We start from the raw sequence: 57,671 nt of genomic DNA, 5'->3' as shown, positions 1-57,671 counted from the left end.
GAGGTGGGGGTCTGGGGATCTGGGGAAGTAAGGGGAGCAGGGGGGGATGAGGAAGTAATATCTTCGTTTTCCTCTTCATCTTCCTCATCAGCTCTAACCTATTTTCCATCGCTGGATGAAACTGAAGAAGAGGAAGTATTTGACCCATTTGCAGATGCACCGAATTTGCCGGCTTCTAAGCCAGCACGCCAAGTCAAACCCATCTTCGTAGGTGTAGCCTTGGTGGGAATTGTTGGTTTAGGCATTGCTGGCTATTTACTGACTCGCCCTTGTGTGATGTCTGAGTGTAAAGAAATACAAGTTGCCGAACAATTAAAAACAAAATCCCCCCAATTGATGCGTCGCGCCAAGTCGGAAAAAGAATTAATGGCAGTACAGCAGCGACTGACAGCGGCTAGCGCAGCCTTGAGTGCAATTCCTAGTTGGTCACCCCGTTACCAGATGTCAGAAGAACTCAAAGCAAGTTTGTCTGGACGGTCAGAAAAAATCAACCAAGTAGTTAAGGCTTTACAAACGGCATCTTTGGCGGCAGAAAAAATTAAAACTCCCGCACGTAGTTTAGAAGAAATACAAGGTAGACAACATTTATGGCGACAGGCGATCGCACCACTAGAGGCTATAACTCCCAATAGTGAACTTTATCCACTAATACAAGCAAAATTATTTAGTTATCGTATTAGTCTGCACACTGTGAATCAGCAGATGCAAACTGAAGAAAAATGGCTGAAAAAACTAGCAGCAGCAAAAGATGTAGCCAATACAGCCGAAAGTCGCCAAGCTAGTGCTAAATCCTTGAAGGACTGGCAAAAGGTACAATCTAACTGGCAGGTAGTCATTAATGCCTTGAGGGTAATTCCCCAGACTAGCCCTGCATATCAAGAAGCCCAAAATTTGTTGCTAGACTATAAACCCAAGTTAGTAACAGCACGCGATCGCGCTACTAAAGAGCAATTAGCTGCTAGAACTTACCAACAAGCTGTTAGCACCGCCAACCAAGCCAAGGTCTATCAACAACAAAATCAATGGCAAGCAGCAGCGACATACTGGGAGCAGGCTTTGGAAACTGCTAAAAAAGTTTCCCAAGATAGTTTGTATTACACTCAGGCTCAGTCCTTGATTGAACCCTACTCAACAGCCTTCAAACAAGCACAAGAAAAAGTACAAGTTGTTAGTGGTTTGCAACAAACCCGCGCTGACTTAGATAAAACCTGTATTAATGGAATTCGGATTTGCACCTTTAGTATGGACAATGCTGGAATTATTGTCCGGTTAACCCGTGAGTATGACCAATTAAGGCAAAATAGTTCGGCTAATCCTGATTCTGAAAACTCGGATAATGGTGTTGACTTTACTACTCACTTACAAATCTTACAGGAAGCCCTAGCTGTAATTAGTGACAATGCCAATTTGTCTCTTTTTCTCTATGATTCTCAAGGTCAGGTAATTTATACGCGGACTTTGGGAGGGTAAAAAAGTTATGAGTGATAAGTTAAGAGTTAGGAGTTTTTATTTTTACTTCTAACTTCAATACATAGAGATAATATAGAACTAGTATTTGATTTTTGAAATTACTCGTACAAGCAGGGAACAGGCAATAGGCAATAGGCAATAGTGAAGAAAGAAAGGGATTAGAAGTGTACGGATTTTTTTCAGAAATCAAACCGGATTCCTATACAATGTAATTCTTTTTGACTTTTGGATGTGTAGCAGTTGAAGTATAGTTTAGGACATAACGCGATCGTAAAATCTGAAGGCTAAAATACTTTCTTTGCCTATTGCCTGTTCCCTGCTATAGATTACTGCTTCACCTGATTAACTGCGCGGCAAAATTAAAAAACTGACGACACAATCCCTTAGTCAGCAAAACTGTGGTCAGTAAATTAGCAAAAGCAACCATGAATGTAATTAAAATTTCGTAGGATACTGCATCCAAAGGCTTCACACCAGCTAGTAACTGACCTGTGGTAATTCCTGGTATTGCCACCATACCTATAAGTATCATTTGATTGAGAGTTGGAATCAATGCAACTCTGATGGCGTCTTTGCGATACTGGCTAACTGCTTGCTCTGGAGTTGCGCCTAAGCTCAAGTGGGTTTCTATTTCGAGATGGCTGGAATTAATAGTGCTGACAAGGCGTTCCCCGGCGATCGCCGCTGCGTTCATGGCATTACCTATGACTATTCCTGCTAAGGGAATCACGTACTGTGCTTGATACCATCTGTTTGGTTGCAGAATCAAGAAGTTGGTGTAAAGCACTGTTAGAACAGTACTGATGAAAATTGCACCCCAGACCAAAGGTAATACATAAGGTATCTTTTGGCTGATGCGATTTCGTGCGACAATCGCCGTAATCGTCAGCATAATTGCTAATATTGCCAAAACCGCCCAAGCATTGTCCAAAGCAAAGATGAAATCTAGAATGTATCCCAATACAAGTAGTTGTAAGATGGTTCTTCCAGTAGCAAGGGCTAAGTTCAACTCTAGTCCTAATTTTTCCCAGATAGATACGCCAATGGCGATCGCCATTAATCCTAAAGCAATACCTAAATCCACAAAATCTAGCTCGATTAGATCCTGCATGGGTTTTCTATCTCCTGGTATTTTTTTCTCACAGCAGCACCTACACATGGAACTTTGGGTCGATGTGTTGGCTCTTGGTTGATATACATCACCTTCATCAATTCAAAATTCAAAATGGTACAACTTTAACATGGTAATCACTTAGTAACACTACTATCTGTAATTAAACGTGCAGTAGTTGACTACACCACAATTTAAGCAAAAACCCTAATAGATGCCTAATTTGGGCGATAGTCTTTGAACAGCTCTTTGATTAACAATTCAATCAGCAAAAATTGACTCTCGAAGTGCATCCTTTGTATCTTCCGATAAAATAAAAACTCATGATCCAAAGCGTAAATCCCGTCCCTGCTTTTGACATCAAGCAACAATACACTAGCATCGAAGCAGAAGTAAGTGCAGCCGTCTTAGAAGTTCTGGCTTCTGGCCGTTATATCGGTGGCCCTTTAGTCGAAGGCTTCGAGCAACAGTTTGCCGCCTATCATGGTGTTAGTCAATGTGTAGCTTGTAATTCTGGTACTGATGCCCTCTATTTAGCTCTACGAGTCTTGGGAATTGGTGCAGGCGATGAGGTGATCACAACGCCTTTCACTTTTATCGCTACTTCTGAAGTGATTAGCGCCGTGGGTGCAAAACCTGTTTTCGTTGATATTGATGCTACTACATTTAATTTAGATGTAGAGCAAGTAGCAGCGGCGATTACACCAAAAACCAAAGCGATTATCCCGGTTCACCTATTTGGGCAACCAGTGGATATGACATCATTGATGGCGATCGCTCTGACTCACAATTTGTCAGTAATTGAAGATTGCGCTCAATCTACAGGCGCAATGTGGGGCGATCAAAAAGTCGGAAGCATTGGACATATTGGTTGCTTTAGTTTCTACCCTACCAAAAATCTTGGTGGTTGCGGTGATGGCGGAGCAATAACGACTAAAGATCCAGCGATCGCCGCAAAACTGAGAATCCTACGAGATCATGGAAGTAAAATTCGATATTTGCACGAGGAAATAGGTGTAAATAGCCGCTTGGATGCTCTACAAGCGGCTATTTTGCAAATTAAATTGCGTTATTTGGATATTTGGAATGAACGGCGGCGAGAAATTGCCAATTATTACTATCAATTCCTGAGTCAAATTCCCGCCATCGTTCCACCCCAAGAATTACCAGGCGGTTTTGGGGTATGGAACCAATATACTATTCGCATATCAGGCGAAAAACGAAATGGCGCCAGCGCCAAATATCGAGATTGGGTACGTACTCAATTGCAAGACCAAGGCGTCAGTTCAATGATTTACTACCCTTACCCTTTACACTTGCAGCCAGTTTATCAAAATTTGGGCTATCAAATTGGTGACTTACCAGTGGCAGAGCAAGCCTGTCATGAAGTTATATCTTTGCCTATGTTCCCAGAACTGACACAACAACAGCAAGACCAGGTGATTTATGCGCTAAAAGATTGCTTGAATTAACGTGAGTTCGACTAACCTCTCCCTGCCTTGAAGTTTAGTTCAAGCCTATCCCTCTCCGAGTCGGAGAGGGACGGTTTTGTCTAGTAAAACCTTTAAGAAGTTTTTTGATGGAGTAAATTGGGCAGACAATATATGAGCCACCGAATTCAGGTTAATTTTAATTATGGGATTTACCCATTGCCTTTTAAGAAGAAAAGGGCTATTTAGGTGAAACCATTTTTTCGCTAGCAATGATATGTAAATCAATATTTTTGAGCAAGCGCACCAATTTTTGCGTTAAAGAGCCTTTCAGGAGTATTTGCCAGCGCGATCGCTGACTTTCTCCAATTACAATTTGAGTAATCCGATATTTCTCTGCTGTTTCGGCGATCGCATTAGCTACGTTACTATTAGTTACTCGAATAAAAGTCCCTTCAAATTCTTTACACAATTTTTCACAAGTGTGGATGTGTAAACTTTCCTCTTTAGTAAGGAAGCGTTCTGGATCGGCAACAAACAAAGTATACAGGGGTGCATTCATATAGTTCGCAATTCTCGCACCACGGCGTAACAGTTGCACAGAGTTAGGATAAGTAGATACACATACTAATACTCGTTCGTGAATGTTACAAAATTGTCCATTTGGGGTAGTGGCGATGGCGTTTTCTTCTACGTTGTCTGCGACTTCTCGTAAAGCCAACTCGCGCAAAGCAATTAAATTACGACGTTGGAAAAAGTTATCGAGGGATTGTTGGATTTTTTGCGGTGCGTAAATCTTGCCTTCTAATAATCGTTCTTGTAGTGTTTCCGGGGTCACATCGACTAACACTACTTCATCCGCTTCATCCAGAATCCTATCAGGAACACGTTCGCGGACTACAACTCCGGTAATTCTGGCTACTAAGTCATTGAGACTTTCCAGATGTTGGACATTCATTGTCGAGTAAACATCGATACCTGCCGTCAAGACTACTTCTACATCTTCGTAGCGTTTTTCGCGTGGGGAACCAGGGACATTAGTATGGGCAAGTTCATCGATTAAGACTAATTGGGGCGATCGCTTTACAATAGCATCTGTATCCATGTCGGTTAGCATCAACTCACCGCGAGGATATTTCTTGCGAGGTACAATCTCTAGTCCTTCTCCCTTGTCTGCTGTTTCCTTACGTCCGTGGGTTTCCAAAAGCCCAACAACGACATCAATTCCTTCTTGTTTGAGTGCGTGTCCCTCTTCCAACATCCGGTAGGTTTTGCCTACCCCAGGAGCCATACCAATAAAGATTTTATGCTTACCTCGCCGTGGCGGATAAAGCGAGTAACTTACAGAATTTAAAGGCGCATTCCCAGACAAACCAGTATTATCTGACATCTCAGTTTTAGTACCTATTATTGCAGGGAGTGGGGATGAGGGAGGCAGGGGAGGCAGGGGGAAATTAACAATTCAAAATTCAAAATTCACGCATTAAAGACAATTTCAGACGAAGAGGAGTGCGGTCTTGGGGTCTCCCCAAGAGGAGCAACTCCGGGGGATTTAAACCCCGACTGAAACTGGGGCTACCTGTAGAGGTAGGGGTCTTAAACCCTTTTATTTACGATAAATCTTACTCTCAATTTCTAACTGAGCAGTACCCATAGCCAATGCTCAATGCCGAATGCCCCATTTACTGATTTTGCTGACGATTAACATCTTGTAGGTCAAGAGCATAATTTAATCGCAGGACGTTGACACCAGGTTCGCCAAAAATCCATAAAAATCTGCCATCAGTATACTTATTAATTAGACGCAAAATTTCGTCTTGCTCGAGTCCACGGGCGCGAGCTACTCGCTCTAATTGCTGGCGGGCTGCTTTGAAGGAAATATGGGGATCTAAACCCGAACCAGAGGTGTAAATAATATCAGCGAACGCTTCCAGATTTTCCTCTCGCAATTGATTTGACTGCTCTATAATCCGATTGAGTAACTCTGGATTGCTAGCAGCAAGATTGCTGGCTCCAGATATGCCAGTTGGCCTGGCTTTTTTTCCTTGGCTATATCTAACAGTACTGGGGCGAGAATGGAAATATCGCTCAGATGTAAAAGTTTGACCAATCAAAGCTGAGCCAATTGGTTCATTATTTAAATTCCGCATGATGCTCCCATTAGCTTGGTAGGGCAAGAAAACTTGACCCACTACAAGGATTACGAGAGGATAGATGATTGCAGTCAACAACCAAAGCATTAGAGTTATGAAAATTGCTCTGATTGTTTCTCGAATAATTGCCATAATAAATTTTCTACTTGCTCCTATAAATTAATTTTTAATTTTTAATTTTTAATTCTTTTGCCAAATAGGATGCTGTCAACAGCATCAATAATTGGGAGAACTACCACATTCAACCACAGCAGGCTAAAAATAGCGAGTAGTAAATGTTGTTTATCAAGAAGGGGAAGGGGGAAGAAGGAAAGGGATTTAATTTTCCTTTTACCTTTGCCCTTTAACCTTTTCCCTGCTTCTTGCAAGAGGTCTATTGTTGAATAACAACTATATTTATTCATATTCCTTTTGTTTATGCCCTCAACAGCTAAAAGTAAAAATCAAACTGGCAAAAATGTCCATTATCTTACCAAGGTAAGAAGCACTTGTTTGGCAGCATCTCTACTTTTGGTGTTGTTAAGCTAAGCCTACAGCCGTAATCAGCATATCTATAAATTTAATGGCGATAAACGGCGCAATTACCCCACCTAAACCATAAATTAAGATGTTACGTTGCAATAGCTGGTTAGCTGTTAAGGGTCTAAAACGCACGCCCTTCAATGCTAAGGGAATTAATGCTGGAATAATCAAAGCGTTATAAATCAGTGCTGATAATACAGCAGAATTAGGGCTGGTCAAATTCATAATATTCAGGCTTTGCAGGTTAGCAGCGACAAAGATTACTGGAATAATCGCAAAGTATTTAGCAATATCATTAGCGATGGAAAATGTAGTCAATGCGCCGCGAGTAATCAGCAATTGTTTGCCAATGCTCACAATGTCGATTAATTTTGTGGGATCGGAGTCCAAATCTACCATGTTGGCGGCTTCTTTAGCGGCTTGGGTTCCTGTATTCATAGCGACGCCGACGTTAGCTTGGGCTAATGCGGGAGCATCGTTAGTTCCATCCCCTGTCATGGCGACTAGTTTACCTGCTGCTTGTTCTTGTTGAATGACGCTGATTTTATCTTCTGGTGTGGCTTCGGCGATGAAGTCATCCACCCCAGCTTCTCTGGCAATGACGGAAGCTGTAATTCGGTTATCCCCTGTTAGCATGACGGTACGCACTCCCATACGTCGCAGTGCAACAAAGCGATCGCGGATACCAGGTTTTACAATATCTTTAAGATAAATAACTCCGTAGATTTCGTTATCTAGACTGACTGCTAGGGGTGTACCTCCCAGGTGAGAAACTCGTTCGTAGGCTGCATCTAGTTCTGGAGTATCGCGTCCGTTGCGCGAACGAACAAATCCTTTAATAGCTCCTACTGCTCCCTTCCTGGCTTCGTGTCCACCAGGTAAGTTTGTACCACTCATACGTGTTTTTGCGGAAAAATCGACTCCTTCAGCCTGACTGGAGTCAAAATCAAATCTTGCCCCTAATCTTTCTGCCAACCGCACAATCGATTTGCCTTCTGGAGTATCATCAAATACACTAGCTGCCCAAGCAACACTGGCAATTTCTGCCATAGTATGATCGTTGATCGGGATAAATTCTTCTGCCAAACGGTTGCCAAGGGTAATTGTACCTGTCTTATCAAGAACTAGAGTGTTGATATCACCACAGGCTTCTACGGCTCGTCCTGAGGTGGCAATGACGTTAAATTGAGCGACTCGATCCATACCGGCAATGCCGATGGTACTCAGTAATCCGCCGATGGTGGTGGGGATCAATGCCACTAATAAGGCAATCAAAATTGGGACGCTAACTGGACTATTGACATAGTAGGCAAGTGCAGGCAAAGTCGCCACAACAAACAAAAATACTAAGCTGAGAACTGCTAACAACACCGTCAAAGCAATTTCATTGGGTGTTTTGCTGCGTTCGGCGCCTTCCACCAAGGCAATCATCCGATCAATAAAACCTTTACCTGGGTCGGATGTGATGCGGATAATCAATTCATCTGAGATAATGCGTGTCCCACCGGTGACGGAACTGGCAACATCGGAACCTGATTCTTTTAATACTGGTGCGGATTCCCCAGTAATTGCCGATTCGTCCACCGAGGCAACACCCATGATGACTTCACCATCCGCGGGTATAATATCGCCAGCAACTACGTAAATATGATCGCCTTGTTTGAGGCTAGTGGATGAAACTTCACTAACTGCGCCATCGGCAGCGAGTTTTTTAGCGATCGTCTCTGATTTTGTAGACCGCAGGGCATCAGCTTGAGCTTTTCCCCGCCCTTCAGCTACGGCTTCAGCAAAATTAGCAAACCAAACTGTAAAGAATAAAATCCCTGATAACAAGCCGTTAAACAGTTGCGGGTTCTTTTGGTTGGTTGGGCCAAATAAGTTGGGATCGATCGTTAGCAATATAGTAACGATCGTCCCGACCCAAACCAAAAACATCACCGGATTTTTGATTGCATACTTAGGGTTGAGCTTGATAAAAGCATCTCGAACTGCCCTTAAGTACAGCCCCTTAGTATTTACCCTGGCCTTTTTACGTGCTTGACGGCGATCGCCAGGACGAGAATTTGGGCGTCTAGCTTTGGAGGTAGTTGCCGCTTTATTCATAAAGTTAGGAGTTAGAAGTTAAGAGTTAGGAGACGCGATTAATCGCGTCTGTACAAGAATTAGGAGTAGAGACACGATTAATCGCGTCTGTACAAGAAGAGTTAGGAGTAGAGACGTGATTAATCGCGTCTGTACAAGAATTAGGAGTAGAGACGTGATTAATCGCGTCTGTACAAGAAGAGTTAGGAGTAGAGACGCGATTAATTGCGTCTGTACAAGAAGAGTTAGGAGTAGAGACGCGATTAATTGCGTCTGTACAAGAGTTAGAAGTTAAAAATAAAGAGTTACTAATTCATAACTCATAACTCATAACTCATAACTTTTCTAGCTGCCAGAGGCTAGTTGCAAACCTTCGGCTATGGGGCCTAAAGCTAGAACCGGAAAGAAAGTCAATACTCCCAAAACGAGGGTTACTCCAGCGGTGATCCCAATAAATACCAAAGAATCAGTTCTCAGGGTGCCGGGAGTTTCGGGGACTGGCTGTTTGCGAGACATCCCATCAGCTAACAGTAGGATGGCAAACATCGGAATGTAGCGTCCTCCTATTAAGCTAACTAAAGTACTTAAGTTCCACCAGAGGCTGTTATCTTTCAATCCTTCTAAGCCAGAACCATTATTTGCCCCGGCTGAGGCAAATTCATAAACTACTTGGGAAATACCGTGATAGCCAGGATTGCTAATTCCAGATAGGGAAATGGGATAAGCTAAGGCGATCGCGCTGGGAATTAAAACTACAATTGGGTGAATTAACAGGACTACGCTGGCAAGGACGATTTCCCGTTTTTCAATTTTGCGTCCTAAAAATTCTGGGGTGCGTCCCACCATTAACCCAGTCAGAAAAACGGTGAGAATTAAGTAAATAAATAAGTAAGCTGTTCCAGTTCCTTGACCGCCCCAGATAATTTGGATAAATAAGTTGAAGAGAGTCGAAAATATTCCTTGTGGCATTAAGGAATCATGCATCCCGTTCACGGCACCACACATGGTGGCGGTGGTCATAACTGCCCACAATGCCGTTTGGGCCCAACCAAATCGGACTTCTTTACCCTCTAAACTCGGCTGTTCTAATCCAATGGTTCTATTTACCAGGGGATTACCTTGCAGTTCTGCCACGGCTGTGACTCCAACCAGTACTACAAAAACCGCAAACACCATCCAGAAAAGCAGCCACGCTTGTTTGATGTTGTTGGCAAACACGCCATAAGTGTAAATCAAGGCTGCTGGTATGGAAATCATGGCGATCATTTCGATTAAATTAGAAGCGCCATTGGGATTTTCAAAGGGATGGGCAGAATTAGCACCAAAAAAGCCACCGCCATTCTCGCCCAACATTTTGATCGCCTCAAAGGATGCTACTGGACCTCTGGCAATATACTGGGTTCCTCCTTCCAAGGTGGTCACATCCATAGTGTTGGCTAATGTTTGTGGTACACCTACTAAAACCAAGGCGATCGCAGCAATAATTGATATTGGCAGTAATATTCGTGTGATGGCACGGGTGAGATCTACGTAAAAGTTACCTAGTCGTCTACCCGTCAACCCCCGAATAAAAGCAATTCCCACCGCTAAGCCGGTGGCTGCGGAGGTGAACATCAAAAAGCCTAAAGCGGCTACCTGACTAAAATAACTCAACGTTGTCTCGCCAGCATAGTGTTGCTGGTCGGTATTCGTTAAAAAGGAAATAGTTGTGTGCAGCAATACATCCCAATTAGGCCTACCTAAGGCATTAGGATTCCAAGGTAAGAATTTCTGAAAAAATAGCAGTAAATACACCGAAATTCCCATCATCATATTAGTGTATATTACAGCCCGGATATATTGCCAGCCCGTCATATCATCTTTTCTGCGAACACCCGCTAGTACGTATATACTTCGCTCTATCGGGTTGATTAAAAAATCCAGCAGTGTTCTTTCTCCCAAGAAAACACGCGCCATGTATCTGCCAAATACCGGAGTAATTGCTACAACGATACACAGCGTTAAGCCGATTTGTAAAAATCCTTGTCCCATGTATTTTTCGCTCTATATAAACTTAAGTGCTGGCAAGCTAATTCCTAAAAATAACAGATGAACTGTTAATGTATTTGATTTCCTGTGACTTGGCGATATTTTATAGCAGTCCGCTTAAATTTTTGAACTTATTTGGGTCAACAGGCAAGAGGCAACGGTTCGGCTTTGCTCACCGTCTGAAGGCAAGAGGCAATAGTCAAGAAGTCTTTTCAAGTTATATTTGGCTTTGCAAAAATCAAATAGGATTACTACATATCACTGAAATAGTTCTCAATATTGCACCGTCTTAACTCATTCAGCAATTACTATTTTCCAGATACCTGTTAAACTTTGTGTTAAGAATATTTAAATTTTACTCTTATTCATCTATCCTGCTAGTTACTATCATTAGTTTATACAATAGATTTTTAATATTTGCTACTTGCAAAAATGTAGTAATTAGCTTTAATTTTGAAAATTATTTGCATGGTGCGCCAAGTACAGCGAAAGCGCGATAGGCAAAGAGTAGGGACGCAATTAACCCTTGTCTGTACAGGTAGAGAATTTTTTCATGCAATCAATATAGTAGTCCTGTATAAGAATTTTCCAGAAAAGAACTTAACCTATCATCAAAAATAATAATCACACTCAACAGGGAAGAAGGGTCAGGATAAAGCTGTGCTTTTTCCCCCTTTTGTAGTAATTGAAATTACTATAATTGCTTTTTTACGTATTTTTTTATACTACACTTGATTACTGTCAAACAAGATTTATTGCTAATGTCGAATCATTCATAAGTTTTGTTTAAGCATTGCTAGCGATCGCATAAGCATTTGCTTAAATATAGCGATATTGACAATGAATATCGCTATGTTACTCACCACAAGCCAGTTATTTACAACTGCGATCGCCTCGGTTGTTGCACATATATAGTCAATATTCCCGTATGCTGATTGCGAAAGCCTAGTATTTATTTTATAGTACTGTACGGATAACAAACAACAGAGTTTTCGCCAATTCAAGGTAGAGATGATGAAAGAAATAACTCGCCGCAAATTTATCGCCACAGCCACCTTGGCGACGGGTTTTGCTTTGGCAGTGCAACCGATTTCTGCCGGAGTCATCACCACTGATACCAAGGGGTTGGTCGCTGGTGCAGTGAAAATTCCCGTTAAAGATGGCGAAATTCCTGCCTATAGAGCAGTACCCGCCAGTGGGGAGAATTTCCCCATTGTTCTGGTACTCCCGGAAATCTTTGGCGTACACGAGCATATTCAGGATATCACTCGCCGCTTTGCCAAGTTGGGGTATTTGGCGATCGCTCCGGAATTGTTTGTCCGTCAAGGCGATGTTTCAAAATTAAGCAGTATCGACGAAATTCGCCCAATTATTGCCAAAGTACCAGATGCCCAAGTTTTATCTGACCTTGACGCCACGCTAAACTGGGCTGTGAAATCAGCTAAGGGTAATGCAAATAAATTAGCAGTTACAGGCTTTTGTTGGGGTGGCCGCATCACCTGGCTATACGCAGCGCACAATCCCAAGGTGAAGGCAGGTGTAGCATGGTACGGGCGACTCGTCGGTGATGCTACTCAACTTCAGCCCAAGTATCCCGTTGATATCGCATCAAAACTGACAGTCCCGGTTCTCGGACTTTATGGTGGTCAGGATACAGGTATCCCTATAGATACAGTAGAGCAAATGCGCGATCGCCTCAAGTCCAGCAGCAGTAAATCTGAAATCATTGTCTACCCTGATGCACCCCACGCATTTTTTGCCGATTATCGTCCCTCTTACCGCGAAACAGAAGCTAAGGATGGTTGGCAGCGCCTTTTGGCGTGGTTCAAGAAAAATGGCGTGCAATAAGCTACTATCCATTTGAGTTGCATATTTACTGGATTATGCTGTTTCCCAATGAATAAAAAAGAGGTGTTTGCAAACACCTCTTTTGATTACTGTTCTTTATTATTGACTCGATTATAAACTGTTCGTCAGCATATCTAAATTTGATAAAAATCTTGTAGGGTGGTCATCTTGCCCGCCCTAATTAATTATGCAATTTAAATGTGCAGCTGCTTATATCATTTCACTTTAAAATCGATACAAATAGGCAGCAGGGCGTAGGGACCAAGGGGGAAGAATTTAAAGACTAATCATTTGTATCAGAATTTTCGTGAATTGGTATTAACTACAGAATTTTTGATGCAATAATAACAATGAATACGGCAAGACCTAGCGCTCTGCGAAAATAATTAACGCCATCAAATAATTCCAGCCACGCCCAAGTGAACAAGGAGCCATCTGCCAGTACATCTAATACTGTATTGATTTTGCCAGTTGTCAAAATTAGAGATAGTAAACTAGCTACTGCCCAGAGAATAAGTGGTGGGTTTGGCGGCTGAGCTAAAACAATTTTGCCATTACTGTCACGGAAGATTTTATCAAATAATGTATTTTCTGTATTTCCTGTGTTTTCCATTATTTTCAATTCCTACTTAGCTAAAGATTATTAACTTTTACCGGATGGTCTGTTACTAATAAGCCGAGATTTTGTTGCAAGTTCTTTCATAAAATTAAAACATTCAACAAATCTCAAACAACTATCTAATTGCTGAGATTGCAGCGCTAAAAACTAATGACATAGAAATAGAAAAGCCTCCCCATCGGGAGGCTGAAAATTTAGCGGAGACAACTTATAAACTTAGAGAAGAACTACAGCGATCGCTCCTCCCAATGCGGAGAAAATAGCGGAGACGACTGCTGTGGCAAACAACCACCAAGCTGCTGTAGCTGCGGCTTTCCGGGTTTCTTCTGCTTGCCGTTGTGCTTGATGTTTCACTTCTTCGAGGCGGCGTTGAGCTTCGTGCTGTAGGCGTTCTGCACGTTGTAATACTGTGTTCCGTGCCCGTTCAATTTGGTCGATGATCCGGTTGGCATCCTCCTGGGAAATGTCCTCACGAGAACTCATAATTGCCACTAGGGTATCACGATCGAAGGAAGACAGGCGATCGCGCAGAGCTTCAAACCCAGCTTGGGGATCTTCAAAAAAGATGCGAACATCGCGCTTGATACTATCATAGTTCAGTTCTGGGCGATCCAGAGAGTTAAGATAGTTGCGGATGCGGGCAAAAACTCCGTCAATTGCATCTTGAATGCCTCGTTGGATGCTCCGCACTTGTTCAACAAATTGATCTCTAACTGAAACGATGTTATCAGCAATCTGCGCTGCTTCTTCATCGGTGATATCTTCACGAATTTTCAGCAGGGTGATAATGGTAGAACGATCAAAATGAGCTAGGCGATCGCTAAAATTTTCTACCCCCACTCGCGGATCGTGCAACAGGAGTTGTAGGTCGCGTTTGATACCTTCTGGGTTGAGTTCTTCTTTACCACTTTGGCGCAGATATTCTTCCAGATAAGCTTTGAATGTATCTACTCTTTGCTGTGTTCTGGTAGCTAAACGACGAGGCGCACGTACAATGTTGCGAATTGAGGTTTGTACAGAATCAATGATTTCATTGACTTGCTGCTCGCTCAAGTCTTGACGTTGACTGAGCAGTTTCACCAATGTATCCCGGTCTACTTGGGACAACCGACGGCGTAGTGCTATGGCTCCATCTTGGGGATTTTCAAATAATCTATTCAAATCCCGTTGAATACCTTCTGGATTGAGTTCTTGTTTGCCAGTATTCCGGAGGTAATCTGCGATGGTGGTGGTCACCGATTCGTATTGCTCTTTAGCTTTATGTGCTAAAGCTTGGGGTGCATGGCGGATACCATGCCACGACTCTTCAACAGTATTGATGATTTGATTAACTTGGTCTTGGGTCAAATCTTCCCGCTGGCTCAACAACTGTACCAAAGTATCGCGGTCAAAGCGAGACAATCGCGCCCGAATGGCAGAAATTCCAGCTTGGGGATCTTCCAGTAGCCTTTTAAGGTCGGCGCGGATGGCATCAGGATTCAGTTCTGCTTTGCCAGTGTTACGCAGATATGATTCGACATTCAACCACAGAGTTTCTGCTTGATATTGTGCTTGTTCTGCCAGACTTTTGGATTCAATTAAAGCGCGATCGCGTTGTTTTTCCAACTCGTCCAAAATGCTGTCTACTTCATACAGTTGGATATCACTACGTTCTAGTAATATCTGCCGCATTTCGGTACGTTCAACCTGCGCCAGCCGCAACACCAGAGTTTCATAATCTGCTTCTGGGTCTTGCAACAGTGATTTGAAATCCCGTTCAATGCCTTCGGGTGTCAAATCTGCTTTCGGAGTAACCAGCAGATAACTTTCAACTCGGCGTTGCAAGTCTTGTACGATTTCTCTTTCTTCTTGGGCTGTGACTGTGAGCAACACTTCTTTGCGGACAGTTTCTAGTCTGTCTGCAATGCGCTGAATTTGGGTTTGGGTAAGTAGTCCCCGCTGTTGCAAAATATTGACAAAATCGTTGCGGGATAGTCCTTCTAGTTCCCTGCGAATTGTCCCAGGATCGGCTGCTTGGTCGTAGATGACATCGGCAAATTCCTGACCAATTCTTTCTGGGCTGAGTTGCCAAGCATAGGTATTGAACAGGTAATTTTCCACATCAGCCCGAATTGGGCTATAGGGTTGGGATGGTGTGGGCAAACCTAGCTTATCTGCTTGTTTGGTAACTTTGTCTTTGGCAGTGGTCAGACTACCCAAGATTTTTTCCACGTCCAAATCAGATAAATCAGTCCGTCCCAAGACTATGCCAGTTAAAGCAGAGAGTCCTTGTTGCAGTGTGCTTTGAATTGGGCCAGGTGCGGCTTTTTGCTCAGATTCCTTGGAACCACGCATTTCTGCCACTAACCGATCCAGCTTGGTATTGAGCTCATCTGTCTTGGTTTGTCCGGGTGGCAGTGATTTGAGATAGTCGATTAATTCACCTAAACGGTCTTGGGTGGGTGCTTGCTGACTGACTACCTGTTGCCAAACTTTATACAAAGTATCAGCAATGCGACTAACATCTCTTTTGGAAAGGTCGGTACGACTGCTGACTAAATCGATAAACTTTTGGCGATCAATATTGCGGAGGTCTGGAGTCCCCGCGATCGCTTTTATTTGCGGATCGTTGAGTAAATTTTCAAAATCACTGCGAATCCTCGATAAATCTAGTTCTGGCGGACGCAGCTTTTCTAAGTAATCTTCTATGTTTTCCCGGATGCTTACTGGGTCGATGGCGCTTCCTAGTTCCCGACGCACAGCAGCTGCCGCGGCTTCAGCTGTAGCTACAACTTGGTTATTAACAGCTTTTGCCCCTAGTGCAGCAGTCGCTGTTCCCATAATCGCCTGAAAACCGGAGGTTGCCGTATTTACAACCGAACCAATTAACGAACCTACGGTGGTGGAACTTACCCAAACCAGCAGCAAAAAGTAAGCACCCCAAATCACCAAACCGAGAATTGCTCCTAACCTTGGGTCTAAAATCACAAGGCTCAGCTTCACAGCCAGGAAACAGGCAATTAATAAAGCGATAGTTACAGTGACTAATGTCCAGATTCCTACTGCTGTACCAACTTTGCGAATGGTGCCGCCCACACTTCCGACTTCGCCACCACTTGAATCTGAGTCGGATGGACGCCCCAGGTAGGAAATACCGGCTGCAACGGAGAGATTAGTCAGGACTAATTGAAAAGCAAAGGCTAAAATCACGCCGGAGATTAAAGCCACAAAAAAACGCGGCCCCGAAGGCGTGATCACTGAGGGATCTACTGGAACCTGTGCCACCCATAATAGTGGCTTATAGAGTCCCAGCATGATTTCCGTACTTTGAAACATTGTATTTCCTTGTCTTAGTGTTTAATTTTTGGGCGGATTAAGAATTTCCAAAAGAAATAACTCTTAGTATTTATCTGTGTACCTATGGCAATACCTAACTCTTTAGATCAGAATCGTGGAATTTAGGTGTTTAAAGCATCTCTCCAAAGATTGAAAAGCCTATACAGCGGAAGATATAAATTTTATTATCTCTTGGTGCAAATATTAATCAAATTGGTACTTGCTACTAATATATATAACGTTATTTTTTAAATTTTTAATTGCTTTTATCGCGTTTATTTTTAATTAAATTATAGTTTGCTCACAAATCCAAAGCATTTATTGAAGTACCTATTTTTATCACCCTCTCAAGGTTGATTTGTCTCCAAAAAGAAATTATTAACCATCGTCCAGAAGAAGTGCTTGTAGTTTGTGTCCACAGGCAGAAAGCAATTTAAATTTAAATAGATACATTAAAGTTAACAAATAAAGAATTGAGAGCAAAAAAATGGCAACTAACTATTGTAGAAATTCGCCAATAATTGGAACCGGATAAAACGCAATTGTCAGTTGTACTTTGTTTGTTGCAATTAACAAATGGCTAATGACAGTCTTACCCAAAGAATGTGCATCCAAGATTGCACATAAAAGACTTAAAAAACAGTTGAATTTAAGAGGAAAAAACAATGGAAACTCGTGAAACTCGTCCATCTACTGATTTACCACCAGTTGCTACAGCTTACAACGGCCGCGATCGCAATGAATTTTTGTTTGGCTGGACTCCCCAAGCGGAAATCTGGAATGGTCGTTTTGCAATGATTGGTTTTGTTGCTTATCTACTTTGGGATTTAGCCGGTTTTAGCGTCCTGCGTGACATCCTACGGATAGTTGGCTACTAAAGGTTAAAATCCTAAAAAATAGTAAACTTTGGAGGAAAAAATGGCAACTAAAGAAACTCGTCCATCTACTGATTTACCAGCAGTTGCACCAGAATATAACGGTGTAGACCGCAATGCGTTTTTGTTTGGCTGGACTCCCCAAGCAGAAATTTGGAATGGTCGCTTGGCAATGATTGGCTTTGTTTTCTATTTACTTTGGGATTTAGCCGGCTATAGTTTTGTGCGTGACGTATTGCATATCATCAGATATTAGCGATCACTAAACGAAAATCCCGACTTCTTAGCAGTTGGTGAATGAGGGGTCTTACCCCTCATTTATGCATAAAATGGTTGGTAGAGACGTTGCATTGCAACGTCTCTATGAATTATGAATTTTAAATTCTGCTAGAGCAAAAAGCGAACTAACACATAAAAAGCCGAAGTTATTAGTTGCAATAACATCACTGGAATACCATATTGCAAAAAAGTTTTAAACGATATTCGCCGTCCATACTGCTCAGAAATACCAGCAGCTACGATATTAGATGATGCTCCCACTAGTGTGCCATTACCTCCCAAAGTTGCACCGAACATCATGGCATAAAACAGTGGTAATACTTCTGGGGGAAACTGTCCTTGAAAATCTTGTGCTAGAACTTCTGCGGGTGCTAAACCAACAGTGACAATATACTGTTTGAGTAAGGGCACCATTCCCACTACTAAAGGAATATTAGGCACTACGCTAGATAATAGCCCCACAAAAAATAACAAAACTAACGAAGCAAGAATAATATTTTTTCCTAAAATAGCTGCAAAAATTCCTGATAAACCATTGATTACACCTGTTTTTTCCAGCCCTCCTATTAACACAAAAATACTCATAAAAAATATTAATGTACTCCAATCTACATCCCGTAAAATATTATTAACTGAATCAATTTTGCTGTGGTGAGATAACAGTAAAGCTAAAGCCGCTCCTAATAAAGCCACAGCAGCAGGAGAGATGGGAACTGTTAGAGATTCTCCAATTACAAAAAACAGCAGCACAAAAAAGACAATAACTGCACCCACACTTAAAGCTCGCGGATGATTAATTTGAGGATGTGGCAGTTCTTCGAGATTATCTAGTTGTGTATTCCATATTTTACGGAATAAAAATGGTAGTGTCACAATTACTGTGACAACAGCAATTACTCCTCCTAAACTCAATTTCAATAAATAGTCAGTAAAACTAATATTCACTGCATCACCAACAATAAATGTAGCGGGGTCGCCAACTAAAGTTAGCAGTCCGGCACTATTAGCAACAAATACCATTAAAATCAATAATGGTACGAAATTTATGCCAACTTCTTGCGCCATTGGTGGAATTAAAGGTGCTAACAACATAACTGTTGTGGCATTAGGCAAAACGGCACAAATTGGTGTGACAATAGCCACAATACCGAGTAATAGACGCTTGCCTTGTCCTTTAGCAAGGATGACTATTTGAGTAGCTAAATATTCAAATATTTTGGTAGGCTCAAAAGCTCGTACTAGCACCATAACTCCAAAGAATAAACCGAGCGTTCCATGACTATTGCCGATGTAACCAACAGCTTGTTCTAAGGTCATGACGTTGGTAAAAACTAATAACAATGCTCCCAATAACGCGGCAATGGTGAGATGTACCCATTCGGTCATCACTAAAATGATGACGCCGATAAATGTAATCACACTGAGGATGGCTTGCCAGTTTTCCACACTCTAACTCCGAAGTTTAATTGATTGGATAGTAGCGAAAAAAGCCACCTAAATGTAGGTGACTTATCTAAGATGAGAATTTGATATAATTATTGAAATTCTGAATAGCAGTTATTCATCAATACAGGTAGGAATACCCAAAACGGCGCAGGGAAAATCAGAATCTAGTGCCTCAATCATGGGGTGATTAACAGATTTACAGCCAACAAATAGGATATCGGCAGCTTCTAATTCCACAACTTTTTTCAGCTCTGTGGAAATAGAACCAAACCGCAAATGAGATTTGAAAGAACCTTGCCATTCTTCCGCCAAACTCCGTGCTTGCCAAAGAATTCTATCCGCTTCTTGCAAGGGAGTCATGACTGTCTGCAATTTGGGTTGAGTTAAGACAACTGTGGCAGATTTTGATATTTCACTAACCTGACATTCTAATGAAGGCTGTTGTATGGGAAAATTCAAGATGTTTGGATAGTGGCTGCTTTCATTGTCTTCTAATACATAAACAGCTTGGACTGTAACTTCTGTATTGGTGGCCAAACGTGTTTGGTGGGCAATCCAAAAGGCAAGATCCAATGCCGTATGACTGTTAGGAGAAGCATCATAGGCAACAATTAAGTTAACTGAATTTGCTGCGGGAGATTGTTGAGAAAATGGATTTTTGGGTTCTGGCAATAATACCATTTGTTCAATTAAGTCATTTCGACCTATGGCACTTTGCAGACGTGCTAACATTGGCTTAATTTTCACAGTTTTACTTCTCCAAATTAAACGAACAAGCAATGAGAAGCTGGGCGACCAATTTTGGATTTTGGATTTTGGATTTTGGATTTTGGATTGTTCTGCAAAAACCCAATCTAAAATCGAAAACCTAAAATTTAAAATCGGTAGAGGAAACCCCAATAACAACTGTATTACAGCCAAAGTGTTGGGGGTTCCTTCCATTGCCTACGGAGTTAGCTGACGGGCTAAGACTGGAAGGTGTCTCTCTCTTGGGAGTCCTGAGTACTGAGTTAATATTAATAATTAATAACTCCTGACTCTTAACTCCTCACTTCTTATGTATGAGATTAGCCCCACAATATGGTTCCTCCGCTTCAAATCCAGGTTTGGTGAATTTGAATTAGGCTACCCGCTAAAAAAATGATAATCTACTTTACTCGTGTTGCGTGAAATATCGATCTAGGAAATTTAGGGCGTGGTTGCGGAGTTCAAAATATTCTTTTGAGTTTCGCATGGCAGCGCGATCGCGTGGATGCTCAAAAGGAACTTCTAAGATCTCACCGATATTAGCAGCTGGGCCGTTGGTCATTAATACGATGCGATCGGACATGTAAATTGCTTCGTCTACATCGTGGGTAATCATCATCACTGCTTGGCGATGATTTTCCCAAATATCCAATACTTGCCGCTGCAATTTCCCACGAGTGAGTGCATCTAGCGCTCCAAAAGGTTCATCCATTAGTAACATTTTGGGGCGAATTGCTAAAGCTCTGGCAATACCTACTCGTTGTTTCATACCTCCAGAAAGTTCATCAGGATACTTATCAGCCGCCGCCGTTAAGTTTACCATTGACAAGTGTTCGTTTACAATGCTAATTTTTTCAGATCGATTAGCATTTTTTAACACTTCATCCACAGCTAAACGGATATTTTCTCGCACTGTTAACCAAGGTAACAATGCGTAATTCTGAAACACCATCATCCTGTCTGCTCCTGGCTTACGAATTTCTTTTCCATCTAAGAGTACTGAGCCAGAAGTTGCTTTTTCAAAACCACCGATAATCTTCAGTAGGGTTGATTTTCCACAACCAGAGTGACCAATTACAGAAATATATTCATTTTCACCAATCGTTAGATTAACTCCATCTAACACAACAAAATTCTCTTTATCTGGTGTCGGATAAGACTTAACTAAATTTTCAATTTCCAAAAATCCAGGACGGGAGATAACTTGGTTCTGAGTATCAATAGGCAATGAGGTATATTCCATCATCAAATGCTCCAACAATAATTTAGTCACGGCCAATATTTGAATTTGGTATTTAAGACATGAAAAAACTAGTGGGAGCATTAGCCCTGATAGCAAAACTATTCAGATAGCCCACTGGATCGCTGGGATCAAAGCCTTTCTTATCTATAAATACTTCTGGTGGTTCAACTTTGTAATCATCCTTAGGACACTCAATGCCCATTTCAGTTGCTATCTCTCGATATAAATCCGTTCTCCAACCTCTTTCGGCTAGTTTCTCGGCATCTTTAGGAAATGCTTTAATTTGTCCCCACCTTGCGGCTTGAGTCATCAACCAAATACTTCTAGATCTCCATAAAAATGTCGAGTGTTCTCCTGGCTGTTTGGCAAGGTTGTCTGGAATATCGTAGAAAATTGTGGTGTCAGCGGCTTGAATGGTGCGGTCTTTGCCATCAAAGCCGCCATAGTTGTAGTTACCGACAATTGCCGGACCGGTATACTTGGCAATTGGAGCATTTTTATTTTTGGGTCTTGCCCCTGTAAAGGAACGGTCTGTCAGCAGTTCGGCAACTTCTTGGCGATTTTCCACTTTGCTGCAATACTGGCAAGCTTCAATCATGGCTTTGACCAGAGAACGATAGGTTTTAGGATATTTTTCGATGAAAGATTCCATCACTCCCAAAAGTCTGTCTGGATGTCCCTGCCAAACTTCTTTGCCTTGGGCAAAGGTAAAGCCGATGTTTTCGTTTCCTGTAATTGCTCTGGTGTTCCAAGGTTCTGCAACCATATAAGCTTGCATGGCGCCAATTCGCACGTTTGTCACCATCTGAGGCGGCGAAACAATGATGACGCGAAATTCTTTGAAAGGATCGACACCGGCGGCGGCGGATATGTAACGGATAAAGTATTCGTAAATGGAGGAACTCAGCACAACTGCCCAAACTTTATTTTCTGGTGGCTGACTATCGAAGTAGCCTCGAAAATCTTTGCCAAAGGCTTCTAGGGCGCCATCGCCATATTTTTCTTGGTACTCGTACCACGGACGCAGCCCAAAATCCCACATGGCTTTGTTCATGGTCATGGCGTTACCGTGGCGGTGGATGGTCATCGCAGCACACAGGGGGGCGTGTCGTGCGCCTTCGGCACCAATTCTGGCGTTGGTAACGGCGCCGGATACTACGGGTGAAGCATCCAAGCGACCAAAGATTAAGCCGTCGCGGGAGTTTGCCCAACTGGCTTCGCGGTTGAGTGTGACGTTTAAACCATATTTGCGGAATAAGCCTTTTTTCCAGGCGATCGCAAATGGTGCACAATCATTAACGGGAACGTATCCAATGGTAAGATCGGGTTTTTCTAAATCGTCAGATTTAACTACTGGTTGCACAGCTAAGGCTTCTTCTGTTAATCCTTGCGCGGATCTATCTCCTGAAATTGCACAGGAAGATAAGGCGATTCCGGCTGTGGTTGCTCCTATTCCTTTGATAAAATCTCGTCGAGTGTAGTTATGGTCACTCATTTTTGTGGCTCCATTGGTGACTCAATTTCGGATTTTGGATTTTAGATTTTAGATTGATTTCATGCATGAATACTTTCTCTGAAATCAATCATTTTTGAATTGTTAAATTCAAAATCCAAAATTTAAAATTCGATGATTAATTGCTGATGCAAAGACGCAAAGGCGCAAAATTAAAGCAGTTGTCTACTTTGGTGCAAAACAATTTGCAGCAGATTCCAAGAAGCGCAAATTACACCATCTAAGTCTCAAAGCTAGGCTGAGAGACTATTCTAATTCTGACTTCTGAATTCTGCTGTAATTTAGTTGGAAGGTGTGGGACGCCGAGTTACTATTTCTTGGATTTTACCAACAGCGTAATCAAGAATTAATCCGGTTACGCCAATTACTAATACGGCTAGAAAGACTGAACTCAAATTTAAGCGACTCCATTCATCCCAGACGAAAAAGCCAATGCCAATACCGCCTGTGAGCATTTCTACGGCGACGATTACCAGCCAAGCGATGCCTAAACTAATTCGCAAACCTGTAAAAATATAGGGCAAACTTGCAGGCCAAATGATTTTTATAATCTGCCGCCAACGGGGCATTTCTAATACTCGCGCCACATTTAAATAATCTTTGGGAACGCTAGAAACTCCTAAGGCGGTATTAATAATTGTCGGCCATAAGGAGGTAATAAAGATGACAAAAATGGCTGAAGGCTCTGCTAAGTTGAAAATAGCTAAGGCAATGGGCAACCAAGCTAAAGGCGATACGGGTTTAAAAATTTGAATGATGGGATTGAGAGCTAGCATTGCCGGTCTGGACATGCCAATGAGAAACCCTAGAGGTATGGCTACTAACGCACCTAATAAAAAGCCTAGTATTACCCTTCGCAGACTTGCTATTAATAACCAACCAATTCCTAAGTTGCCCGGCCCTCGCTGGTAGAAGGGATTTAAGATGTAGTCCAGATTAGCTGATAGTGCTTCTGGTGGGGTGGGCATTAATTCGTGGTTGGCAAGTGCAACAATCCACCACAGCACAATTATTCCCAAAAAACCCAAAACAGGTAAAAAGAAGACATCTTTGCTGATGACGGGTTTTGCTTTTTTCCAAGCAGTTTGTCCAGCGATCGCCGCGATCGCTGCTAAATTCAATTGAAAGATCATTATGGAACCTCAACAGGGTTAAGTGCAGGTACAAGAAATTGAGCAGTACCAGCCTCGGACACTGATGAGATCGGAACATTATGAAAATGCCGTCTCTTCAGTCTCTTCTCAATGCCTACGAAGTTAGCTGACGGGCTAGGGCTGAGAGATGCCCCTCTGAAGAAAGTTGTTAGTTGTTAGTTGGGAGTCAGAAGTGAGGAGTGAGGATTTAATTAAAAACTCATAACTCATAACTCATAACTCATAACTCATAACTCATAACTCATAACTTTCTCCAAGATACGCCCCACAATTTGGTTCCTCCGCTCCAGCGTTACACACTTTGATGTGCTGGATTAGGCTGACTTACTCTAATAGGTACGAAATTATGCACAATACAACATCAACGTGAAGAGTATAACATTAACGCTCAGTAAAAATCATCTCTCTTCTAAAAAATATTGTTTATTTTAATACTTAAATCAAGTTATTAACCTTGTTTTTACTTAATCAATAAATATTATATTCTTTGAGAAATTTAGTTATTTTAGAATTAAAATCACTGTATAGTCGGTGAAGCAGCAGTAATCTAGTCAATGTTCAACATTGTTAACTACTAGATTTTTATTAATGAAGATAATATATATTATACAGAAAAATTTTATATACTGAAGTTTGTCGAGCGATACGTCAAGTTTTTGCTAGCCGACGCAACGATAGATGAAATTTATTACTTTTGATAGGTGAATTTTGGAAGTTTTTTTGGTAAAACGTCGCTCTAGTGGATAAACTATTTGCATATGGAAATTTACTCATCTCTCTGTTAGCTGAATTTAACATAATGGATTTTAGTCAATTCCTGGCTGAAAAAACTGATACCATCCTTGATAAGTGGGTGAGAGCAGTTCGCAAAGATCAACAGATTGAAAGTGCTGATGATTTATCTTATACAGCCATCAAAAACCATATTCCTAATGTTTTGAAAGCAATGGTAACGGTACTTTCAAAATCTGAGGATAATGATATTCAGTCGATAATTGTTGCCAGTTTTGAGCATGGGGCGATTCGAGCGGAACAAGGTTTTGATGCAACAGAAATTGCCAGAGAATATCATCTGTTAAGAACAGTAATATTTGACACTATTCACCCATATTTACTGAAAGGAACACCCGCAGAGATAATTCGTTCTATGCGTTTGATTGACGCTATTGTAGATGAAGCGATCGCTCGGTGTTTTAAGAGTTATGTTGAAGAACGCTTGCGAGAATTGAGGCAGTTACAAATATCATTAACGCTGCACAATCAGGAACTCACGCGGTTAATTAGCGCCAATCAAGAGTATATTTCCCAACTAGCCCACGAATTAAAACATCCTCTAACTTCAATTATTGGTTACTCGGATTTGTTTTTACGCCAACAACGAAGAAAGTCCAAGATAAAAGACAACTATACTAATTTAGAACATATTGAACGGGTGCTACGCAATGGTAGACAATTACTTCACTTAATTAATGATGTACTGGAACTTTCGCGGTATGATGCGGGACAGATAAAACTCCAACTAGAACCCACCAATGTGCCGGAACTCATTAATAATGTCTGTGAAATGTTGGAACCTTTAGCTGTGGAGAAAAACTTACAAATCGTAGTAGATTGCGATCGCGCTCCTGAAGAATTATTTACAGATTCTTTTCAATTGCAACAGATTGTTACAAATCTTATTAGTAATGCAATTCGCTACACAGAGTCGGGGACTATTATTGTAATGTGTCAGGTGTTGGAAAAACACAGATGGGCGATCGCAATTTCTGACACTGGAATTGGCATTGCACCGGAAGACCAAGCCCAGATATTTGAACCCTATTTTCGTGTCAGTGCTAGCGATCGTTCTTACCTTCCTGATAGTACAGGATTAGGATTGGCAATAGTTTGGCGGTTAGTAAAACTATTACAAGGTGAAATTAACTTAGTTTCTGAAGTGGGGATTGGTTCAACTTTCACTGTGGTTTTACCATTGGAAGTGAAGATGTAATAAATTTTATTTAAATTCCAACAACTTTGCTTGGAATGATTTTGATTTGGTTTCTTCACATTTGGATGTAATAAAAAATTATTTCTACACTAAACCTTGTTTTTTCAACTTAGCTAGCGCATCTTCAGCAGCAGCTTTCTCAGCATCTTTTTTATTACGTCCCTTACCTTCGCCATAGATTTTTTCATCTACAAGTACTTTAGCTATGAACTCTGGTGCGTGAGACAAACCGCCTGTTTGGACAGTGAAATATTTAGGAGGAGTTTGGGTAACATTGCGTTGTACCCATTCTTGAAAACGATTTTTTGAGTCTACATTAGAACGAGAAACAACAATTTCTTCAGGTACAGAATCAAACAGCGGTTCTATAATTGCCCGAACTGCTTCAATATCTGAATTATGATCTAAATAATAAGCACCAAGAACAGCTTCAAATGTGCTGCTAAGTAAATTGGGATTGTAGTATCCTCCGTCTTGAATAGCACCTTTTCCTAGCCGCATTTTAAAGTTTAAATCTACTTCTTCTGCGAACTTTGCCAGTTGCTTTTCATCTACCAATGCAGAACGCCGCCGCGTTAATTCGTCTTCTCCCTTGTGTGGGTGACGGCGATAGAGATATTCACCACTTAAGAAATTCAGCAAAGCATCACCGAGAAATTCTAGGCGTTCGTTATGTTCGCCTTCTCCTGGGTTTTCATGAACATAAGAACGGTGAGTCAGCGCACGGCGTAGAAGTTTTTCATCATGGAATGTTAGAATCTTATGCATTTTTATCTTTTGTTTATTTTTCCTGGTTAATTGAGTGAAAAGGGCAGGTAAGATACCCACCCTAAAAGATAAGATACTCAAACAATTCAGGTACTACTTAGAAACAGTTACCTTTTATAGAGAGAGGCGGATATATACTATTTCCACGAGTGTTATTACACTTAAAACAAGAAATACGCAAGTTTTCAAAAGAATTAGAACCGCCGCTACTTTTGGGTAAAAGGTGTTCAATTGTCAGTCTTTTCTCTGACATACTCTGGCGACACCACCAACAATTAGAGCCATATAAATCAATAAGTTGCTGTCTCTTATTACGTTTTTGTTTGGAATTCATTTTGTTGATTTTCCATTTTATTTGTTGTTTGCAACAGCATTGGAATATCACACATTTAGTGTTAACAAATTTCTTTTGAGGAAAATTATCAAAAATCAATCTTCCTCTATGAAAAAATTTGCTATCTAAGCTTTTGTTTCGTTGAAGTCTCAGCCGTAGAATTCCTGGCTTACTACCAAGTTTCGCGTCATCCAGTCCCCTGAATATTTATCCAAACATCTCATCTTCCCCTTGAAAGTCTAGTCAATTGATTGACCTGACATTGGGCTGAATATTCAGCTGAAGGGATGACACGAAGCTTGGCAGAAAACCAGGAATTCTCCTGCTGAGACAACATCAAAAACGTGCGCTTTAGAGTGCTGCTGCTTTAAATACACAATTGCATAACTAATTTGGTATGTCAATAATGTTGATTTATGAAGATTTGTAAAAGCGATCGCTTGATATAATTTTACTGAACTTAAGTTCGAGATAAAACAAGGGACAGGTAGTAAGCTGAAAATAATATCAAATCCAGCAACCTGCGGCAAGCAAGATAGTTAGAAGCAAAAATGGCTTTTGATGTGGCAATGTTGTTAGAACAAAACTAAAAGTATTAATTATACACAGTGATAAAATATGTACATCCAAATTAAACCAGAATTAGAGCAATTTATTCAGGCGCAGCTTGCAAGTGGTAGATTCGCTAGTGCAGATGATGTCATCAATGAAGCCTTTAAACTACTACAAGAAAGAGAGCAGCGAATTGAAAAATTACGACAAAAAATTGCCGTAGGAACTGAACAAATCGCTAAGGGACAAGTAACTGACGGCGAAGTTGTATTTGCCAGATTCCAAGAAAAAATTCGTCTCATTGCTGAGGAGTCTTCTGAATGAGTAATTATTCACTTTCAGATGCAGCAATTCAAGACTTAGATGAAATTTGTGAATATATTGCCCGCAGTAACCCAAAAGCTGCAAGCAAGCTTTTTGACGACATTCGGCAGAAGTGTAAATTAGTAGCTAATTTTCCTAATATGGGAAAAAGTTATGGAAGGTTTGTACCAAACCTGCGCGGTTTTGTTGTGGATGATTACATTATATTTTACTATCCAAGAGAAGACGGAATTAGTATTACTCGTGTTGCGAGTGGTTATCGAGATTTAGAATCTTTGTTCGCCGATGAATAATAAAACTATAACTATTGAAACCCGACTTCTCAAAAAAGTCAGGTATCTGTGGCTTTTAATTCTGACAATATATAGGTTAATGTGTTTTTATGCTAAAGGGATCGCTTTTTTATCTTCATCAATTTTTTGTTCATGATGTTGTGTTTCAGCTTCACCAAAATCCTGGATTAATTTAGCAACTAAACCTGTCCATCCTGTTTGGTGACTAGCTCCAATTCCGGCTCCATTGTCACCATGAAAATATTCATAGAACAAAATTAAATCCTGCCAATACGGATCGTTTTGAAACTTTTGGGTTGCACCATAAACAGGTCGTTTTCCAGATGAATCTTTTAAGAAGATTCTAGTTAATCTTTGAGATAGTTCTGCTGCAATTTCCCCGAGTGTCATCATTTGACCAGAACCTGTAGGACATTCGAGTTTAAAATCATTTCCTAAGTAAGAATGAAATTTTTGTAGAGATTCAATTAGTAAAAAATTCACCGGAAACCAAATAGGGCCGCGCCAGTTAGAATTACCACCAAATAAACCACTACTAGATTCAGCAGGTTCATAATCTACACGAAATTGACAACCGTTGACATCAAAAGTATAAGGATGTTCAGCGTGAAATCTTGAAAGTGCGCGAATACCGTAGGGACTAAAAAACTCGCTTTCATCGAGCATTTTTTGGAGAATACTTCTGAGTTTATCTCTAGAAACGATCGCCAGCAATCTCCTAGCACCAATTCCTTTGGTTTCCATACAAGCTACATTCTGTCGTAAGTCAGGACGGTTGCGGATAAACCATTCCAAACGCTTTTTGAAACCAGGAAGCATTTTTAAGGTTTCTGGTTCAATTGTTTCAATAGCAAATAGAGGAATTAATCCTACTATTGACCTGACTTTTAAGGTAATCTGCTGTTCATTTAAATGCAGTACATCGTAGTAAAAACCATCTGATTCGTTCCATAAACTGGCTTCCATTTCGCCAATTTTATTCATGGCATCAGCGATGTATAAAAAATGCTCAAAAAACTTGGTGGCGATGTCTTCATAAACAGGATTAGCCTTAGCTAATTCTAACGCGATCGCTAACATATTCAAACAATACATTCCCATCCAACTTGTACCATCAGATTGGTCAATATGTCCACCTGTAGGCAGTTCTGCACTGCGGTCAAATACACCAATATTATCTAATCCTAAAAATCCGCCTTGAAAAACATTGTTGCCCTTAGCATCTTTCCGATTCACCCACCAGGTAAAATTGAGCATCAGCTTTTGAAATACCCGTTCTAAAAACTGTCGGTCTGTTCGCCCATAAATTTTTTGTTCAATCTGATAAATCCGCAAAGTTGCCCAAGCATGAACTGGGGGATTAACATCACTAAATTTCCATTCATAAGCAGGAATTTGGCCATTAGGATGCATATACCATTCCCTTGTTAAAACATCCAATTGATACTTAGCAAAATCTGGGTCAATCATTGCCAAAGGAATAGTATGAAATGCCAAATCCCAGGCAGCAAACCAAGGATATTCCCACTTATCAGGCATAGAAAGAATGTCTTCATTATATAGATGAAACCACTCTTGATTTCTGCCATTTTGGCGTTCTGGTGGTGGTGGTGGCACGTTGCGATCGCCTTTTAGCCAATCCTCTACAATGTAATGATAAAATTGCTTGTTCCACAGCATCCCAGCAAATGCTTGTCGCTGCACATTCCGCATATCTTCACTTAGAGAATGCGGTGCAATTCGCTGATAAAATTCGTCTGCTTCCTGTTGTCGTTGCCCAAATATGGTATCAAAATCTTTGCCCAATGGCTCAACTAAATTTGGTGTATCGCTGAGTCGCAATTTTACAATTTTAGTTTCGCCTGCACCAATTGTTAATATATAATTAGCAGATGCTTTAGTACCAATTCTTTCTGGATTTACAGCTTCTTTTAATCCTTGGACAATATAATCATTAATACCATCTTTTACATAGGCAGATGCATTAGCATAACCAAATATTTTTTGGTAATTTGTCTCATTTTCTGTAAATAAAATCTCGGTTGCTTCTTGGCAATACAGCCACCTAATTCCTAGAGTTGGATGAGATGCCTCAATCGTATTGTAGCTATTATTTAATTTGACTTCTTTTAAAATAGGTTTACTATCATCCCCATTCCAAGACCAAGTATTACGAAACCAAAGAGTAGGTAAAAGGTGTAGTGTCTTTGCTTCTGCTCCTCTATTCACTACTTTAATTTGGATGAGAATATCTTCCGCAGAATGTTTGGCATATTCTACAAAGACATCAAAGTAACGGTTATCATCAAATACACCTGTATCTAGTAGTTCAAATTCTAATTCTCGGCGACTGCGGTGTTGATTTTCAGCAACTAATTGCGAGTATGGAAATGCTGTTTGTGGATATTTATACAGCATTTTCATATAGGAATGGGTGGGAGTGTTGTCTAAATAAAAATAATATTCCTTGACATCTTCACCGTGATTCCCTTCACTACCAGTTAGACCAAAAATTCTTTCTTTGAGAATAGCATCTTCACCATTCCAAAGTGCGATCGCAAAACAAAGTCGTTGATGATTATCTGAAATACCAGCAATCCCATCTTCCCCCCAACGGTAAGCGCGAGAACGGGCTTGGTCATGAGTAAAATAGTCCCAAGCTGTACCATTGTGACTGTAATCTTCGCGTACCGTTCCCCATTGACGATCGCTCAAATATGGCCCCCATCTTTGCCAATGAACTATGCGATCCAAGGCTTGTGCTAATCTGATTTCTTCCTGAGTTGTCATAATACCATCCTGTGCATATCTGCACTTTAATTAATTTACTATGTGGAGTATCACCTTTTTAGCGGAAACGGGGCTGAAGTTTTGATTAACAGTTGCTAAGAAAATTTCTAAATAAAATTATATTAATTTTTATAAGTTTATGCGTAGATTTAAAAATAAACTGAACAGGATATTAATGCTTACACATAAACGTTAACAACTTTTAAGTCTAAAAATATTTGATTTAGAAATTGCAAAATTTTTTCACGCAAATTTATAGCCGTATTTGGCGCGTTAGTCAAAAATTCAAAATTTTCAAATAACGTTTCTATTTTCAAACTTCAACAACAGCCAAACCAGGGACTTACGCAGTGATACGAAAAATCAAGGATTTGCATTAAGAGGTGTATGGGTGTAAGCGTGTAAAAGAGTAGGGGTGTAAAGGGAAAATTAACAACTAAATAATAATACTTACAAATCTAGGCTCCCCACTCCCCCTTGATGTTCGCACTTAAAACCTCGATTTTGCCAAGCTTGTATATCCACCTCAGCAAGCTTGGTAACATTAGAGCACTGTGGTTGAATAATTTGACTTAAAATCGCCCAAAATAAGCTGCGGGTTAAATCTAGTCCAGTTTTGAGCCAAGATTCACGATTACCAGGAACACCCAACTCTTGAACGATTTCTGGCTCTACCCAAATCCCATGAGCGCCCAAGAGAATCTGCGCCATCCATTTAGCCCTTGGTAAATGGGTGGGCGAAGTAATCAGCTTTACCTTATGTACACCCCATTTACGCAGTAAGGGAATACTATAATAAAAATTTTCAAAGGTAGAATTTGCACACTTTTCTAACCAAACGTTTTCTAAGCTGGCAAATTCCCGTTGAAAAATTAACCATATACAAGGATCTGGGGAGCCATGAGAAATTAAAATTGGGATTTGCGGGTATTGTTTTGCTTGTTGGACAATATAAGTTTCTCGACGAATACTACCACCAAGCACAAAAAAGGTGTCTACTGGCTGCGAAGACGCATAAACTAAGGTTATAGTAGTAAAAATCAACCAAGCACCGAAAACAAAGGACAATCCAACAGTTAGTTTTTGTAACAATTGCCACAGATTAATTAAAGTTTTTTTAATGGAAATTAACGTTTTGATCATAGATTTGTGTTTCATGACTGATATCAAAAAAAGCCGATTTGACGACTGTCCAACACACTGCAATTGAGCGATCAAAGTGCTATCTTATAAAAGTAATCTAAAGTACAAACATGACGGCGGCCAAAGTGTCACATCGTCAGTATAGCCTTCCGGAGAAGGCAAACAAACTCAGAAATCGTTATTGATAACTAATGCAGTATTTTTGGCATAATTACAATGCTAAAGAATCCAGAAAGCATAGCTGAGTTTGGGGTATAAAAACTTAAAAATTTTTAGAAAGCCTGATTGCTAAACTGTCAACAACACAATTATTCCAGCTAATATACATGAACCAATCTGCGAAAAGTTACTCGCCGCTCCAAGTAGCCTTGATTGGTGGAGCGATCGCTACGACTGCTACCATGTCTGTGTTCGGTTCTGCTTGGACTCGGGGTGTACGTGCAGCCCTAAGCCTACAGGACAGCCCGAAAGCGATAGTTGACCAAGTTTGGCAACTGGTGAATCATGAATATGTTGATGGCAAATTTAATCAACAAGATTGGCAAGCAACTAGGCAAAGCTTGTTGACTAAAGATTATTCCTCTCGTGAAGAAGCTTATGCTGCCATCCGCGAAGCTTTACAAACCTTGGGAGATCCTTACACTCGGTTCATGGACCCCAAACAGTTTGAAGCCCTGACTAGCCAAACCTCTGGGGAAGTCTCCGGTATCGGCATTCGTATGGAACTCAACGAAAAAACTCAGCGCCTGACTGTTGTCGAAGCCATAGATAATTCTCCGGCGTTGAAAGCTGGAATCAAAGCAGGCGACGAAATTTTGGCCATTGACGGCAAAGCCACTCTCAAAATGAAAGTGGATGATGCTTCCAAACTAATTCGCGGCAAAGCCGGCACTCCCATCAGCCTCAGGCTCAAACGCACAGGGCAAAATCCCTTTGAACTGAAGCTAACTAGAGCAAATATAGAAGTGCCAACGGTACGTTATACCCTCAAACAAGAAGGAAATCGCCGCGTTGGCTATATCCGTTTGCGAGAATTTAGCGCCCACGCCGCAGAGCAAATGCAACGAGCCATCCGCGATTTGAACAATAAGAAAGTTGATTCTTATGTGTTAGATTTGCGGGGAAATCCTGGCGGTTTGTTACAATCCAGCATTGAAATTGCCCGCATGTGGTTAGATAATGGCGGCATTGTCAAGACAGTAGACCGTGTGGGAAGCAGTGAGGAAACTAAAGCCAATCGTACTGCCTTAACAAATCGTCCCTTGGCAGTATTGGTAGATGGTAACTCAGCCAGTGCTAGCGAAATCCTCACAGGCGCACTCAAGGATAATAAGCGAGCGGTAGTCGTTGGCGGTCAAACCTTTGGTAAAGCCTTAGTGCAATCAGTTCATGAACTGGCGGATGGTTCTGGCTTGGCAGTGACCATTGCTCACTACTACACACCTTTGGGAACAGATATCAACCATAAAGGAATTACGCCAGATATCAAGGTAGACTTGACAGAGCCACAAGAGCGTCAGTTGGCTTCTAATCCAGATTTAATCGGAACTAAGAGCGATCCCCAATATGCCCGAGCGATCGCAATTTTATCAGGTAACAACTTCGCCCAACCACCAAGCAATCAACTTAATCAACCCATGAGCGTCCGCGCTGGTGATTTGAAATTTTAGGTGAGTGATTTGTTTCCCAAGTGTTTATATATTCCCCATTCAGATTTTTGGAGTTATAAAAACTGCTTGATATTGCCGTTGTCTTGATTTTAGATTGGGAATACTAGTTAGTAGTTCCATTTCTAAAATCTCAAATTTATGAATTATCAGCCAGTTGATGCAACCACCGCCACCAGCTTTTTGCCAATGGTATCGGTGGTTATTCCCATTTATAACGGTGAGGCGGATTTACCAGATTTGCTCAATTGTCTATTATCTCAAACTTACCCAAAAGACCGTGTAGAGTACTTATTAGTAGACAATAACAGTAGCGATCGCACTTTTACCTCCCTCAAAACAGCTGCCGAAAATTGCCCAATTACAATTCGCCCGCTGAGTGAAAATCAAATTCAAAGCTCCTACGCTGCTCGTAACACTGGCATTCGTGCAGCTCGAGGCGAAATTATAGTTTTTACTGATGCAGATTGCCGTCCTCAACCCCAATGGCTAAACGCATTAATTCAGCCTTTTGTCAACTTAGAAGTAGTAATTGTTGCTGGGGAAATTTTGGCACTACCAGGCAAAAGTTTGTTAGAACAACACGCAGACCGTGAAGAAACCCTGTCACAAAAACACACCCTTGGCCATTCCTTTGGTCCCTATGGACAAACAGCTAATTTGGCAATTCGCCGCATCGCCTTAGAAAAAGCAGGTTTATTTCGTCCTTACCTGACCACTGGTGGGGATGCAGACATTTGCTGGCGGATTTTGGCCCAAAATATCGGGCGTTTGGAATTTGCCCCAAGTGCTATCGTCCAGCATCGCCACCGCACGACGCTTTTGGAACTGCAAAGTCAATGGCGGCGTTATGGACGTTCCAATCGCTATTTACACGAACTGCATGGTATTGATTTAATGCGAGATATTACACTTGGTGAATGCGGCTATCGTTTGGCGCGTTGGTTTTTGAAAGAAGTACCAAGAGATATTAGTAAGGCGATCGCGGGTAAAGCCACTTTGGTAGATTTATTGAATACTCCCATTGGTTTATTTACAGCGAGGGCGCGTGCCGCTGGACAAACAGAAGCCAAACTGCCAGAAAATGCCAAGATCATTGCTTGGCTTTAACAAAATTCTATTTATACGGTATCCATAATCTTGTATGCTACTAAGCAGCAAATAGTATTTTCAGTAAGAAAGTAGTAACTGAAAACCCTATCTGGCAAAAGTCTTTGATTTTCTAAATATATTTTAAGAGGTATTTTAAAAAATAGATAAAGCAAATATAATGTTGTTAAGCTAATATTAAATTACCAACAAAGTAAATTCTGTTCTATTTATTTAGAATCTGTCTGCTATTACAACTAACCACTGCTTGCCTACTCAACATAGTCTCAAGTTTAAGGAAAGCATACAATTGCTTATCCTTTACTAGCTACCCTTCATAGTTTTCCGAATCGAGCCGCATGAACGTAGATGGCTTTAGCCAACACATAAAAAAATTGCGCTCACAAGTACAGAAGTTAGTACAACGCAGTGTAACTCAACCCAACTTAGAACAGGAAATAATAACAGAAACTTTTGAGGAACTCCACACTACAGTGGAAGAACTATTGATAGTCTCCCAAGAGCTAGAACTAAGACAAGCGGCGCTAGACAAAGAGCGTCAACGTTACCAAGATTTGTTTGAGTTCGCTCCAGATGCTTACTTAGTAACTAATACCACAGGGACAATCCAAGAAGCTAACCATGCAGCAGCAAGCTTGCTTCATGTCCGCCAAAAGTATCTAGTAGGTAAACCATTAATTCTCTTTATTGCTCAACAAGACCGCCAGGTGTTTAGCTCTCAGATGAACAATTTGCAGCAGCTACTCAACTGGGAAACTAACCTACAGCCACGGGGGGAAAAACCTTTCCCTGCTAGTGTTAAGTTATCTGCGGTGTACGATGAAAAAGGGGAGCAAATTGGCTGGCGTTGGCTGTTGTGCAATATCACTGAACGCAAAGAAGTTCAAAAAATGTTGCACCGAGCTTACGATGATTTAGAAATCCGGGTAGCAGAACGGACAGCAGAACTGATAAAAGCAAATCAGAAATTGCTGACTGAAATTACAGAGCGTAAACGAGCGGAGTCCCAACTGCTACACCTTGCCTTCCATGATGCATTGACGGGTTTGCCAAATCGTGCTGCATTTATTAACCGTTTAAGACATGCGATTAATTATTCCAAAAGGCATTCAGATTATCTATTTGCTGTACTGTTTATCGACCTAGATCGATTTAAAGTGATTAATGACAGTCTTGGACACCACAAAGGAGACCAATTTCTGCTTGCCATTGCAAGTAGGTTAGAACTATGTGTACGCTCCATAGATACAGCAGCACGGCTTGGGGGAGATGAATTTACAATCTTGCTAGAGGGAATTCAAGATGTGTCAGACGCCATCAAAGTCGCTGACCGGATTGAACAGGAACTAAAGTTACCCTTTGAGCTTGACGGACAAGAAATCTTCACAACAGCAAGTATTGGCATTGCCTTGAGTTCAACAATAAATTATGAACGACCAGAAGACGTGTTGAGAGATGCTGATACAGCCATGTACCGAGCTAAAATGCTGGGTAGAGCACGTTATGAACTATTCAACTCAAATATGTATGCGAATGCTCTGGCGAAATTGCAGTTAGAAACCGATTTGCGTCGAGCAATTGAGCGCCTTGAGTTGCGAGTTTATTATCAACCGATTGTTTCCCTGACTAGTGGCTCTATTTTAGGTTTTGAAGCTTTGTTGCGCTGGGAGCATTCAGAACGTGGTCTGCTGAGTCCAGCAGATTTTATTCCCCTAGCAGAGGAAACTGGACTAATTTTCTCGATTGGTAAGTGGGTGTTACATGAGGCCTGTGCTCAAATGCAAGCTTGGCGAGCGTCCCATTCTTCTAACTTGCTCAAGAAAATCAGTGTCAATCTCTCCCTCAAGCAATTTTCCCAGCCGGATTTGATTGAACAGATTGGGCAAATCTTAGAATCCACTGGTCTGAATGCTGACAGTTTAGTGCTGGATATTACTGAAAGTGTAATTGTCGAAAATGGCGATCGCGTAATTGCTACACTCTCACAACTTCGAGAGATAGGCATTCAGTTATCAATTGATGACTTTGGTACAGGCTACTCTTCATTAGGTCGTCTTTATAACTTTCCCATTAGTCTGTTGAAGATAGACCGTTCTTTTATCAGTTCAATCAGCAGTAATAGTAAAAATTTAGAAATTATTGAGATACTTGTGACATTGGCGCACAAGTTGGGTGTGGATGTGCTTGCCGAAGGAATAGAGACTAAAGAGCAACTAGCACTTGTGAGAAAACTGAACTGTGAATATGGCCAAGGACATTTTTTCTCAGTTCCATTAAATAGTTCAGCGGCAGAGGCATTAATTAAGGCAAACCCTCAATGGTAAGGGCTATTTAAATAATTCGTAATTGGGGATAATAGTTGAACTTCCTTCTTTACGAGAGGCTGCACCAACGTAACCCTACGCTAAACCGCAGGGTGGGAGTGAGGAGAGAATCCCTAACTCCCAACTCTTGTAGAGACGCGATTAATTGCGTCTCTACTCCAAACTCCCGATCAATGCTTGTCAACTTTCGCTAAATTGGAAAAAGGTAAACTTAAGGAAATTGTCAATGTCAGCACAATTGTTACTGGTGGATGATGAACCAGGGATACGGGAAGCCGTGAAAGATTATTTGCAAGAGAGCGGTTTCAGCGTTCAAATCGCCAGTAATGCTGTCGAGGGTTGGGAATTGATGCAGGTGAATACACCTGATTTAGTGATTTCTGATGTCATGATGCCCCAAGTAGATGGCTATCAGTTCCTCAAGCAACTGCGAGAAGACCCCCGTTTCCAAGCACTTCCCGTAGTATTTTTAACTGCTAAAGGGATGACAGGCGATCGCATCCAAGGTTATCAAGCTGGTGTCGATGCTTATCTTCCCAAACCCTTCGACCCAGATGAGTTAGTCGCCATAGTCGAAAATTTGCTAGTCCGCCGCACCGCTAAACCTTCAACTACGGCAGATGACCTTGAAACCCCTGATATTGCTGAACTAGCCAATCAGATAGCCCAAATCAAGGCTCTGTTAACTCAAAGAAATGCTATTTCACAATCGCCAGCCCCTTTCAAAATTGATTTGACCCCCAGAGAACAAAGTGTTTTGAACTTAGTCGCTGAGGGGTTGATGAACAAAGAAATCGCCCGTCGTTTGGAAACCAGCGTCCGCAACGTAGAAAAATATGTTAGCCGTTTGTTTAGTAAAACTGGTACTAATAGCCGTACAGAGTTAGTTCGTTTTGCTCTAGAACACGGTCTTGCTAAATAAGCATTGAGAATGAGGCATAAGGAGGGGTGGGAAGTGTGGGAGGTGTGGGAGGTGTGGGAGGTGTAGGAGGTGTGGGAGGTGTGGGAAGATGGGGAAGAAATCTTTCCCCCCTCTCTCCCCTCTCTCCCCTCTCTCCCCACACTCCCCACACTCCCCCATCCCCCATCTCTCCCCACACTCCCCCATCTGCCCACACTCCCCATCCCCCCTACTCCTCGCGTCACAGCGCAATTGGTAATAGGCAATTGGTTACGAAACCATAACCATTTACCAGTAATAGATAAAACATAAGTATTTCAGCAAATCAAGCACTTAGTTAAAGCAAAAAGCTAAAAGAAAAGTTATTTATTTTTACTTTAGTCTTTTAGATTTTCATTTGGTTTGCGCCTGTTGTCTAGCGCCCAATCTGTAAAGACACAGGGTTTTGTTTTCTCCAATGTTTTGATGTTAACTCGGTAAAATGCACCCGGCTGAATTTGCTTTGAGATTCTACCAGTAACCTTTGCTACAAAGTTTTTTAATTAAGGAAACTGTTCCTGGGACTTTGTGCTGCTAAATAAGACTTTCACAAAGCAGAAATCAAAATATTTTATGAATTCTACTGACTGCTTAGTTTTTATTGCAACGGGTGTATCGTGGGTATGAGATGCCTATTTGATTTGATACTTAATTCACGATTTTTCAATACTTAAATTACACCTTTAAACTTGCGGATTTTCAGCAGCATTACGCAAGCGCATTAGCTGGCGTCGCATTTGAGGTGAGGCTTTGAACTCTGATATTTCTTGGGCTTTAACGGACGCTTGTAGCGTCTCCAGAAAATCGTCAGATCCCTCGGTCAAAGCATCGAGTAGCACCTGTAAGAGTTGCTCGCGATCGCCCAATAGACTCTTTTCCTCAATCAACCGAAATTTGAGATGTATTTCGCACTCATAAACACCTACTTCGAGATTATTGATTTGGCGTGGTAATGCTTTGGAGTTCATAGCTATTGAGATTCCTTTACTTGGTAGTCATGAGGGTAAGGAGGTAGATGTCCAGCAAAAGTTATTTATATCTTTTTTGAATCCAAAGTGCTTGAATTAAGAATTTTTCTTCATCAAACACCAATGTATTCCATTTCACTCTCCTGTGTTTTGTTTTCAAGCTCAATTTTCACTGTCTAGATTTTGGTCTGACTCTCACAGATGTAGCTTATGGTAAGCCATAACTATTATTCAGTTTTTCAGATTCTACACAATAAAGTTTCTGTAAGAAGTTGTCCGAGCTTTTTAAAGCTTTTTACATCAACTTTATGTGAACGTCAATAACAGTTTGACTTGTTACTTGATTTTTGGTGTTTTTACGTAAGTAAAACCGCTGAAAATTTTACCTTTTATTAATGCCAGAGGTATGTGTAGCGCTATTCCGTAAAATTACTAGATGTACGTTTTTTTCAAGAGCAATTTGAGGAGAAATTGATTGACATAGTTATTAAGGTAAAAATTTTTGTTTGAGAACAAAAATGTACACAGATCAAATTATTCCAGCCCAAGACCTTATGCTACCGTCTTCTAGACTTAATAAATACAAAAACTTGAGCAATAGGCAAGATTAGCATAGCACTGAGACTGGTTTGTGTTCTCCTAAATCAAAATACTCTACCCAGTAATTCTGGTCTGAAAATTATAAGAGTACTGTCAGTACTGCCAACTAACTGAGACTTCAACTACTAACACAAGTAAAAGCAGTAATCAGTACAGACAATATTTTTACTTACAGCTAACGCAACACATCTTTTCATGTTGGCTGTTGACTGTTGACGATTGACAGTTAACCTTCAGCACTCAACGAACCTTATGAGTAACTGTGCAATCTAAAAGCGTAATACCTAACCCTTTTGAAACTGCCCTCAAAGCTTGTAAATTAAGAGCATTTAAGCTTGAATATAGGGTTTACAATAATTTCAGTGTAATTCACCCAAATCTTACACCCTTTTATGGATAACCCGACGCTGCTCAAGTCCACAACCCGGCATATCCGCATTTTTGCGGCTGAAATTGACCAAGATGGCGAACTCCTTCCAAGCGATCAAGTCTTAACATTAGATATTGACCCAGACAACGAATTCAACTGGAATGAAGATGCGCTGCAAAAGGTTTATCGAAAATTCGATGAACTAGTCGAAGCTTCTAGTGGCGCAGACCTTACAGACTATAACTTACGCCGCGTAGGGTCAGACTTAGAGCATTATGTGCGATCGCTCCTGCAAAAAGGCGAAATCAGCTACAATCTCTCTGCCCGTGTTACCAACTACAGTATGGGAATCCCACAAGTTGCAATTGACGATCAACAGTAAAATAGAGAGTTATTACCAGACGGGCTAAACTATCTGGGGAGTGGGGAGTGGGGAGATGAGGAGCAAAGGGACAAAGGGGAAGTTGGAGTAAGTCTTTTCCCCCTGCTGGCACACCCTTTGCCGCCCATCCTCTTCCCTCGAAAAACCTGGAAACAACATTTTTTAAGCAACTTCATTCGTTAGGTAGTTTTGCCACCAACTATGATTACTTCTGAGACTTGTATTTGATTGTGTGAAAAAACTCGCCCTCAACTCGAAAAAGCTGATTCCCTACTCCCTACTCCCTAGCTACGCAAATTCAGCTCAAAATTCCAAGCCGATCGCTATATCTTAATTCTTAATTAAAGTTGATTATTGCTATCTTACTTATAAACTAGATAAATACCAATATTATATTCCTATTGAACAGGGAGTAATTTAGCAAAAGCAAATAGCACAGTTATGCTTGAGTTATCTTTGGTGAGGCGGTTGGAGTTAGTTGCTTGAGCGATTGAGAGTCACACAGCGATAGAAGCTATGATGAGGCTGTAGGGTTAACTTGGGAGCGTATTCTTTAGATAAGTTAAATATTAGCATCTGCTGATAACCGCCAGCTAAAATCATCATCTAAAGCCTGGATATGTCAAGTTTAAGAAAGACGAGCGGTCTAGATTGTCCCTAGTAATGCTATTAAAGAAATTGCCAATCTGCGATCGGTGGGAAAACTATGGAAAATGATGCGGCAACGCTCCAGTGTCCACATGAAAATTGTCAGGCTGCAAACCCCCTGACTCATAAGTTTTGCCAGCGATGTTCCACGCCCTTACCCAAAAATTACCTCTGGGCTGTAGTGGATGGTCTGAGTTTGGGTAACCCTGGAAAAGTATTAGCCGATCGCTATTTAATCGTTGATAAATTTGTTCTATTAGATACGAAGCCTGGTTTATTAACCCTAACGCCAGAGTTAGAGAATTTAGATATTCCCAGAGCTTATTTAAGACTCATTCCCTACCGCTTACACGTACCGCAGGTACATGGAGTACTTCCCCTAACTAAGGACTCGCCCCAGCGAGAAATATTACTTTTAGAAAAACCACCAATATTGGTGGACGACACAACCCAACAAGTGCATCTCGGTAGCGAGTTAACCGCTGCTTGGCGCGATGCTACATCCATGCGCCAACTCAATTGGTTGTGGCAGATAGCTCATTTGTGGCAACCTCTGGCTAGTGAAGGTGTTGTTTCTAGCTTGCTTGACTCCCATGTTTTACGGGTAGAAGGCTCGTTAGTCCGTTTGTTGGAATTGCGCTTCGACGACACCACATCACCAAAATTGCCTCAATTAGGCGAATTTTGGCAGCAGTTGATCGCCAACGCCAAACCAGCCATAGCAGAATTTGTCGATCGCATTAGCCTTTCCCTGATTCAGGGTGAGATTCACTCATCCGAACAATTAATTGTAGTTTTAGATCGCGGACTGGCAGAATTAGGGCGATCGCAAACACCCACAATCAAAATTATCACTAAAACCGATACCGGGCCGAGTCGTCAGCGTAACGAAGATGCCTGTAGCCCACCTAGTGGCACTCTGGTGAGCAAACCACCCCAGCCCACAGCCTTAGCAATTGTCTGTGATGGCATTGGCGGACACGAAGGCGGCAATGTCGCATCAAATTTAGCCATTGAAACAATCCAACAACAGGTACATCAACTCACCAAAGTTCCCTATGACCACATAGACCCCTCACTACTACTGAATGACTTAGAAAAAGCCGTGGCCATGGCTAATGACAAAATTAGTCAGCGCAATGATGGTGAAAATCGTCAAGGGCGTCAGCGCATGGGCACAACTTTAGTTATGGCATTGCCTGTCGCTCACGAAATGTACATTACCCACGTCGGTGATAGTCGTGCCTATTGGATTACGCGCCAAGGCTGTTATCAAGTTACCCTTGATGATGATGTCGCTTCCCGCGAAGTCCGCCTCGGCTATGCCATTTACCGCGAAGCTGTACAACAAAGTGCTGCTGGTTCTCTTGTCCAGGCTTTGGGAATGGGCCCTAGCACTTCATTGCATCCCACATCTGCACGGTTTATGCTCGATGAAGATGCAGTTTTTCTGCTGACATCCGATGGTTTGAGTGATTTCGATCGCGTAGAGGAGTACTGGGAAACAGAAATCTTGCCGATTTTGCTCGGGGAAGCAAACATCGCCAATGTCGCAGATAGATTAGTAGAAATCGCTAACAGCAAGAATGGACACGATAATGTCACCGTCGCTTTAGTACACTATCAAGTCCAATACTGGGAACCAGAAATCACGATCAAAGCAGTCATTCCAGAGAGTTACTCGGCAAAAACCGTCGATTTGGCATCCAGAGGAGCAAATACGTCAGTTTTAAGCAGCTCAAACCACAAAACTCAGGTCATTGAGGAAAATCAGCCTGCCAAAACTCGCCAATTACCCCTACAGTGGATAGTTCCCTTAATATTGGTCGTAGTTGCAGGTTCTCTGGGATTGCTCGTTAAGCAACTGCAATCACAATCCGGCCAGCCTCAAGCTGTGCCTAATCCCACACCAACTCAAAGCCCTACTATTGCAGCCACAGAGCCACCCCGAACCCTTGCTAACCTTTCTGCTGGCTGGGTAATTCAAACCACCAAGGAAATTTCCTTGGCAAACAACCAATCGCTTCCTGCTAAAAGTTTTTTACAAGTTATCAACACCGAACCAAATCCCAAACCTGCATCTGGAGATTTTTCAGTTCGGATGCGAGTCTGTAGCAATAAAGGTACGCCAACTCCAGCATCCTCCCAAGTACCATCCCCGCCAAAACCGGAGAAAACAGTAGCAATTCAATTTCAACAATTGAACCGTCTTGGAGTCTCTGTTTTGCCATCAAGCGCACCAAATCCATGTAAAACCCTCACCCAACCACCAGTTAATCAAACACCTGACACCAGCCCAACTTAGTCAAATAGTCGATAAACTAGAAAAAACCTGGAATAATAACAGGTAACAATCAGACTCAAAAACTGATAAGGTAAAAAAGTAAAAATTTTTACCTTAAAGAATTGTTATTTGAAATTATTTGTTTTTAGCTTTTAGTTTTATGAATCCATGCCATCCCTGAATTTGGCGATCGCCCGTCTCTTAAACACTGGCACTGACAACTTCGCCATTTGGGTGGTCAAGGCTCCCTATCCCAGTGGCTATGTTTTACGTGACTGTGTGTGGCCTGTTGAACTCACCCAAGTCTGGCAAGAATGGCGGCAGATGTTTGCTGGCCATAGCCATTTAGATCTTCCCCCAAATTCAACATCTCAAAACAGCAACCTATTACCCAATGATTCGATTTCATTCCCTTCAGGTCTGGCCACTGGTCCTTACAGCAGTCGCCTGATGCAATACTTGGGAATGAGTTTATGGCGCTGGGTATTCGATGGACAAATTCTCGGCAGTTTAGAACGCAGTCGCGGGATTGCTCAAGGTCAGCATACACGTTTGCGCTTCCGACTGGAAATTCGCGAACCGGATCTAATTGCTTTCCCGTGGGAAATTATGCAGCGTGAGCCTGGTCAATCTGCAATGTCCCTTTCCCAAGATTTGCTATTTAGTCGCACTAGCAGTGAAGTTGACCCCTTACCGTATTTGCGAACTGACCAGGCTTTAAGTATCCTGTTGGTTTTAGGTCATGATGATCAGCTGCAACTAGAACAAGAAGCCCTGATTTTACAGCAAACTCTTACAGATACCCCAGTTGATAGCAATTCCCAAAGATATGCGCCCTGCACAGTAAATCAACTATTACAACCAACTCCAGAGGAGTTGATTCAAGAATTAGAAACCAAAGCATACAATGTCTTTTTTTATGCTGGACACGGGTTGCCAGATCCAGACGGTGGGCTACTGTTTTTGGGATCGGACAAGACCCTCAATGGTATAGAATTGGCGCAAGCATTGAACCGTACAGGTGTGAAGTTAGCGGTTTTCAACGCGTGTTGGGGAGCGCAACCAGCTACTAGCAATAATCAAGCGATACCTGCCAGCAGTTTGGCAGAAGTATTAATTCGGCATGGTGTACCAGCGGTTTTGGGGATGCGCGATGAAATCGCCGACCACGAAAGCCACAGTTTTATTCAAGCCTTTACTGAAGCTTTGCGATTGTATAAGCCAATTGATGAAGCTGTGACCCAGGCTAGAAAAGAATTGTTAACACTCTATAGGTTCAATCAACCTGCTTGGACTTTGCCCGTTCTCTACCTACATCCAGATTTTAATGGCGAACTCGTTAAAAACATGGATGAAGGAATTACCGAATTACCAGACACAGCGATTCCTGATGTAGGTTCTGGGCTTCCTAGTGCTTGTTTGCGATCGCTCTCTTCAAAAGATAAAACCTGGTTATTGCGTTATGGAGTCACTCGCATCGGTCGCACCAAAGATAATGATATTGTTATCCCGGAACCGTCTGTTTCTAAGCGTCACGCTGAAATCTTCTGCCGCAATACTTTGACTGATGCTACACTAGTGCGAACTTATTATTTGCAAGATTTTTCTACCTACGGGACAACGTGGTTTTTAGGGCCTAATGGCTGGCAACAAATCCTCCGAGAGGAAGTCCCCTTGAAATCCGGTATGCAGTTAAAGTTTGGAAGTGCTAGAGGTGAAACCTGGGAGTTTGTTATTGAAGACTCCTAGTAGGGCTATTGCAGAAATTAATTTTGGTCTCAAGTATCAATTTTAAAAATCTGTTTTTACCCTAGAAAAAATCAAATTTTTTGCGGAAATCTCTTCTCGGCGATTGTAGCTGTCAATACCACTAAATAATCGTGAGGTAAAAAAATGACTAATAAAATTAATGGTTCAGACACTTTCTCTTCTTTGCACTCTCAAGTAGATTTAGAGCTATTAGAAGCTTTACTAGAACCAGATGATGCTACCTATCCTTGGAATCTGGCCGATGAAGAATCAGAAGCTTATTTTCAAGAATTAGAACAACAATTCGAGAGCCAAGATTTAATCGATGAAGATCTGACAAAGCGATCACAAGATTTTTACAACCATTTAGATACACTTTGGTCAGGTATCTCTTTTAATGAAAGCTCTAATCACAATTGCCAACAGTCAATAGTACTTAATCTCCAAGAAACATTACGCGCCACTTTTTATACTTCCGTTCCCCAAGCATTACTCAACACCATTGCTACTAAAGCTGCTGAAATATTTTCGCGTCACCAATTAAGGGGCGAACAATTAGTTGAGTGCGTTCAAGCAGTCATGCCAAATTGGGGAGAAGAGGATCTTTTAGTGTTGGCTCGTCCTTTTGCTTATGCTATGCGAAGCAACGAATCACATAACCCAGCATCTACTATCAGTAACCTGAACAATCGGGAATGGACAACTTTATCAGAAATAGAACAAGCAAAGGTTAGTTTGGCCATCGCCTACTACGCTTTAACTCAACTCAGTAAATACCAGTCCCAACCATAACTTCAATCTGCTATTTATTTTTTGGATATTGAATAATTAAATTTTCGAGACAGATATATTTATCTGCTAATGTTGTGTTGCTTTTTAAGCATTTACCAAATTTTACTTTGAACACAACAATTGTAGGGTAGCCTAAGGATAGACTAATTTAAAAATCAGACCATCTATCCCAAGACATACATTTTTCAAAGTATTAGGAATTGGGAATCGGGCAAAACAGTGTTGAGTGTTGAGTGTTAACTATTAACTATTGAGTTAGGAGTTAAGAGTTATTTTCCCCCTGCCTCCCCATCTCCCGGTTGGTGAGCAAAGCCGAACCGCATCCCCCTCATCTCTTATCTGGGACCAAGAAATCGGGTAGCAAAATTTTGCGATCGCGTTGGTGAAAGCGCGCGTGCCTTGAGAATTGCCGCCATCAAAAAGGCGTAAGATAATACTCCAACAACTACTAACAGCAAGGCATTGATCGATCCAGTGGCATTCCAGAGAGCGTGGAGTGCAGAGGCACTCAGGTAACCAATAGAAAGAATTTGCCAACTTCTACTGGGTTTGAGGACAGCCAAGCCGATAAAATAGCCCAAGTAGCCACTATAAGCCATGTGTCCAGCCACAGAGCCTAAAATTCGCGGAATTAGCAGTTGTAAACCCGCCAGTTGACCGGCAGCACCGATACCCACCTGTTGCGTGACATTTTGAGTGATATCCGGGACATATTGACCGAGAGTTTCCAACAAAGTGAAGCCCACAGCAGAAGCCGTTCCTAAGAGAATACCGTCTAGAGGTTCCCAAACACCGATGCGTTCTCGCCAAGGTGAAGACAACATTCTACCGATGGCAAATACTACAAGCACAGGCACTGCCTTGAGTAATTCTTCCATCAACCCAGCACCAAAAAACATTCGTACCAGTAACTCTGTGAAGGTGGTAGATTCTTGGGGTGAGGGCAAGTTTCCAGGCAGGATGCCACGAAACACGAAGATAAATAAATCCAACAGTGGGCTGAGCAAAATCAGCGTCGTACCCATTGCCGTAGCCATTAACACCCACCACGGCTTTTGTTTACCGCAAAGTTGGTAAACAAAATAATAGGCAGCAAAGGCAATATAACTTGCGACAATTACTTGATTTGCTTGGGGACGACCGACTGTAGCAAACATCAGCACTACAAAGATGACGGTCAGTATTCCTGGTACAAGGTAAGCTTTACGAGTTAAATCTTTACCAGTGGAAATAATCGGAAAAAGCTGAGTGAAGCTAACAGAATCGGGCTGCTTTAATTGGGTGTGGTTGTGGTAGTTGGTTGCTGACGGTAGTGGTGTCAGTTGGTTAACTGTCGTTGCCGGGGCGAGTGAGGTCAACTCGTACTCAAAAACGTATTGCGGCCCATCAGAACCTAGAGAAATCCGATCGCCTGGGTGCAATTCTTGACATTCATACAAGCGTTGTCCATTCAAATAAGTGCCATTAGCACTATTCAAATCACAAAGCACCCAGCTAAATTTGCTATCTGGAGATAAAGACAGGGGACGAACCACCGCATGACGACGAGATACCATTCGATACATCATGGCATCCAAGACAACTTGGCAGCTGGGGTCGCGTCCAATTACTATCTCTTTACTGGGGGAGAGCGAGAAGCGAGATTCCGATCCCGAAGCTGCTCCATTACCAGACACTAGCCGCAGAAATGCATTATGTCTTGCGTTTTTGCCTGTCATTGAGTTAGAGTGCGTTTCTAAATTAATTCTTAAAATAATTTGGCAGCAGGACTAACCTTAGCCACATCAACAGCAGCATTGCTAAATCCACTATAGCTTCACTTACTGCGAATAAATTTAAATTTATTGATGCAAAATTTCAAATTTTTTCACTCATCATAATGTTAATAAGTATTTCATCGGTTGAGAGTTTTTCCTCAACCTGGCTTCTGAGGCACATAAATTCAGATTATATGGGTTATCTACTCTTGACATCCTAGCTGCAAATTAAATGCACGGCAATTTATTACTAAATAGTAGTTATTACTGCATTTACTTACATGAAGAAAATATATAATTGCCAGTGGTCTATTGTCAGTTATTTTTGCCACTAACCTATTACGCTTTTAAATTGCACAGTTACTCATAATGACCACTAACAGTTAAATGCCAATCGTCAACAGGAGCTAGTCAACACGAAACGATGTGTTACGTTAAATGTCCGACAGCTTAATGATTGACTAGACTCCTTTGAGGCAGGAAGTAGCGAGTAGTCAAAGAAACTGCGAGATTTAAACTCAAAGATTTTTGATATCTTGTCTTTAAACAACTCTAGACAGTTGGAGGTGTTCAATTTTGGTTCCAAGTACTGTGAGGAATTCTGCCAACCAACGAGGATGAGCAGGCCAAGCTGGTGCTGTCACCAAGTTACCGTCAACTATGGCCTCATCAACAGGGATATCAACATAAATACCTCCAGCACTCTTGACATCTGGGCTACAAGCAGGGTAAGCAGTACATCTTTTGCCTTGTAATACATCAGCAGCTGCCAATAACTGCAAGCCGTGGCAGATGGCAGCGATTGGTTTATTTGTTTGAGCAAAGTGACGGGTAATTTCTAGTACCTGCTGATTCAGACGGATATATTCTGGTGCTCTTCCTCCAGGAATTACTAAAGCATCGTAGGTTTCGGCTTTTACTTCTGCAAAAGTAGCATTTAAAGTGAAATTGTGTCCGGGCTTTTCGCTGTACGTTTGGTCTCCTTCAAAGTCGTGAACTGCTGTTCGCACGTTGTCACCAGCTTTTTTATTGGGGCAAACTGCATGGACAGTGTGTCCTACCATTTGTAGTGCCTGGAAAGGAACCATTACCTCATAGTCTTCTACATAGTCACCAACGAGCATCAAAAGTTTCTTTGCAGCCATGTTTTTACTATCCTGAGTTATTAGTTTATTTGTTATTGGTCATTGGTCATTTACCAAGGATAAAGCACAAAGTCTCTAGCAATATCCCACAGGATGCGCCGACTTACAGCCAACATAATACCAATTCAAAATTCAAAATGACGCTCGCGGACACGGCTTAGCTACGCTAACAAAATTCAAAATTAAGAAAGCCAGATATAACAAAGGTTTGGGAGTATGTATCTGTCGCATTCTTTTTTCAAATTGGTATAACTTTGTAAGAGAGGACAACTGACAAATGACAATCCTTAACGTCTAAATGTGAATTTAGACGCACATCAAGCGATGAACTTATACGAGAATTCATCGATATATTACAGCATTAACTGTGCCATAATGCACCATTTGAAGGCTACGAGTTAACAAAGTTTAACGCATCCTTGTATATTATTTGCTAGTTAGGAAAAGGCAAGAGAAACCATTGCCTATTGGCTATTGACCATTACTAGCTTCAACTATATAATTAGCAACTGAGCTTAATTAAAGCAAATTAAATTCTGCGATCGCTCTGGGAAAGTTTTTATTTTCATGCCCTGAGCGGCTCAGTTTAATCAAGGCAAAACGCTGTAATGGTCTCAAAGCTGCCCATTTTTGCTGTGTCAGAACTACTCCTATTTCTTGAGCTTTTTCGTGGACAGTGAGTGGTACATTGGCAGAGTCTAGCCACGCAGGATGGGGTTCTATAGGCAATTTGGCAGCTGGTATGCCTGTGCGCTGTAAAATCAACTGCTGGATATATTCGTTATAAGACTGAATTTCGGTTTCTGTAGTGCAAGGTAATTCGACTAACGCTTGACGCTCTGCTGTAGTCATTTGGTTCCAATCAGACAATTTTAGCTTAATACCACAGGTATCTAATTTGCAACGCACCTGCATGGGAATACAACGCAGCGAATCAACAAAATCTGCTTCAAATTCAAAGAATTCTACCATAAGAAAGTATTTAAAATTAGCTGATGAGAATCTTGGTTGAGTAACCTATTAACAGTTATCAGTTATCAGTAAAGAATGGTGTGTTTATCCTTGGTGAAACACCAAACCAATTGTTGCTAGGCGTTGGTGGCGGCTAACAGTCTCCTACCATACGCTTTGTGTTTACTGTTCACTGATTGAAGATGTGGACTTGATCTTAGTTGTAAAGTGCTGTTTTTTTAACGCACAATGGGTTATTGTGTCTCTTATTTATTTGGAAGTACTGAAACGAATTATTAAATAACTAATTGACAACGCCAGAATAGCAATACCTAGACCTATTATATCAATTCCTCCAACTTTTTCTAAATCAAGAATAATAATTTTTCTGGCAACAGCAATTAAAGAAGTGACAATAACTAATTCCACCTGAAAAACGTGTTTTCGTAAATAAGCTGTGATATTTTCTAAGATTTCTAAAGCAATTAAAACATTCAAAAATAAACCGAAAATTTTATATAATGTTGTGTTAAACTTACCGTAAGGGGCTGTAAATAATTCTTTGAAAATAAAAATCCCTAAATCCCCGATCGCCACTAAAATTACAACTACCATTAAAAGAGATAGAACCTTAGAAACTAGCACCTCTATATTTTCAATGAGGTGCATAAAGTTCTCATCTGTTGTAGTTCCTAAAATTCGTTTCAGTAGCCTTCTCATGTTGTGCACCCAATTATAAAATGAAATCCCATAGATAAATCTAGAGGATTCAAAAAGAGGACTGACCGATGTTTGGTCAGTTTTTTATTTTCCAAATTGAAATGTGGGCTAGTAAAATTTGTTGCTTAAAATTTTACCTCTTTAGATATAGTAATTGGTAACAGCCAACAGTTGAGATACAGAAAAAATTATAGTAACTATTAACTATTGACTATTGACTAAATTACCTGCTTACCGTTTTGAAGATTGGAGTTCATAATTTTTGACTGTAACTTCCAGAGAAATTGGTATCAACTGCACCGCACAGGCTTTTAATTCTGGTTGCAGGGAATCGGGGCAAGATTCAGGATGGGTGAGGGCGTTAGCTTCGGCATTATCCGCCCACAGTGAACCCCAGTGCATGGGGACAAAAACTGTACCAGGCGCGATCGCTTTTGTTACTTTAGCAGGAAATTTAGCTTCACCGCGACGCGATCGCACTTCTAGATACTGATTATCTACAATACCTAAGCGAGCAGCATCACGGGGATGAATTTCGATAAACGGTTGGGGATGCATTTTGCAAATTTTTTCAATCCGCCCGGTGCGCGTCTGGGTGTGCCAATGGCCGTAAACTCGTCCAGTAGTTAACACAAAAGGATAATCAGGGTTTGGTGGTTCTGCCAATCCCTTGGAGTAATATGCCCCAAATCGAGCGCGTCCGTCAGGGGTATGGAAGCTAAGATTAGTATATAAGCGCTTACCTTGCAAGGAAGACGCGGAGACTGGGAGACGCTCTGACGCGGAGAAAGAAAATGTCCCCGTGTCCTCTTTCTCCGTGTCTCCGTGTCCCCGCGTCCCCACGTCCTCTTCTGGGTGAGGCCATTGAGTCGGGCCTTGTGCCTTTAATTGGGCGTGGCTGATACCCGTCATCTCGCAGGGGCGATTTTTAGTTAGTTGGGCAAACTCAGCGTAAACTTCAGCCGAGTTAGCAAAGGCAAATTCTTTAGTAAAACCAAGCCGACGACCGACTTCAGCGAAAATTTCCCAATCTGGTTTCGCTTCTCTTGGCGGTTGGCGGAAGGCTTGACACAGAGTTACCACGCGTTCGGAGTTGGTCATCACGCCAGTTTTTTCACCCCATTGGGCTGCTGGTAGCAGAACGTGAGCGTAGGCAGAGGTTTCTGTGGGATAATAAGCGTCTTGGTAGATGGTAAAAGGCGATCGCAACAACGCCTTTTTTGTCCGTTCTAAATCTGGCATACTCACGGCCGGATTAGTAGCAGCAATCCACAGTAACCCTACAGCATTATTTTCCAGCCCAGTAATCATGTCCCAAGCAGTCAAACCAGGATTGGGCGAAATTTGTCCCGGCTGGAGTCCCCAAAACTCCTCAACTTCTGCACGGTGCTGGGGATTTTTTACCACCCGATAACCGGGTAATAAATGTGCCAAACCCCCAGCTTCCCGTCCTCCCATCGCGTTTGGCTGACCTGTGAGAGAAAAAGGCCCAGCCCCAGGTTTGCCAATTTGTCCGGTCATCAGGTGCAGGTTAATAATGGTTCTCACCTTAGCCGTTCCTTCTGAGGATTGATTCACACCCATTGACCACAACGACAACACCCGCTGTGATTGACCCCAATACTGAGCTGCTGTTTCTAAATCTTCAATACTGATCCCACATTCACGAGCTACCACTTCTGGCGGATAGTGGCGAATTACCTCGGCGTATGCAGGAAAATTGCTGGTACAGTCGTCCATGAACATCGTATCAACGTAGTTCCAGCGCATCAACAAATGAGCGATACCGTTTAACAAATCGATATCTGTACCAGGACGAATGGCTAAATGCAAATCTGCGGCTTCTGCGGTTGGTGTGCGACGGGGATCGACCACAATCATTTTGACTTTGCGGTTCTTTTTATGATACTTTGCCAGTCGGTTGAAAGCGATCGGGTGACATTCAGCTGCATTAGTGCCAATTAAAAATGCACAGTCGGTTAACTCCAGGTCTTCGTAACAGCAAGGAGGGCCGTCTGAGCCAAAGCTTTGAATGTATCCAGCCACAGCGCTAGACATACATAAACGGGAGTTGGCATCAAAATTATTAGTACCCAAACACCCTTTCATGAATTTCTGGGCTATGTAATAATCCTCGGTTTGAAACTGACCAGAACCATACATACATATAGCTTCTGGCCCTTGGGTGAAACGCACAGTTTGAATGCGCTTAGCGATAAGATTGAAAGCTTCATCCCAACTAACACGGCGAAACTCTTGGTCTAAAGAGTCTCGCACCATTGGGTAATGTAATCTATTTTTATCTAAAGATTCGGCGATCGTTGCACCTTTAACGCAAACCATACCCTGACTCGATGGATGAGCTTTATCACCCCGCACCCGCCAAGTTGGATTTCCTTGGCTATCTCGATTGGTTGCTTTGTTAGGTTGAGCTGGAGGTGAAACTTCTAGTCCGCAACCGACACCACAGTAAGGACAAAGGGTTTTGGTAAATTCACTCATGGCAGTTGTAAATGAATAATTTCACGCACAGACGCAGAGAAGAAATGAACAGAGATATTGAGTGTTTAGAAACAATTGAAAATTAGACGTTGCTGATTGAAACTATGAATTAGTCTCATACAAAAGCGCAAATAATCTTTGTTGAGCCATATCGAAAAATGTCAATTCATACTCTGATTTAGCAACGCCGAAAATTGCTCTTCTTACTCTCTGCGTCTCTACCTCTGGAGCACGAGCCTGATTATTCTTCAGTTAAGAAGATAGTAGCTGGTGTTTCTGATGCTTCACTTTCATCAGCAGCAAATGAATTTTTCGGTTCTTTAAGAAAGAAGGCACACATAAAGGCGCAAATTATTGCAGCTAAACCCATTGTGCTAAATAGTGTGGGAGCGTCAGTTAAGCTAAAAATTGTCAGGTAAACTACGCCACCAAAATTACCGTAAGCGCCGACGTTACCGGCAATTTGTCCAGTGGCTTCTTTCTTAATTAAGGGTACGATGCTGTAGGTTGCGCCGCAGCCAGCTTGGGCAAAGTAAGCGGCAAACATTGTAACTGCGATCGCCAGCGGAATCGGCCAGTTACTATTAATAAAATGTGTCATCAAATAACCAATACCAATACCCACACTGATAATTGTCATTGTCCATTTACGGGAGCTGAATTTATCAGAAATTAAGCCACCACTAGGACGAGAAACTAAATTCAGAAATGGATAAGTAGCGGCAATCATCCCAGCTACAACATGTTCTAAACCAAAGGTTTTCTCAAAAAATGCTGGCAACATGGAAACGGCAGCAAGTTCTGAACCAAAGTTAGTTACATAAGTAAATTCGAGTAAAGCAACTTGACCAAATTGAAAGCGTTCGGCTGGTGGGTAAGTTTTTCTGCCAATTAAAAGTTCTCGGTTTACCTGCCAAGCTTTGTAACTTTGGTACACAAATAATCCTGCTAATAATAACCAAGCAAGATACATTTGGCTCAAAGTTAAAAAGTGAATATTCTTTTGTTCTAAGCGCCAAGCTAATAAACCTAAGGCGAAAATCAACCCAAAATTTGAGGCAATCATCGCCCAGAAGCTTTTAATACTAGTTACTTCCAAAGCACCATTTTTCTTAGGTTTTTTGTAGATTTTACCAGTGGGTGTATCTTGGACGCTGTTGTAATAAATTACGCCGTAGATAGCTGCAATGATTCCTGTAAAAGCGATCGCCAATCGCCAATTAGAAGCACCACCAGCCAAAAAGCTTGTAGAAACTGCAATTATCGGCAAAGCAAACTCGGCACCAAAAGCCCCAAAGTTGCCCCAACCGCCATAAATACCTTGGGCAATTCCCATCTCTTTCGGCTGGAACCATTCGGCCACCATCCGAATACCGACAACAAACCCAGATCCGACAATTCCCATCAGCAAACGACTGATGACTAATTGATTAAAATCTTGTGCTAGGGCTGTCGCCAAACAAGGGACAGCTGCAAACATCAGCAGCATTGAATAGGTAATTCTGGGACCAAAACGATCCAAAAGCATCCCAATAATTAACCGGGCTGGAATTGTCAAAGCCAGGTTACAGATAGCCAAAGTTTTGATTTGTTCAGGCGCTAAATCTAATTGCTTGCCAATGGTTGTAGCGAAGGGAGCAAAATTAAACCAACAGACAAAGGTAAGAAAAAAAGCAAACCAAGTCTGATGTAAGATGCGATAGCGATCGCTGAATGAAAATAATTTTTTAAGCATTCTTCTTTCTGGAAAATGTGTGGAGTGGGGACTGGGGAAGATGAAGGAGCATTCTTAACTCAGCACTCCTACTCGTCAGCGTGAGCAAATCGGCGATAGAGGAAGTCCAGAGCGTAGTTACGTAGGTTGTAGTATTCTGGGTCTTCCATGATGCGGCGACGGTTGCGGGGGCGGGAGAAGGGAATATTTAAGATTTCACCGATTTGGGCAGCTGGGCCGTTAGTCATCATCACAACTCTGTCGGCCAGGAAAAGTGCTTCATCAATGTCATGAGTAATCATGAGTACGGTGACTTGATGTTCGCGCCAGATTTGCAGGAGTTCTTCTTGTAATTCTTCTTTGGTGATGGCGTCTAAGGCACCAAAGGGTTCATCGAGAATCAAAACTTGGGGACGAATGGAAAGGGCGCGGGCTATGGCTACTCGCTGTTTCATCCCACCAGAAAGCTGACTGGGTTTTTTGTCAGCTGCTTCTGTCAGCCCCACCATTGCTAAATGTTCTCTGACTATTGCGCGTTTTTCTGCCTGGGTTTTTTTCGGAAACACTGAATCAACAGCGAGGTAAACGTTGTCAAAAGCACTCAACCAAGGCAGTAGACAATAGTTTTGGAACACCATCATCCGGTCGGGGCCTGGTTCAGTGATGGGTTTGTCTTGCAGCATGACCACACCATCGGTAGGAGTGTTAAACCCAGAAATCATATTGAGCAGTGTTGATTTGCCGCAGCCAGAGTGACCGATTATGCAAACAAATTCGCCCTCACGCACTTTTAAGTCAACTCCATCGAGTACGGTGTAGGGGCCTTCGGGAGTTGGATAAATTTTGCTTACGCCTTCTATGATTAAAAAATTTTCTGCTTTTTGGGTTGGCTGTTGATTAATTTGAATTTTGCTGCTGGTTCCGTTTACTGTTTGCATGATGGATTTATACCTTTAATTACAATTTTTTTTAAGGAACCGCAAAGGACGCATAGACGCGGAGCGGCTTCCCGCAGGGTAGGGCGCAAAGGAAGAGGTAAAGAAGTAATGGAGTTCAAATACTCTTTAATGGAGTTTCTTTCTTGCCTTTTGCCCTTTGCCTCTTGCCTTGTCAATCACTAAATAAATACTTCTTCAACCCGGATTTGCCGTTTAATTTCCAAACTTTTGAGATACTCTATCGGCTCTGATGGGTTAAAAACTTTACTATCAAATAAATGAATCGGGTCATCTTCTCCGATATCGAGTAAGCCCAGTTCCCGTGCCGCTGCACCAAATATGTCTGTACGACAGACTCTTTCAACCACCTCCACCCAGTTTTTCGGGAAGGGTGTTAAACCCCAACGTGCCAGCTGAGTAATCATCCACAAAATTTCGGTGCGGTTGGGATAGTTGGTTTTATTGACAAAAAACTGGTTGTATGCAGTAAATTCTTGTGGTTCTGTACCGTCGCCGCGATCGTAGGGATCGACAAAACCAGGACGAACATATACAGGATCGATGTCAAGGTACTCAGAACGGCAGAGTATTTCTAAAATTTCTTCGCGGTTGCGGAGATCGTCACAGTATTGACAAGCTTCTAATAGCGCTTTGACGAGAGCAAGATAGGTTTCTGGGTACTGCTGCGCCCAATCTTCCCGCACTCCCAAGACTTTTTTCGGTTGTCCTGACCAAGTTTCTAAAGCTGTGGCGGCAACAAAGCCTAAATCTTGATGAACAGCAAGGTAGTTCCAGGGTTCTCCAGCGCAGTAACCGTCAATATTTCCGGCTTTGAGTTGAGAAACCATTTCCATTGGTGGAATCGCCGCTATGCTGACATCGCGATCGGGATCTATACCACCAGCCGCCAGCCAATAACGCAGCATTAAGTTCACCATTGACGTTGGATGAGCTATACCCAAAGTCAAAATTTGGTCGGGAGCAGCATTAATCGCCGTTTTTAAGCCAGCTAGGTTTCTCACACCTTGGCTATACAATCTTTTGCTGAGGGTGATGGCGTTAGCATTGCGAGAGATATTTAGGGCATTGATCACAGGAATTGGTTTTTTATCCCCAGCGCCCAAAGTCAGGGCTAAGGGCATTCCCGCCAGCATTTGGGCTGCGTCTAATTTACCAGTAGCAACCCCTTGAGCGATTTCTTCCCAGCTAGAGGCACGAGTGAGGGTGACATTATCTAAACCATACTTGGCTAAAAAGCCTTTTTCTTGAGCAACGATTAAAGGTGCAGCATCAGTCAAAGGCATAAAGCCAATTTCCAGATTGACTTTTTCTAAGCCATTGCGGGATATTGCTGCTGATGCTGGAGTCTGTTGTGCTTTGCGTTTATTAAGTAGTTTTTGTTGGTTGAGGAAGTAAATCATTTCGTTCCGCAGGCTGTAGTAGCTGGGATGTTTGACGACTTCTAGGCGTTGACGCGGGCGAGGGATTGGGACTTCGAGAATTTGCCCGATGTGCGCTTCTGGACCATTGGTGAGCATGACAACGCGATCGCTCAACAATAGCGCCTCGTCTACATCATGCGTCACCATCACACAAGTAACGTTGTGTTCGTTGCAGATTTTCATCAGTTGTTCTTGCAAACTCCCCCGCGTCAAGGCGTCCAAGGCTCCAAAGGGTTCATCTAGCAATAGCAACTTCGGACGAGTAGCTAAGGCGCGGGCGATCGCCACCCGTTGTTTCATCCCCCCAGATAACTCGCTAGGACGTTTATTCGCCGCTAAACGCAGCCCCACCATCTCAATATGTTCTTCGATGATGTTTTGGCGATCGCTTTTGGATTTACCCTTGTACACTTCATCCACAGCTAGGGCGACGTTTTCCCGTACTGTTAACCAAGGCAGCAAAGAATAGTTTTGAAACACAACCATCCGATCTGGACTGGGATCTATAACTTCTCGCCCTTCCAAAGTCACACCGCCAATACTTGCTCTATCTAAACCTGCAATGATGTTGAGCAAAGTAGATTTAAGTAAGTCGGCACGAAAAAACCAAACTATGTAAAGATAAATAAATACGGAGAA

General features: G+C 41.8%; 43 protein-coding genes and 2 riboswitches (1 of these 45 running past the window's edge). Of the genes, 16 read left to right on the top strand and 27 right to left on the bottom strand.

Annotation, left to right across the window (positions count from 1 at the left end; translation table 11 throughout):
• A protein-coding gene (locus ACM0OY_RS18530) for a hypothetical protein (protein WP_414570313.1) crosses the window boundary here: on the top strand, positions 1-1,470 show its 3' portion. The gene continues 321 nt to the left of window position 1, outside the view; the window shows 1,470 of its 1,791 coding nt (coding positions 322-1,791); its start codon lies beyond the left edge, outside the window; it ends in the stop codon at positions 1,468-1,470.
• A gap of 334 nt (positions 1,471-1,804) precedes the next feature.
• On the opposite strand, the gene ACM0OY_RS18525 is transcribed toward ACM0OY_RS18530, so the two are convergent.
• A complete protein-coding gene (locus ACM0OY_RS18525; RefSeq protein ID WP_414570312.1) occupies positions 1,805-2,581 on the bottom strand; it encodes an ABC transporter permease in 777 nt (258 codons plus the stop codon).
• Between the two features lie 323 nt (positions 2,582-2,904).
• On the opposite strand from ACM0OY_RS18525, the gene ACM0OY_RS18520 reads away from it, so the two are divergent.
• A complete protein-coding gene (locus ACM0OY_RS18520; RefSeq protein ID WP_414570311.1) occupies positions 2,905-4,053 on the top strand; it encodes a DegT/DnrJ/EryC1/StrS family aminotransferase in 1,149 nt (382 codons plus the stop codon).
• Positions 4,054-4,252: 199 nt separating this feature from the next.
• Here the strand turns inward: ACM0OY_RS18520 and ACM0OY_RS18515 are convergent, their stop codons facing one another.
• The 5 genes from ACM0OY_RS18515 to kdpA all read right to left on the bottom strand — a co-directional run bounded on the left by ACM0OY_RS18515 (position 4,253) and on the right by kdpA (position 10,799).
• Positions 4,253-5,401 (bottom strand): universal stress protein, encoded by a 1,149-nt coding sequence (locus ACM0OY_RS18515; protein ID WP_414570310.1) that lies wholly within the window; start codon positions 5,399-5,401, stop codon positions 4,253-4,255.
• 292 nt (positions 5,402-5,693) lie between these two features.
• Complete coding sequence (gene kdpC, locus ACM0OY_RS18510; RefSeq protein ID WP_414570309.1) at positions 5,694-6,296, bottom strand: K(+)-transporting ATPase subunit C; 603 nt, start codon at positions 6,294-6,296, stop codon at positions 5,694-5,696.
• Positions 6,297-6,337: 41 nt separating this feature from the next.
• Complete coding sequence (locus ACM0OY_RS18505) at positions 6,338-6,568, bottom strand: hypothetical protein (protein WP_414570308.1); 231 nt, start codon at positions 6,566-6,568, stop codon at positions 6,338-6,340.
• 115 nt (positions 6,569-6,683) lie between these two features.
• Positions 6,684-8,789, bottom strand: a complete 2,106-nt coding sequence (kdpB, locus tag ACM0OY_RS18500) for a potassium-transporting ATPase subunit KdpB (RefSeq protein ID WP_414570307.1) — start codon at positions 8,787-8,789, stop codon at positions 6,684-6,686.
• A gap of 324 nt (positions 8,790-9,113) precedes the next feature.
• Positions 9,114-10,799, bottom strand: a complete 1,686-nt coding sequence (kdpA, locus tag ACM0OY_RS18495) for a potassium-transporting ATPase subunit KdpA (protein ID WP_414570306.1) — start codon at positions 10,797-10,799, stop codon at positions 9,114-9,116.
• Between the two features lie 1,011 nt (positions 10,800-11,810).
• Between kdpA and ACM0OY_RS18490 the strand changes: the two genes are divergently transcribed.
• Complete coding sequence (locus ACM0OY_RS18490) at positions 11,811-12,644, top strand: dienelactone hydrolase family protein (RefSeq protein ID WP_414570327.1); 834 nt, start codon at positions 11,811-11,813, stop codon at positions 12,642-12,644.
• Positions 12,645-12,966: 322 nt separating this feature from the next.
• Here the strand turns inward: ACM0OY_RS18490 and ACM0OY_RS18485 are convergent, their stop codons facing one another.
• Both ACM0OY_RS18485 and ACM0OY_RS18480 read right to left on the bottom strand, forming a co-directional pair.
• The gene (locus tag ACM0OY_RS18485) at positions 12,967-13,257 is read right to left on the bottom strand and encodes a hypothetical protein (RefSeq protein WP_414570305.1); all 291 of its coding nucleotides are present in this window, start codon (positions 13,255-13,257) and stop codon (positions 12,967-12,969) included.
• Positions 13,258-13,479: 222 nt separating this feature from the next.
• The gene (locus tag ACM0OY_RS18480; protein WP_414570304.1) at positions 13,480-16,578 is read right to left on the bottom strand and encodes an MFS transporter; all 3,099 of its coding nucleotides are present in this window, start codon (positions 16,576-16,578) and stop codon (positions 13,480-13,482) included.
• Positions 16,579-17,243: 665 nt separating this feature from the next.
• Between ACM0OY_RS18480 and ACM0OY_RS18475 the strand changes: the two genes are divergently transcribed.
• Together ACM0OY_RS18475 and ACM0OY_RS18470 are read left to right on the top strand one after the other, a co-directional pair.
• Positions 17,244-17,456, top strand: coding sequence for a chlorophyll a/b-binding protein (locus ACM0OY_RS18475; protein WP_414570303.1), 213 nt, complete (start codon positions 17,244-17,246; stop codon positions 17,454-17,456).
• Positions 17,457-17,496: 40 nt separating this feature from the next.
• The gene (locus ACM0OY_RS18470; RefSeq protein WP_414570302.1) at positions 17,497-17,709 is read left to right on the top strand and encodes a chlorophyll a/b-binding protein; all 213 of its coding nucleotides are present in this window, start codon (positions 17,497-17,499) and stop codon (positions 17,707-17,709) included.
• Positions 17,710-17,840: 131 nt separating this feature from the next.
• Here ACM0OY_RS18470 and ACM0OY_RS18465 read toward each other — a convergent pair whose 3' ends face one another.
• The 5 genes from ACM0OY_RS18465 to ntrB all read right to left on the bottom strand — a co-directional run bounded on the left by ACM0OY_RS18465 (position 17,841) and on the right by ntrB (position 23,814).
• On the bottom strand, positions 17,841-19,178 hold the full coding sequence (locus ACM0OY_RS18465; protein WP_414570301.1) for an SLC13 family permease: 1,338 nt from the start codon (positions 19,176-19,178) through the stop codon (positions 17,841-17,843).
• Positions 19,179-19,289: 111 nt separating this feature from the next.
• Entirely contained in the window at positions 19,290-19,910 is a 621-nt protein-coding gene (locus ACM0OY_RS18460; RefSeq protein ID WP_414570326.1) for a universal stress protein, read from the bottom strand.
• 198 nt (positions 19,911-20,108) lie between these two features.
• Positions 20,109-20,300, bottom strand: a riboswitch (cyclic di-AMP (ydaO/yuaA leader).
• A gap of 31 nt (positions 20,301-20,331) precedes the next feature.
• Positions 20,332-21,168, bottom strand: coding sequence for an ABC transporter ATP-binding protein (locus ACM0OY_RS18455; protein ID WP_414570325.1), 837 nt, complete (start codon positions 21,166-21,168; stop codon positions 20,332-20,334).
• Between the two features lie 52 nt (positions 21,169-21,220).
• Positions 21,221-22,663, bottom strand: coding sequence for an ABC transporter substrate-binding protein (locus ACM0OY_RS18450; protein WP_414570300.1), 1,443 nt, complete (start codon positions 22,661-22,663; stop codon positions 21,221-21,223).
• Between the two features lie 299 nt (positions 22,664-22,962).
• Positions 22,963-23,814: a nitrate ABC transporter permease gene (gene ntrB, locus ACM0OY_RS18445; protein WP_414570299.1), complete on the bottom strand. Its 852-nt coding sequence runs from the start codon at positions 23,812-23,814 to the stop codon at positions 22,963-22,965.
• A gap of 97 nt (positions 23,815-23,911) precedes the next feature.
• Positions 23,912-24,166: riboswitch (cyclic di-AMP (ydaO/yuaA leader) on the bottom strand.
• 468 nt (positions 24,167-24,634) lie between these two features.
• On the opposite strand from ntrB, the gene ACM0OY_RS18440 reads away from it, so the two are divergent.
• Positions 24,635-25,825, top strand: coding sequence for a sensor histidine kinase (locus ACM0OY_RS18440; protein WP_414570298.1), 1,191 nt, complete (start codon positions 24,635-24,637; stop codon positions 25,823-25,825).
• Positions 25,826-25,909: 84 nt separating this feature from the next.
• On the opposite strand, the gene rnc is transcribed toward ACM0OY_RS18440, so the two are convergent.
• A complete protein-coding gene (gene rnc / locus ACM0OY_RS18435) occupies positions 25,910-26,593 on the bottom strand; it encodes a ribonuclease III (RefSeq protein WP_414570297.1) in 684 nt (227 codons plus the stop codon).
• A gap of 97 nt (positions 26,594-26,690) precedes the next feature.
• Complete coding sequence (locus tag ACM0OY_RS18430; RefSeq protein WP_414570296.1) at positions 26,691-26,927, bottom strand: HNH endonuclease; 237 nt, start codon at positions 26,925-26,927, stop codon at positions 26,691-26,693.
• A 618-nt stretch (positions 26,928-27,545) separates the two neighbouring features.
• Here ACM0OY_RS18430 and ACM0OY_RS18425 point away from each other — a divergent pair.
• Together ACM0OY_RS18425 and ACM0OY_RS18420 are read left to right on the top strand one after the other, a co-directional pair.
• Positions 27,546-27,803, top strand: coding sequence for a type II toxin-antitoxin system ParD family antitoxin (locus ACM0OY_RS18425; protein ID WP_414570295.1), 258 nt, complete (start codon positions 27,546-27,548; stop codon positions 27,801-27,803).
• Positions 27,800-28,096, top strand: coding sequence for a type II toxin-antitoxin system RelE/ParE family toxin (locus ACM0OY_RS18420; protein WP_414570294.1), 297 nt, complete (start codon positions 27,800-27,802; stop codon positions 28,094-28,096). The genes ACM0OY_RS18425 and ACM0OY_RS18420 overlap by 4 nt, the downstream gene beginning before the upstream one ends.
• An 87-nt stretch (positions 28,097-28,183) precedes the next feature.
• Here ACM0OY_RS18420 and ACM0OY_RS18415 read toward each other — a convergent pair whose 3' ends face one another.
• On the bottom strand, positions 28,184-30,886 hold the full coding sequence (locus tag ACM0OY_RS18415) for an MGH1-like glycoside hydrolase domain-containing protein (RefSeq protein WP_414570293.1): 2,703 nt from the start codon (positions 30,884-30,886) through the stop codon (positions 28,184-28,186).
• 450 nt (positions 30,887-31,336) lie between these two features.
• Positions 31,337-32,044, bottom strand: a complete 708-nt coding sequence (locus tag ACM0OY_RS18410; RefSeq protein ID WP_414570292.1) for a YdcF family protein — start codon at positions 32,042-32,044, stop codon at positions 31,337-31,339.
• Between the two features lie 311 nt (positions 32,045-32,355).
• Here ACM0OY_RS18410 and ctpB point away from each other — a divergent pair, with 311 nt between their 5' ends.
• The 4 genes from ctpB to ACM0OY_RS18390 all read left to right on the top strand — a co-directional run bounded on the left by ctpB (position 32,356) and on the right by ACM0OY_RS18390 (position 38,052).
• Complete coding sequence (gene ctpB, locus ACM0OY_RS18405; protein WP_414570291.1) at positions 32,356-33,699, top strand: carboxyl-terminal processing protease CtpB; 1,344 nt, start codon at positions 32,356-32,358, stop codon at positions 33,697-33,699.
• A 138-nt stretch (positions 33,700-33,837) separates the two neighbouring features.
• Positions 33,838-34,806, top strand: a complete 969-nt coding sequence (locus tag ACM0OY_RS18400; protein WP_414570289.1) for a glycosyltransferase — start codon at positions 33,838-33,840, stop codon at positions 34,804-34,806.
• 338 nt (positions 34,807-35,144) lie between these two features.
• Positions 35,145-37,130, top strand: a complete 1,986-nt coding sequence (locus tag ACM0OY_RS18395) for a putative bifunctional diguanylate cyclase/phosphodiesterase (protein WP_414570288.1) — start codon at positions 35,145-35,147, stop codon at positions 37,128-37,130.
• 226 nt (positions 37,131-37,356) lie between these two features.
• A complete protein-coding gene (locus ACM0OY_RS18390; RefSeq protein WP_414570287.1) occupies positions 37,357-38,052 on the top strand; it encodes a response regulator in 696 nt (231 codons plus the stop codon).
• A gap of 701 nt (positions 38,053-38,753) precedes the next feature.
• On the opposite strand, the gene ACM0OY_RS18385 is transcribed toward ACM0OY_RS18390, so the two are convergent.
• Complete coding sequence (locus tag ACM0OY_RS18385) at positions 38,754-39,038, bottom strand: Npun_R1517 family heterocyst differentiation transcriptional regulator (protein ID WP_414570286.1); 285 nt, start codon at positions 39,036-39,038, stop codon at positions 38,754-38,756.
• Between the two features lie 992 nt (positions 39,039-40,030).
• Here ACM0OY_RS18385 and ACM0OY_RS18380 point away from each other — a divergent pair.
• On the top strand, positions 40,031-40,390 hold the full coding sequence (locus ACM0OY_RS18380) for an NAD(P)H-quinone oxidoreductase subunit M (RefSeq protein WP_414570284.1): 360 nt from the start codon (positions 40,031-40,033) through the stop codon (positions 40,388-40,390).
• Positions 40,391-40,864: 474 nt separating this feature from the next.
• On the opposite strand, the gene ACM0OY_RS18375 is transcribed toward ACM0OY_RS18380, so the two are convergent.
• Positions 40,865-40,996 carry a hypothetical protein gene (locus tag ACM0OY_RS18375; protein WP_414570283.1) on the bottom strand — a complete coding sequence of 44 codons (132 nt, stop codon included), beginning with the start codon at positions 40,994-40,996 and terminating at the stop codon, positions 40,865-40,867.
• Between the two features lie 100 nt (positions 40,997-41,096).
• Between ACM0OY_RS18375 and ACM0OY_RS18370 the strand changes: the two genes are divergently transcribed.
• From ACM0OY_RS18370 to ACM0OY_RS18360, 3 genes are all read left to right on the top strand, one after another.
• A complete protein-coding gene (locus ACM0OY_RS18370) occupies positions 41,097-43,343 on the top strand; it encodes a protein phosphatase 2C domain-containing protein (protein ID WP_414570282.1) in 2,247 nt (748 codons plus the stop codon).
• Positions 43,344-43,490: 147 nt separating this feature from the next.
• Positions 43,491-45,071 (top strand): CHAT domain-containing protein, encoded by a 1,581-nt coding sequence (locus ACM0OY_RS18365; protein WP_414570281.1) that lies wholly within the window; start codon positions 43,491-43,493, stop codon positions 45,069-45,071.
• Positions 45,072-45,215: 144 nt separating this feature from the next.
• Positions 45,216-45,863 (top strand): hypothetical protein, encoded by a 648-nt coding sequence (locus tag ACM0OY_RS18360; RefSeq protein WP_414570280.1) that lies wholly within the window; start codon positions 45,216-45,218, stop codon positions 45,861-45,863.
• Positions 45,864-46,198: 335 nt separating this feature from the next.
• On the opposite strand, the gene ACM0OY_RS18355 is transcribed toward ACM0OY_RS18360, so the two are convergent.
• The 8 genes from ACM0OY_RS18355 to ACM0OY_RS18320 form a co-directional block, all read right to left on the bottom strand.
• Complete coding sequence (locus ACM0OY_RS18355; RefSeq protein WP_414570279.1) at positions 46,199-47,581, bottom strand: PrsW family glutamic-type intramembrane protease; 1,383 nt, start codon at positions 47,579-47,581, stop codon at positions 46,199-46,201.
• 581 nt (positions 47,582-48,162) lie between these two features.
• Positions 48,163-48,765 carry a DJ-1/PfpI family protein gene (locus ACM0OY_RS18350; protein WP_414570278.1) on the bottom strand — a complete coding sequence of 201 codons (603 nt, stop codon included), beginning with the start codon at positions 48,763-48,765 and terminating at the stop codon, positions 48,163-48,165.
• Positions 48,766-49,284: 519 nt separating this feature from the next.
• A complete protein-coding gene (locus ACM0OY_RS18345; RefSeq protein WP_414570277.1) occupies positions 49,285-49,737 on the bottom strand; it encodes a nitrate reductase associated protein in 453 nt (150 codons plus the stop codon).
• 249 nt (positions 49,738-49,986) lie between these two features.
• Positions 49,987-50,436, bottom strand: a complete 450-nt coding sequence (locus ACM0OY_RS18340) for a phosphate-starvation-inducible PsiE family protein (protein WP_414570276.1) — start codon at positions 50,434-50,436, stop codon at positions 49,987-49,989.
• A gap of 231 nt (positions 50,437-50,667) precedes the next feature.
• On the bottom strand, positions 50,668-52,938 hold the full coding sequence (locus tag ACM0OY_RS18335) for a molybdopterin oxidoreductase family protein (RefSeq protein ID WP_414570275.1): 2,271 nt from the start codon (positions 52,936-52,938) through the stop codon (positions 50,668-50,670).
• 241 nt (positions 52,939-53,179) lie between these two features.
• Entirely contained in the window at positions 53,180-54,673 is a 1,494-nt protein-coding gene (locus ACM0OY_RS18330) for a NarK family nitrate/nitrite MFS transporter (RefSeq protein ID WP_414570274.1), read from the bottom strand.
• 68 nt (positions 54,674-54,741) lie between these two features.
• Positions 54,742-55,590 (bottom strand): nitrate ABC transporter ATP-binding protein, encoded by an 849-nt coding sequence (locus ACM0OY_RS18325; protein WP_414570273.1) that lies wholly within the window; start codon positions 55,588-55,590, stop codon positions 54,742-54,744.
• Between the two features lie 179 nt (positions 55,591-55,769).
• On the bottom strand, positions 55,770-57,671 hold a 1,902-nt coding region (locus tag ACM0OY_RS18320; RefSeq protein WP_414570272.1), incomplete at its 5' end, for a nitrate ABC transporter ATP-binding protein.

The sequence above is a fragment of the Nostoc sp. CCY 9925 genome, assembly GCF_963920935.1.
GTDB lineage: Bacteria > Cyanobacteriota > Cyanobacteriia > Cyanobacteriales > Nostocaceae > Nostoc.
The sequence above is the reverse complement of the archived record's forward strand: the minus strand, read 5'-3'. Positions and strand labels throughout refer to the sequence as shown.

Excerpts from the sequence above, each read along its gene's own strand:
- ACM0OY_RS18525 (WP_414570312.1), bottom strand. The coding sequence starts at position 2,581 with ATGCAGGATCTAATCGAGCTAGATTTTGTGGATTTAGGTATTGCTTTA.
- ACM0OY_RS18520 (WP_414570311.1), top strand. The coding sequence starts at position 2,905 with ATGATCCAAAGCGTAAATCCCGTCCCTGCTTTTGACATCAAGCAACAA.
- ACM0OY_RS18515 (WP_414570310.1), bottom strand. The coding sequence starts at position 5,401 with ATGTCAGATAATACTGGTTTGTCTGGGAATGCGCCTTTAAATTCTGTA.
- kdpC (WP_414570309.1), bottom strand. The coding sequence starts at position 6,296 with ATGGCAATTATTCGAGAAACAATCAGAGCAATTTTCATAACTCTAATG.
- ACM0OY_RS18505 (WP_414570308.1), bottom strand. The coding sequence starts at position 6,568 with ATGAATAAATATAGTTGTTATTCAACAATAGACCTCTTGCAAGAAGCA.
- kdpB (WP_414570307.1), bottom strand. The coding sequence starts at position 8,789 with ATGAATAAAGCGGCAACTACCTCCAAAGCTAGACGCCCAAATTCTCGT.
- kdpA (WP_414570306.1), bottom strand. The coding sequence starts at position 10,799 with ATGGGACAAGGATTTTTACAAATCGGCTTAACGCTGTGTATCGTTGTA.
- ACM0OY_RS18490 (WP_414570327.1), top strand. The coding sequence starts at position 11,811 with ATGAAAGAAATAACTCGCCGCAAATTTATCGCCACAGCCACCTTGGCG.
- ACM0OY_RS18485 (WP_414570305.1), bottom strand. The coding sequence starts at position 13,257 with ATGGAAAACACAGGAAATACAGAAAATACATTATTTGATAAAATCTTC.
- ACM0OY_RS18480 (WP_414570304.1), bottom strand. The coding sequence starts at position 16,578 with ATGTTTCAAAGTACGGAAATCATGCTGGGACTCTATAAGCCACTATTA.
- ACM0OY_RS18475 (WP_414570303.1), top strand. The coding sequence starts at position 17,244 with ATGGAAACTCGTGAAACTCGTCCATCTACTGATTTACCACCAGTTGCT.
- ACM0OY_RS18470 (WP_414570302.1), top strand. The coding sequence starts at position 17,497 with ATGGCAACTAAAGAAACTCGTCCATCTACTGATTTACCAGCAGTTGCA.
- ACM0OY_RS18460 (WP_414570326.1), bottom strand. The coding sequence starts at position 19,910 with ATGTTAGCACGTCTGCAAAGTGCCATAGGTCGAAATGACTTAATTGAA.
- ACM0OY_RS18455 (WP_414570325.1), bottom strand. The coding sequence starts at position 21,168 with ATGGAATATACCTCATTGCCTATTGATACTCAGAACCAAGTTATCTCC.
- ACM0OY_RS18450 (WP_414570300.1), bottom strand. The coding sequence starts at position 22,663 with ATGAGTGACCATAACTACACTCGACGAGATTTTATCAAAGGAATAGGA.
- ntrB (WP_414570299.1), bottom strand. The coding sequence starts at position 23,814 with ATGATCTTTCAATTGAATTTAGCAGCGATCGCGGCGATCGCTGGACAA.
- ACM0OY_RS18440 (WP_414570298.1), top strand. The coding sequence starts at position 24,635 with ATGGATTTTAGTCAATTCCTGGCTGAAAAAACTGATACCATCCTTGAT.
- rnc (WP_414570297.1), bottom strand. The coding sequence starts at position 26,593 with ATGCATAAGATTCTAACATTCCATGATGAAAAACTTCTACGCCGTGCG.
- ACM0OY_RS18430 (WP_414570296.1), bottom strand. The coding sequence starts at position 26,927 with ATGAATTCCAAACAAAAACGTAATAAGAGACAGCAACTTATTGATTTA.
- ACM0OY_RS18425 (WP_414570295.1), top strand. The coding sequence starts at position 27,546 with ATGTACATCCAAATTAAACCAGAATTAGAGCAATTTATTCAGGCGCAG.
- ACM0OY_RS18420 (WP_414570294.1), top strand. The coding sequence starts at position 27,800 with ATGAGTAATTATTCACTTTCAGATGCAGCAATTCAAGACTTAGATGAA.
- ACM0OY_RS18415 (WP_414570293.1), bottom strand. The coding sequence starts at position 30,886 with ATGACAACTCAGGAAGAAATCAGATTAGCACAAGCCTTGGATCGCATA.
- ACM0OY_RS18410 (WP_414570292.1), bottom strand. The coding sequence starts at position 32,044 with ATGAAACACAAATCTATGATCAAAACGTTAATTTCCATTAAAAAAACT.
- ctpB (WP_414570291.1), top strand. The coding sequence starts at position 32,356 with ATGAACCAATCTGCGAAAAGTTACTCGCCGCTCCAAGTAGCCTTGATT.
- ACM0OY_RS18400 (WP_414570289.1), top strand. The coding sequence starts at position 33,838 with ATGAATTATCAGCCAGTTGATGCAACCACCGCCACCAGCTTTTTGCCA.
- ACM0OY_RS18395 (WP_414570288.1), top strand. The coding sequence starts at position 35,145 with ATGAACGTAGATGGCTTTAGCCAACACATAAAAAAATTGCGCTCACAA.
- ACM0OY_RS18390 (WP_414570287.1), top strand. The coding sequence starts at position 37,357 with ATGTCAGCACAATTGTTACTGGTGGATGATGAACCAGGGATACGGGAA.
- ACM0OY_RS18385 (WP_414570286.1), bottom strand. The coding sequence starts at position 39,038 with ATGAACTCCAAAGCATTACCACGCCAAATCAATAATCTCGAAGTAGGT.
- ACM0OY_RS18380 (WP_414570284.1), top strand. The coding sequence starts at position 40,031 with ATGGATAACCCGACGCTGCTCAAGTCCACAACCCGGCATATCCGCATT.
- ACM0OY_RS18375 (WP_414570283.1), bottom strand. The coding sequence starts at position 40,996 with ATGATGATTTTAGCTGGCGGTTATCAGCAGATGCTAATATTTAACTTA.
- ACM0OY_RS18370 (WP_414570282.1), top strand. The coding sequence starts at position 41,097 with ATGGAAAATGATGCGGCAACGCTCCAGTGTCCACATGAAAATTGTCAG.
- ACM0OY_RS18365 (WP_414570281.1), top strand. The coding sequence starts at position 43,491 with ATGCCATCCCTGAATTTGGCGATCGCCCGTCTCTTAAACACTGGCACT.
- ACM0OY_RS18360 (WP_414570280.1), top strand. The coding sequence starts at position 45,216 with ATGACTAATAAAATTAATGGTTCAGACACTTTCTCTTCTTTGCACTCT.
- ACM0OY_RS18355 (WP_414570279.1), bottom strand. The coding sequence starts at position 47,581 with ATGACAGGCAAAAACGCAAGACATAATGCATTTCTGCGGCTAGTGTCT.
- ACM0OY_RS18350 (WP_414570278.1), bottom strand. The coding sequence starts at position 48,765 with ATGGCTGCAAAGAAACTTTTGATGCTCGTTGGTGACTATGTAGAAGAC.
- ACM0OY_RS18345 (WP_414570277.1), bottom strand. The coding sequence starts at position 49,737 with ATGGTAGAATTCTTTGAATTTGAAGCAGATTTTGTTGATTCGCTGCGT.
- ACM0OY_RS18340 (WP_414570276.1), bottom strand. The coding sequence starts at position 50,436 with ATGAGAAGGCTACTGAAACGAATTTTAGGAACTACAACAGATGAGAAC.
- ACM0OY_RS18335 (WP_414570275.1), bottom strand. The coding sequence starts at position 52,938 with ATGAGTGAATTTACCAAAACCCTTTGTCCTTACTGTGGTGTCGGTTGC.
- ACM0OY_RS18330 (WP_414570274.1), bottom strand. The coding sequence starts at position 54,673 with ATGCTTAAAAAATTATTTTCATTCAGCGATCGCTATCGCATCTTACAT.
- ACM0OY_RS18325 (WP_414570273.1), bottom strand. The coding sequence starts at position 55,590 with ATGCAAACAGTAAACGGAACCAGCAGCAAAATTCAAATTAATCAACAG.